General features: G+C 63.1%; 57 protein-coding genes and 2 tRNA genes (1 of these 59 cut by a window edge). 27 read left to right on the plus strand and 32 right to left on the minus strand.

Annotation, left to right across the window (positions count from 1 at the left end; translation table 11 throughout):
- Positions 1-791: the 5' portion of a metallophosphoesterase gene (locus NKH71_RS22205; protein ID WP_352791297.1), read on the minus strand. The gene continues 340 nt to the left of window position 1, outside the view; 791 of the gene's 1,131 nt are visible here — the first part of the coding sequence; it begins with the start codon at positions 789-791; its stop codon lies off the left edge, out of view.
- Positions 792-910: 119 nt separating this feature from the next.
- Between NKH71_RS22205 and NKH71_RS22210 the strand changes: the two genes are divergently transcribed.
- The gene (locus NKH71_RS22210) at positions 911-1,504 is read left to right on the plus strand and encodes a hypothetical protein (RefSeq protein ID WP_352791295.1); all 594 of its coding nucleotides are present in this window, start codon (positions 911-913) and stop codon (positions 1,502-1,504) included.
- A gap of 62 nt (positions 1,505-1,566) precedes the next feature.
- On the opposite strand, the gene NKH71_RS22215 is transcribed toward NKH71_RS22210, so the two are convergent.
- Entirely contained in the window at positions 1,567-2,178 is a 612-nt protein-coding gene (locus tag NKH71_RS22215; protein WP_352791293.1) for an LmrA/YxaF family transcription factor, read from the minus strand.
- 150 nt (positions 2,179-2,328) lie between these two features.
- Here NKH71_RS22215 and NKH71_RS22220 point away from each other — a divergent pair, with 150 nt between their 5' ends.
- The gene (locus NKH71_RS22220; protein WP_023722738.1) at positions 2,329-3,126 is read left to right on the plus strand and encodes an NIPSNAP family protein; all 798 of its coding nucleotides are present in this window, start codon (positions 2,329-2,331) and stop codon (positions 3,124-3,126) included.
- 43 nt (positions 3,127-3,169) lie between these two features.
- On the opposite strand, the gene NKH71_RS22225 is transcribed toward NKH71_RS22220, so the two are convergent.
- From NKH71_RS22225 to choX, 3 genes are read right to left on the minus strand one after another with little or no spacing between them, the layout of a single operon-like run.
- Positions 3,170-4,618, minus strand: a complete 1,449-nt coding sequence (locus tag NKH71_RS22225) for an amidase (protein ID WP_023722737.1) — start codon at positions 4,616-4,618, stop codon at positions 3,170-3,172.
- 8 nt (positions 4,619-4,626) lie between these two features.
- Complete coding sequence (locus NKH71_RS22230; protein WP_023722736.1) at positions 4,627-5,487, minus strand: alpha/beta fold hydrolase; 861 nt, start codon at positions 5,485-5,487, stop codon at positions 4,627-4,629.
- A complete protein-coding gene (choX, locus tag NKH71_RS22235) occupies positions 5,484-6,419 on the minus strand; it encodes a choline ABC transporter substrate-binding protein (RefSeq protein WP_031195251.1) in 936 nt (311 codons plus the stop codon). The genes NKH71_RS22230 and choX overlap by 4 nt, the downstream gene beginning before the upstream one ends.
- A 122-nt stretch (positions 6,420-6,541) precedes the next feature.
- On the opposite strand from choX, the gene betI reads away from it, so the two are divergent.
- From betI to NKH71_RS22260, 5 genes are all read left to right on the plus strand, one after another.
- On the plus strand, positions 6,542-7,144 hold the full coding sequence (betI, locus tag NKH71_RS22240) for a choline-binding transcriptional repressor BetI (RefSeq protein ID WP_031195249.1): 603 nt from the start codon (positions 6,542-6,544) through the stop codon (positions 7,142-7,144).
- 115 nt (positions 7,145-7,259) lie between these two features.
- Complete coding sequence (locus tag NKH71_RS22245; protein WP_352791291.1) at positions 7,260-8,018, plus strand: SDR family NAD(P)-dependent oxidoreductase; 759 nt, start codon at positions 7,260-7,262, stop codon at positions 8,016-8,018.
- Positions 8,019-8,163: 145 nt separating this feature from the next.
- Positions 8,164-9,561 (plus strand): class II fumarate hydratase, encoded by a 1,398-nt coding sequence (gene fumC / locus NKH71_RS22250; RefSeq protein ID WP_023722732.1) that lies wholly within the window; start codon positions 8,164-8,166, stop codon positions 9,559-9,561.
- Between the two features lie 128 nt (positions 9,562-9,689).
- Positions 9,690-10,124, plus strand: a complete 435-nt coding sequence (locus NKH71_RS22255) for a DoxX family protein (RefSeq protein WP_352468371.1) — start codon at positions 9,690-9,692, stop codon at positions 10,122-10,124.
- Positions 10,125-10,244: 120 nt separating this feature from the next.
- The gene (locus NKH71_RS22260; RefSeq protein WP_023722730.1) at positions 10,245-10,667 is read left to right on the plus strand and encodes a DoxX family protein; all 423 of its coding nucleotides are present in this window, start codon (positions 10,245-10,247) and stop codon (positions 10,665-10,667) included.
- A 23-nt stretch (positions 10,668-10,690) separates the two neighbouring features.
- Here NKH71_RS22260 and NKH71_RS22265 read toward each other — a convergent pair whose 3' ends face one another.
- The 3 genes from NKH71_RS22265 to NKH71_RS22275 are packed head-to-tail and all read right to left on the minus strand — an operon-like array spanning position 10,691 to position 15,543.
- Positions 10,691-11,752: a serine hydrolase domain-containing protein gene (locus NKH71_RS22265; protein WP_352895335.1), complete on the minus strand. Its 1,062-nt coding sequence runs from the start codon at positions 11,750-11,752 to the stop codon at positions 10,691-10,693.
- Positions 11,753-11,809: 57 nt separating this feature from the next.
- Complete coding sequence (gene ppx, locus NKH71_RS22270) at positions 11,810-13,342, minus strand: exopolyphosphatase (RefSeq protein WP_023722728.1); 1,533 nt, start codon at positions 13,340-13,342, stop codon at positions 11,810-11,812.
- Complete coding sequence (locus tag NKH71_RS22275) at positions 13,342-15,543, minus strand: RNA degradosome polyphosphate kinase (protein ID WP_352481763.1); 2,202 nt, start codon at positions 15,541-15,543, stop codon at positions 13,342-13,344. The genes ppx and NKH71_RS22275 overlap by 1 nt, the downstream gene beginning before the upstream one ends.
- Positions 15,544-15,692: 149 nt before the next feature.
- Between NKH71_RS22275 and NKH71_RS22280 the strand changes: the two genes are divergently transcribed.
- Both NKH71_RS22280 and NKH71_RS22285 read left to right on the plus strand, forming a co-directional pair.
- Positions 15,693-15,938, plus strand: coding sequence for a zinc-finger domain-containing protein (locus tag NKH71_RS22280; protein ID WP_254820632.1), 246 nt, complete (start codon positions 15,693-15,695; stop codon positions 15,936-15,938).
- 19 nt (positions 15,939-15,957) lie between these two features.
- Positions 15,958-17,166 (plus strand): FAD-dependent monooxygenase, encoded by a 1,209-nt coding sequence (locus NKH71_RS22285; protein ID WP_352895336.1) that lies wholly within the window; start codon positions 15,958-15,960, stop codon positions 17,164-17,166.
- Between the two features lie 194 nt (positions 17,167-17,360).
- On the opposite strand, the gene NKH71_RS22290 is transcribed toward NKH71_RS22285, so the two are convergent.
- A complete protein-coding gene (locus tag NKH71_RS22290; protein WP_352481908.1) occupies positions 17,361-18,032 on the minus strand; it encodes a TIGR02117 family protein in 672 nt (223 codons plus the stop codon).
- Positions 18,033-18,135: 103 nt separating this feature from the next.
- Here NKH71_RS22290 and NKH71_RS22295 point away from each other — a divergent pair, with 103 nt between their 5' ends.
- The 3 genes from NKH71_RS22295 to NKH71_RS22305 all read left to right on the plus strand — a co-directional run bounded on the left by NKH71_RS22295 (position 18,136) and on the right by NKH71_RS22305 (position 20,167).
- Complete coding sequence (locus tag NKH71_RS22295) at positions 18,136-18,399, plus strand: metal-sensing transcriptional repressor (RefSeq protein WP_352895337.1); 264 nt, start codon at positions 18,136-18,138, stop codon at positions 18,397-18,399.
- The gene (locus tag NKH71_RS22300) at positions 18,396-19,298 is read left to right on the plus strand and encodes a cation diffusion facilitator family transporter (RefSeq protein ID WP_502900410.1); all 903 of its coding nucleotides are present in this window, start codon (positions 18,396-18,398) and stop codon (positions 19,296-19,298) included. Before NKH71_RS22295 ends, NKH71_RS22300 begins: the two co-directional genes overlap by 4 nt.
- Positions 19,299-19,453: 155 nt before the next feature.
- On the plus strand, positions 19,454-20,167 hold the full coding sequence (locus NKH71_RS22305; RefSeq protein WP_023719744.1) for a HoxN/HupN/NixA family nickel/cobalt transporter: 714 nt from the start codon (positions 19,454-19,456) through the stop codon (positions 20,165-20,167).
- A gap of 74 nt (positions 20,168-20,241) precedes the next feature.
- On the opposite strand, the gene NKH71_RS22310 is transcribed toward NKH71_RS22305, so the two are convergent.
- The 5 genes from NKH71_RS22310 to NKH71_RS22330 form a co-directional block, all read right to left on the minus strand.
- Entirely contained in the window at positions 20,242-22,161 is a 1,920-nt protein-coding gene (locus NKH71_RS22310; protein ID WP_352814888.1) for a multicopper oxidase domain-containing protein, read from the minus strand.
- A 257-nt stretch (positions 22,162-22,418) separates the two neighbouring features.
- Positions 22,419-23,168 (minus strand): amino acid ABC transporter ATP-binding protein, encoded by a 750-nt coding sequence (locus NKH71_RS22315; protein WP_031194215.1) that lies wholly within the window; start codon positions 23,166-23,168, stop codon positions 22,419-22,421.
- Positions 23,169-23,237: 69 nt separating this feature from the next.
- A complete protein-coding gene (locus NKH71_RS22320; protein WP_023719747.1) occupies positions 23,238-24,395 on the minus strand; it encodes an amino acid ABC transporter permease in 1,158 nt (385 codons plus the stop codon).
- Positions 24,396-24,399: 4 nt separating this feature from the next.
- Positions 24,400-25,587 (minus strand): amino acid ABC transporter permease, encoded by a 1,188-nt coding sequence (locus NKH71_RS22325; RefSeq protein WP_023719748.1) that lies wholly within the window; start codon positions 25,585-25,587, stop codon positions 24,400-24,402.
- Between the two features lie 80 nt (positions 25,588-25,667).
- Positions 25,668-26,696 (minus strand): amino acid ABC transporter substrate-binding protein, encoded by a 1,029-nt coding sequence (locus tag NKH71_RS22330; RefSeq protein ID WP_023719749.1) that lies wholly within the window; start codon positions 26,694-26,696, stop codon positions 25,668-25,670.
- Positions 26,697-27,132: 436 nt separating this feature from the next.
- Here NKH71_RS22330 and NKH71_RS22335 point away from each other — a divergent pair, with 436 nt between their 5' ends.
- The 4 genes from NKH71_RS22335 (at position 27,133) to NKH71_RS22350 (ending at position 30,181) form a co-directional block, all read left to right on the plus strand.
- Positions 27,133-28,302: a cystathionine beta-lyase gene (locus tag NKH71_RS22335; protein WP_352481770.1), complete on the plus strand. Its 1,170-nt coding sequence runs from the start codon at positions 27,133-27,135 to the stop codon at positions 28,300-28,302.
- 252 nt (positions 28,303-28,554) lie between these two features.
- Positions 28,555-29,226: an RNA polymerase sigma factor gene (locus NKH71_RS22340; protein ID WP_023719752.1), complete on the plus strand. Its 672-nt coding sequence runs from the start codon at positions 28,555-28,557 to the stop codon at positions 29,224-29,226.
- Positions 29,227-29,330: 104 nt separating this feature from the next.
- Entirely contained in the window at positions 29,331-29,855 is a 525-nt protein-coding gene (locus NKH71_RS22345) for a DUF4142 domain-containing protein (protein ID WP_023719753.1), read from the plus strand.
- A gap of 11 nt (positions 29,856-29,866) precedes the next feature.
- Entirely contained in the window at positions 29,867-30,181 is a 315-nt protein-coding gene (locus tag NKH71_RS22350) for a cupredoxin domain-containing protein (RefSeq protein ID WP_352481771.1), read from the plus strand.
- 108 nt (positions 30,182-30,289) lie between these two features.
- Here the strand turns inward: NKH71_RS22350 and NKH71_RS22355 are convergent, their stop codons facing one another.
- The 3 genes from NKH71_RS22355 to NKH71_RS22365 all read right to left on the minus strand — a co-directional run bounded on the left by NKH71_RS22355 (position 30,290) and on the right by NKH71_RS22365 (position 32,007).
- On the minus strand, positions 30,290-31,510 hold the full coding sequence (locus NKH71_RS22355; protein ID WP_352495570.1) for an anion transporter: 1,221 nt from the start codon (positions 31,508-31,510) through the stop codon (positions 30,290-30,292).
- A 60-nt stretch (positions 31,511-31,570) separates the two neighbouring features.
- Positions 31,571-31,647 (minus strand) — tRNA-Arg (locus NKH71_RS22360).
- Between the two features lie 54 nt (positions 31,648-31,701).
- A complete protein-coding gene (locus tag NKH71_RS22365; protein ID WP_352515784.1) occupies positions 31,702-32,007 on the minus strand; it encodes an ETC complex I subunit in 306 nt (101 codons plus the stop codon).
- Positions 32,008-32,165: 158 nt separating this feature from the next.
- Here NKH71_RS22365 and NKH71_RS22370 point away from each other — a divergent pair.
- Positions 32,166-32,242: transfer RNA gene (locus NKH71_RS22370), tRNA-Pro, on the plus strand.
- Positions 32,243-32,366: 124 nt separating this feature from the next.
- Here NKH71_RS22370 and NKH71_RS22375 read toward each other — a convergent pair.
- Positions 32,367-33,194 (minus strand): alpha/beta fold hydrolase, encoded by an 828-nt coding sequence (locus tag NKH71_RS22375; protein WP_352791276.1) that lies wholly within the window; start codon positions 33,192-33,194, stop codon positions 32,367-32,369.
- A gap of 130 nt (positions 33,195-33,324) precedes the next feature.
- Between NKH71_RS22375 and NKH71_RS22380 the strand changes: the two genes are divergently transcribed.
- The gene (locus tag NKH71_RS22380) at positions 33,325-34,299 is read left to right on the plus strand and encodes a GlxA family transcriptional regulator (protein WP_352895338.1); all 975 of its coding nucleotides are present in this window, start codon (positions 33,325-33,327) and stop codon (positions 34,297-34,299) included.
- A 233-nt stretch (positions 34,300-34,532) separates the two neighbouring features.
- Here the strand turns inward: NKH71_RS22380 and hdaA are convergent, their stop codons facing one another.
- The 3 genes from hdaA to NKH71_RS22395 are packed head-to-tail and all read right to left on the minus strand — an operon-like array spanning position 34,533 to position 36,998.
- Complete coding sequence (gene hdaA, locus NKH71_RS22385; protein ID WP_023719758.1) at positions 34,533-35,237, minus strand: DnaA regulatory inactivator HdaA; 705 nt, start codon at positions 35,235-35,237, stop codon at positions 34,533-34,535.
- Positions 35,238-35,242: 5 nt separating this feature from the next.
- Entirely contained in the window at positions 35,243-36,469 is a 1,227-nt protein-coding gene (locus NKH71_RS22390) for an AI-2E family transporter (RefSeq protein WP_023719759.1), read from the minus strand.
- Complete coding sequence (locus NKH71_RS22395; protein WP_023719760.1) at positions 36,441-36,998, minus strand: CDP-alcohol phosphatidyltransferase family protein; 558 nt, start codon at positions 36,996-36,998, stop codon at positions 36,441-36,443. The genes NKH71_RS22390 and NKH71_RS22395 overlap by 29 nt, the downstream gene beginning before the upstream one ends.
- Before the next feature lie 141 nt (positions 36,999-37,139).
- Between NKH71_RS22395 and NKH71_RS22400 the strand changes: the two genes are divergently transcribed.
- Positions 37,140-37,832: a hypothetical protein gene (locus NKH71_RS22400; RefSeq protein ID WP_023719761.1), complete on the plus strand. Its 693-nt coding sequence runs from the start codon at positions 37,140-37,142 to the stop codon at positions 37,830-37,832.
- Between the two features lie 83 nt (positions 37,833-37,915).
- On the opposite strand, the gene NKH71_RS22405 is transcribed toward NKH71_RS22400, so the two are convergent.
- Complete coding sequence (locus tag NKH71_RS22405; RefSeq protein WP_156948088.1) at positions 37,916-38,422, minus strand: hypothetical protein; 507 nt, start codon at positions 38,420-38,422, stop codon at positions 37,916-37,918.
- A gap of 65 nt (positions 38,423-38,487) precedes the next feature.
- On the opposite strand from NKH71_RS22405, the gene purM reads away from it, so the two are divergent.
- The 4 genes from purM to NKH71_RS22425 all read left to right on the plus strand — a co-directional run bounded on the left by purM (position 38,488) and on the right by NKH71_RS22425 (position 41,165).
- Positions 38,488-39,552, plus strand: a complete 1,065-nt coding sequence (purM, locus tag NKH71_RS22410) for a phosphoribosylformylglycinamidine cyclo-ligase (RefSeq protein WP_352895339.1) — start codon at positions 38,488-38,490, stop codon at positions 39,550-39,552.
- On the plus strand, positions 39,549-40,256 hold the full coding sequence (gene purN / locus NKH71_RS22415) for a phosphoribosylglycinamide formyltransferase (RefSeq protein WP_023719764.1): 708 nt from the start codon (positions 39,549-39,551) through the stop codon (positions 40,254-40,256). The genes purM and purN overlap by 4 nt, the downstream gene beginning before the upstream one ends.
- A gap of 50 nt (positions 40,257-40,306) precedes the next feature.
- Positions 40,307-40,489: a hypothetical protein gene (locus tag NKH71_RS22420; RefSeq protein ID WP_352856494.1), complete on the plus strand. Its 183-nt coding sequence runs from the start codon at positions 40,307-40,309 to the stop codon at positions 40,487-40,489.
- A 160-nt stretch (positions 40,490-40,649) separates the two neighbouring features.
- Positions 40,650-41,165 (plus strand): SixA phosphatase family protein, encoded by a 516-nt coding sequence (locus NKH71_RS22425; RefSeq protein ID WP_352791304.1) that lies wholly within the window; start codon positions 40,650-40,652, stop codon positions 41,163-41,165.
- Between the two features lie 114 nt (positions 41,166-41,279).
- Here the strand turns inward: NKH71_RS22425 and NKH71_RS22430 are convergent, their stop codons facing one another.
- The 8 genes from NKH71_RS22430 to NKH71_RS22465 form a co-directional block, all read right to left on the minus strand.
- Positions 41,280-41,552: a DUF680 domain-containing protein gene (locus NKH71_RS22430; RefSeq protein WP_023719767.1), complete on the minus strand. Its 273-nt coding sequence runs from the start codon at positions 41,550-41,552 to the stop codon at positions 41,280-41,282.
- 276 nt (positions 41,553-41,828) lie between these two features.
- Positions 41,829-42,062: a DUF680 domain-containing protein gene (locus NKH71_RS22435; protein WP_023719768.1), complete on the minus strand. Its 234-nt coding sequence runs from the start codon at positions 42,060-42,062 to the stop codon at positions 41,829-41,831.
- Between the two features lie 378 nt (positions 42,063-42,440).
- Entirely contained in the window at positions 42,441-44,663 is a 2,223-nt protein-coding gene (locus tag NKH71_RS22440) for a cation:proton antiporter domain-containing protein (protein WP_502900412.1), read from the minus strand.
- Positions 44,664-44,848: 185 nt separating this feature from the next.
- Positions 44,849-45,547, minus strand: a complete 699-nt coding sequence (locus NKH71_RS22445) for a DUF2270 domain-containing protein (protein WP_023719770.1) — start codon at positions 45,545-45,547, stop codon at positions 44,849-44,851.
- Between the two features lie 57 nt (positions 45,548-45,604).
- Positions 45,605-47,713 carry a molybdopterin-containing oxidoreductase family protein gene (locus tag NKH71_RS22450; protein ID WP_352791881.1) on the minus strand — a complete coding sequence of 703 codons (2,109 nt, stop codon included), beginning with the start codon at positions 47,711-47,713 and terminating at the stop codon, positions 45,605-45,607.
- 42 nt (positions 47,714-47,755) lie between these two features.
- A complete protein-coding gene (locus NKH71_RS22455) occupies positions 47,756-47,953 on the minus strand; it encodes a hypothetical protein (RefSeq protein ID WP_023719772.1) in 198 nt (65 codons plus the stop codon).
- Between the two features lie 4 nt (positions 47,954-47,957).
- Positions 47,958-49,835 carry an ABC-F family ATP-binding cassette domain-containing protein gene (locus NKH71_RS22460; protein WP_023719773.1) on the minus strand — a complete coding sequence of 626 codons (1,878 nt, stop codon included), beginning with the start codon at positions 49,833-49,835 and terminating at the stop codon, positions 47,958-47,960.
- A 454-nt stretch (positions 49,836-50,289) separates the two neighbouring features.
- On the minus strand, positions 50,290-50,469 hold the full coding sequence (locus tag NKH71_RS22465) for a membrane lipoprotein lipid attachment site-containing protein (protein WP_023719775.1): 180 nt from the start codon (positions 50,467-50,469) through the stop codon (positions 50,290-50,292).
- 132 nt (positions 50,470-50,601) lie between these two features.
- On the opposite strand from NKH71_RS22465, the gene NKH71_RS22470 reads away from it, so the two are divergent.
- The 3 genes from NKH71_RS22470 (at position 50,602) to NKH71_RS22480 (ending at position 53,402) form a co-directional block, all read left to right on the plus strand.
- Positions 50,602-50,775 (plus strand): hypothetical protein, encoded by a 174-nt coding sequence (locus NKH71_RS22470; RefSeq protein ID WP_023719776.1) that lies wholly within the window; start codon positions 50,602-50,604, stop codon positions 50,773-50,775.
- A gap of 94 nt (positions 50,776-50,869) precedes the next feature.
- Complete coding sequence (locus NKH71_RS22475; protein WP_352481782.1) at positions 50,870-52,951, plus strand: ATP-dependent helicase; 2,082 nt, start codon at positions 50,870-50,872, stop codon at positions 52,949-52,951.
- A 148-nt stretch (positions 52,952-53,099) separates the two neighbouring features.
- On the plus strand, positions 53,100-53,402 hold the full coding sequence (locus NKH71_RS22480) for a DUF982 domain-containing protein (protein WP_023719778.1): 303 nt from the start codon (positions 53,100-53,102) through the stop codon (positions 53,400-53,402).
- 69 nt (positions 53,403-53,471) lie between these two features.
- Here NKH71_RS22480 and NKH71_RS22485 read toward each other — a convergent pair whose 3' ends face one another.
- Positions 53,472-53,771 carry a hypothetical protein gene (locus NKH71_RS22485; protein WP_352507902.1) on the minus strand — a complete coding sequence of 100 codons (300 nt, stop codon included), beginning with the start codon at positions 53,769-53,771 and terminating at the stop codon, positions 53,472-53,474.
- Positions 53,772-53,785: 14 nt separating this feature from the next.
- Entirely contained in the window at positions 53,786-54,298 is a 513-nt protein-coding gene (locus tag NKH71_RS22490; RefSeq protein WP_352791882.1) for a DinB family protein, read from the minus strand.
- A gap of 77 nt (positions 54,299-54,375) precedes the next feature.
- On the opposite strand from NKH71_RS22490, the gene NKH71_RS22495 reads away from it, so the two are divergent.
- A complete protein-coding gene (locus NKH71_RS22495; protein ID WP_352791883.1) occupies positions 54,376-55,086 on the plus strand; it encodes a glutathione S-transferase family protein in 711 nt (236 codons plus the stop codon).
- The last annotated feature ends 110 nt before the right edge of the window (positions 55,087-55,196 follow it).

The following is a 55,196-nucleotide window of genomic DNA, read 5'->3' on the forward strand; positions in this document are numbered from 1 at the left end:
CAACCATAATGCTGGAACAGGATGACAGGGCGGCCGTCGCCGGCATAAGTCGCCAGGTCCTGCGTCAGCCATGGCAGGCTGCTGACGGCGCCATGGCCGGTATCGCCAGCAAAACGGTGCGTCTGGACCAGATGCAGGCCGCCCCAATCCCATGAATAGCAGTCGGTCTCGACGTCGTAGTCGGTCGCCGGCGCAGGCGGCTTGAAGAACACGCCGGGGCGGTGGTTGACCTCGACGTAATCGCGCATTTCGCGGCGGTACCAGTCGACATGCGAGCGCGGGCCGTTCTGGTCGAGGTCGTGGTTGCCGAGGCCGACATAGACCGGCATGTGCACGCGGTCGGGGCCGACGCCTTGCTGGTAGCGCTGGCTGAACTGAAGCAGCTGCGTGCCCTCGCTGGGCTGGGTGAGCTGGCCGCCGCCATCATCGGTGATGTCGCCGCCAACGACGAGGCCGAGCGGCGCGCCGATTTTGCCCGTCGAGCGCAGGCCGGTGGCAACGCCATCGATTTCAGCCGGCCATTGCCTGTCACCGACGCCGTTGAGTGCGGCGACATTGCGCAGCAAGGCAGCGTCGGTCTTGCCCTCCTGCTCGCAGTGCGGACTCAATCCGTTCGCCATGCGGCAGGCATGGACATCGGCGATAAACAAGAAGGTGGCGTCGATCGGCGGGATGCGCTGCCCGGTCTGGCCGAAGGCCGGGCGCGTAACGGCGCCGGCAGCGGCAACGGCCGCTGCCTTCATCAGGAAGCTGCGCCGGGAAACCGGGCGGGCGGGAACGCGATGCATCATGCGCTAAAATTCAGCACGACGCGGACCGGCAGTCCAGTTGCTCGCAAAGTATGTCGACACGTTCTCCCAGGTCTGGCATTGCTTTCGGCATTCAACTTGCGCGGGCAGAGGAAGACGCCATGAAAACTGCATCCATCGGCATGACAATGGCCATTCTGGCGGTGACGAGCGCAGCGCATGGCGCCGAGTGCATCGACGCCAAATCGGCCAAGGCAGGCTTCATTCTCGAAAGGCCCGGCATCCACAGCGAATTTCGTGCGGCGGCGGGCGGAATGGTTGCCGTGGCCAACAAATACCAGTCGCAATCGCCGCAGTCGCAGTACCTGTTCGGCGGGCTGATCGAAGTGTTTCGCGACAGCAGCACGGGGCAGCTGGCGATGATCCCGTTTTCCGATCTCAGGAAGGTGTTCCCGCTGAAGGCGGGGGCTAAGAGCAAGATCGTATTTGCCCGTCTCGCACCGAACAAGCCGCCGAAGGGCACCGAGACGCTGGAGATCAACGTCAAGGGCAAGGAGACGTTCAGCCTGGGTGATTGCAAATATTCCGTGCTCGCCGTCAAGCAGACGATCAGGAGCGAGGCCGGCGAGACGCGGGACGAGTTCACCGCGCTTTACGCACCCGATCTGCAGGCAGTTGTGGCCAGGCGCTATGACGAGGGTACCAGTGCCGAAAGCGTGGTCGGCTACGAGCTGATCAAGCCGCTGCCGAATTAGGACACCGGCCTTCCCGCCTTGGTCGTGACATCAGCGACAGCGGCGACTCTGTCCTGCCGGCGTCAGAGGGCTCTGTGCAGTATCCTGCTACGTCGCCTCGTTCCTGTTTTGGACGACATAACTCCCTGCTCCAACGCCATCAGACAGTCGCGCAGCACGCTTGCATCCTGTGCGGTCTTGGCCATCGACATGGCGCCCGAATAGCTGGCGACGGCGAGCGCTGCGAAGCGCTGCGGATCGGTGCCCAGCTCCCGGCCCGCCTGCTGGTCGGCGCTGATCTTGTCCGCGATCGCCTGACGCCAGGTCGAAAAAATGCCGGCAAGGGCAATGCGGAAATCCGGATCGGCAAGCGACAGTTCATGCGCCAGATTGTTGAGCGGGCAGCCGCGCACGAAACCCTGCCGCTCCAGCTCCGCCGCGACGGCCGCGAACACGGCGCGCACGCCCTCCCGCGCCGAGCCGGCCCTCCGCACTGGCGCGATCCAGGTCTCCTCGACGGCGGCGGCGACCCGCTCTTCGATGACTGCTAGCGCCAGCGCCTTCTTGGTCGCGAAATGGTGGTGCAGCGCGCCGCCGGTGACGCCCGCCGTCGCCATCAAGTCGCCCATGCTGGAGGCGTGATAGCCGCGTGCCTGAAACGCCTCTTCGGCGACATCGAGCACCTTTTTGCGCATGCCTTCGGGGTCATTGGTGCGTTTTTTAGCCCGCGCCTTTGGGCGGGCTGTGGTCTCTGCTGACATTTCCACACGATAGCAGATTGACAAAACAGGACAACCGGTCTGTTTTATAAAACAGGATGACTGTCCTGTTTTTGAGATCGAGCGATGAACCTGCCTTTGAATGCCGCGCCTAAATCCGATCTGCTCGCCTCGCCCGTCGTCGAACTTCGGCAATACACGCTGAAACCTGGCCGACGCGAGACGCTGATCGGCATCTTCGACAATCATTTGATCGAGGGCCAGGAAACCGCGGGGATGACCATCATCGGCCAGTTCCGCGACCTCGACCGGCCAGATATGTTCGTCTGGTTGCGCGGCTTCGACGGCATGATCGCGCGGAAGCATGCGCTGGCCGCCTTCTATGACGGGCCGGTATGGGCGGCCTGGCGCAACGCCGCCAACGCCACGATGATCGATTCCGACGACGTGCTGCTGCTGAAACCGGCTTGGCCGGGCGCCGGCTTCGACCTCTCGGGATCGCAACGAGTACCCCAGACGGATCTCGAAGAACCAAGCACAAGCAGTGCTTTACAGGCAATTGTTGTCATCAGGATTCATCATTTGCGACCGGGCCTCGAAGCCGGCTTCGCCAGGGATTTCCAGACCGAGGCTCTTCCGGTTCTTGCCGCACTTGGCGGACAACCGCTCGCCGCCTTCGTCACCGAGCATGCCGAAAACAGCTTTCCGCGGCTGCCGGTGCGGGCCAGCGAAAACGTCTTCATCAGCGTCACGGGTTTCGACAGCGCCGAGGCGCATACCCGCCACGAGGCGGCCTTGGCCGCCTCCCCAGACTGGCAGGCGCTTCAGCAGACCGTACAACGGGAATTCGCCAGGCCCGCGGAGGTTTTGCGTCTGTTACCGACGGCGCGATCGCTGCTCGGGCAGCACCCAATTTCGGTATGAACCAACATCGTCGACGCCTCCTACGTCGCCGGAGCCTCCTGGTTCATGCCTGAAAGTGTCTGGCATGGATCGCCTGGTAACGCGCCGTCCATGCGGTTGCCTGCTCCAGGTCAAGGCAAACGCGCAGCAGACGGTGATCCTCGTTCTTGCGGCCGATGAGCTGGATGCCAATCGGCAGGCCGCCTTTCGACTGGAACAGCGGCAGGCTGGCGGCCGGTTGGCCGGTGACGTTGAAGATTTCCGTGAAAGGCGCAAAGCCGTAAGCCCGGCTCGCCCAAGCCTCGTAATCAAAGAGAGCACCATCGCCATGGATGGCGCCAAGCCGGGGCGGCAGGCCGGCCGTGGTCGGCGTCATGATCAGGTCGAACGCATCGAACGCCCTCGCCATCGCCAGCGAAGCGCTGTGCACATGGTCCTGCGCCCTGAGATAGTCGGCGGCCGAGGACCGTCGAAAACAGTCGAGCGCGTGACGACTGAGGCTTTCGATTTCGCCGGCCCCCGGCATCCGCCCGATCTCGTCGGCGCGCTCGTCAACCAGCCGCGCGACCTCCGACATCCAGAAGATGCTCCAGTCCGTTTCGGCGCTGCCTTCCCGCGGGAAACGCGCCTGTGTGACCTCGTGCCCCATATCCTCGAGGAGGACCATGGCTTGACGTAATTTTTCCTCGATCTCGGGCGCGACCGGCGCGCCATCCGGCCGGTGCGCCAGGCACGCGACGCGCAGATGCTCGCCGGGCGAAGACAGCCAGTCCAGGTAGGACGGCACCGATTTTGACACGGAGTAAGGCGCTCCTTGTTCTGGACCGGCAGTTATGTCCAGCATGGCGGCGCTGTCGCGAACGGTGCGGGACAGGACGTTGTCGGCGTAGAGCCCGGCGCCGACCTGACCTCGACAGGGGCCGACAGGCGTGAGTCCGCGCGACGGCTTCATGCCGAACACGCCGCAACAGGCAGCCGGCACCCGGATCGAGCCGCCGATATCGGAACCGTGGGCGACCGCCACCATGCCGCTTGCCACCGCGGCAGCAGCTCCACCGCTTGAGCCGCCCGCCGTCAGCGAAAGATCCCAAGGGTTCAAGGTGGGGCCGCGAAAGCTGGGTTCGGTGACGAAGTCATTGGCGAATTCAGGCGTGTTTGTCTTGCCCAGCAAGATCAGACCGGCGGCCCGCCAGCGCCGGACGATCTCGCTGTCGGGTTTCGGCGCGGCATCCTTGAAGTAGAGCGACGAGTGCGTCGTCGGCCACTCCCGCACATTCACGCCGGTGTCCTTGACCAGGAAAGGAATGCCGGCGAGTGCGGCGTGCCGGTTGCAGCTTGCCGCCGCGGAAAGCGCCCGGTCCGCATCGATCAGTGTCACGGCATTGATGGCGGGATTGATGCTTTGGATTGCTTCGATAGCCGCCTCGACGACCTCGACAACGGACAGTTCGCCCGAACGAACGTGCCCGGCCAGGGCGACGGCATCCAACGCCACATATTCGGAAAGGTTCATGACTGCTCTCAGCCCGGACTGCCGGTCGCGTCGGCCGTCGACTGGGATCCAGCTTTACTCCGGACCTTGAAATATCGGGCGATGGCTGCCGCGACCAATGCCGGATCCTCCCAGTGCGGGTTATGCCCGCACCGCGCCGCGCCCACGAACTCCGCGGCAGGGATTTCTTCGAGGAGCCGCTGTTGGTGCGTTTCGTCGAAGAGCAGGTCGCGCCCGCCAGCAATGACAAGCGCCGGCAGGCGCAGCGTACGCGCCTTGTCGGTAAGATCGACGCGCCGAACCTGCTCCAGGATTGCTCGCCAAAGTGCCGCCGGCATGGCTGACGCCTCCTTTGCAACCATGGTCAGGAAGTCCGCTGGAACCTCGGCCTCGCAGGCATGCCAATAGTCATAGAACGGATCGGCCGGCGATATCGGGTCTCGAAGTGCCCGCACACCAATGGTCATCGGGTGATCCTCACCGATCTGCGGCCGCACCGTTCCGGCCATCAGCACCAGGCCGCCAATCATCTCGGGATAGCGCGCTGCTGCCTCGATCGCCACCATACTGCCCAAGGAATGCCCGACCAGAACCGGCCGCTCGAGGCGCAACCGCTCGATCAAACTCACCACATCTTCCGCGAAATCCGCTGACGCGAAGCCGCGTGTCCCGGCCGGCGAGGCGCCATGCCCGCGCAGGTCTGGGATGATAAGCCGGCGCCCGGCGAGATGCGGCGCCAGCAAGGAGAAGCTGCGGCTCGTGTCGGAGAAGCCGTGCACCAGCACCAGCGCGGGCTCCTGCCCGGCGATTTCGACGCAGGCCGTTTCAGTGCAGCCGGCACCGACCTTGCGCTTGCGGCCGTTCCAGCCAGCCTGATCGACCGATATCAAAGGCCGAGCTGCTGCTTGACCGCGTCGAGCGCGGGCTTGCCATCGAATGTGGTGACACCGGCAAGCCAGGCGCCGAGCCTATCCGGATTCCCTTTGATGGCCTTCAGGCCGGCTTCCTCAGGCTTCAGGCCGTCATTGATGAGATAGCCCATGCCGAGATTTTCGAAATCGATGTCGAAGGCGAGGTTCTTCAGCAACTGCCCGACATTCGGGCATTGCTGCAGATAGCCCTTGCGCACCTGCGTCGTCACCGTCGCGGCGCCGAAGTTCGGGCCATAGAACTTGTCGCCGCCGCTCAGATATTTGAAGTCGTACATCGTGTTCATTGGATGCGGCGCCCAACCCTGGAAGACGATGAAGCGCTTTTCCTTGATCTCGTAGCCGACCTCGGAAAGCATGCCGGCTTCACTCGATTCGACGACCTGCCAGCCATCGAGGCCCAGCGACTTATCGGCGATGGCGTCCATCATCAGCTGGTTCGAGCCCGGCTCGATGCCATACATCTTCCTGCCGAACTTGTCGGCGAACTTTTGCAGGTCGGCAAAATCCTTGACGCCGGCCTCCCAGACGTAAGTCGGCACGGCAAAGGTGTATTTGGCGCCGACGAGATTGACGCGCACATCGTCTACCGAGCCGTCCTTCTTATAGGGCTCGTAATAGGTGATCATCGCCGGATCCCAATAGCCAAGGAACACGTCCAAATCATTGTTCTTCAAGGATTCATAGATGACGTTGATGCCCAGAAGCGAGCTTGCCGGTTTGTAGCCGAGCGCATCGAGCAAGACGCTGGTGACGCCGGTGGTGAAGGCAAGGTCGTTCCATCCAGGCTCGGCCATGCGCACGACCTTGCATTGTTCAGGTTCAGCCGCAAAGACCGGCTGGGTCGCCAGCAGGACCCAGAGCGAGGCGCCTATTCCAAGGCTACGAAGCATTTCGGTTCTCCTCATTTCACCAACGGTGTTGACCATTCGGTCCTTATATTGTCCCACCGGTCAATTCTTGATCTCGGCGGACGAAAATGTCAACGTCGGTTTTCGATGCATGGATCCGGCCCGTGAAACTCAAGCGCCTCAGCGACATACGCCGCAAAGAGCTGCGGCAAGCCGCCTTTGCCGTGCTTCAGCGCGAAGGCATAGCTGGCGCCACCATAGAAAAAGTGGCGGCACAGGCCGGCGCGTCGAAGGGCATCGTGCTGCATTATTTCAACAGCAAGCGGGAACTGTTCGAGCACGCCATGCGCGAGTCGAACCTGGTGCTGCGTCATGCAGTGGTCGAGCGGCTGAAGCAGGCGCGCACCCCAATGCAACGGATAGATGCCATCATCGAAGGCAATTTCGAGCCGCATCTTTTCCAGCCGTCCCTCTGCCATGCCTGGCTTTCGCTTTGCGCGGAGGTGCCGCGCGACGAAAAGCTGGCCCGCATCCAGAAGGTGATCCATGCGCGCATGCGCTCCAACCTGCTGTCCGGCCTGCGCGGTCTGATGCCGGCGCCCGATGCTGACGAGATCGCCTTCGGCGTCACCGCCCTGATCGACGGGCTATGGTTGCGGCTTGGCCTGCAGCCCGGCAGCGTCACGCGTGAACAGGCCATTCATCACGTCAAGGAGTTTGTCGCTACCCGCCTGGCTGTTCGGCGCGATGCAGCCGCTGCCGAATAGACCATCGTGCCCGACAGCCGAAGTTCATACTGTAGGATAGGCTGGCGGCTTGACCACAGTTGCCAACGGCGCTGCTCTCCTTGTCAGACAAGACGGCATTGCGCGGGAGTGTTGGATGAGACTGGGCGGCAAACGGGCACTGGTCACCGGCGGCTCGGACGGGATCGGGCTGGCAATCGCCGAGGCGTTTTTGCGCGAAGGCGCGGACGTGCTGATCGTCGGCCGCGACGGCAAAAAACTCGACGCCGCCCGCAAGCAGCTCGGGGACGGCGTCGAAACGGTGTCGGCAGACCTGTCGGCCAGCGCCGGCATCGACGCCGTGGTCGAGCATGCCAGGTGCGGCCCACCTCTCGACATCCTCGTCAACAATGCCGGCGTGGCGTTCCTGGCGCCGTTCGAGACCGTCAGCGAGGACCAGTTCCAGCAGTCGTTCGCGCTCAACGTCACGGCTGTATTCTTCCTCACCCAGCGACTGTTGCCGCATCTCGCGCCGGGCGGGGCATCGGTCATCAACATCTCATCCTATTTTGCGCACAAGATGATCCCGAAGCGGCCGTCCAGCCTCTATTCGCTGTCGAAGGGCGCGCTCAATTCGCTGACCAAGTCGCTCGCCTTCGAGCTCGGGCCGCGCGGCATAAGGGTCAATGCCATCGCGCCCGGCACGGTCGACACCGCAATGCGGCGCAGGTCGATCGAAAACCTGCCGGAAGCCGCGCAGGCCGAGCTCAAGGCCTATGTCGAGCGCAGCTACCCGCTCGGCCGCATCGGCCGAACCAGCGATCTTGCCGGCATCGCGGTCTATCTCGCCAGCGACGAAGCGGCGTGGACCAGCGGCGGCATCTTTGCAGTGGATGGAGGGTACACGGCGGGGTGAGGAGCGCGCGCTCTCCCTTCTCCCCTTGCGAGAAGGAAAAGGCGCTGCTTCAACCGATTTGCATCCCCATCGTCCGCAATCTCCGCTTGAAGGCATTTGTGCAACGCGATACGCCGTTTGCAAATTTGCAACCCGGAGAGACTTCGTGAGCGCGCCAGAGACCAGAACCGAAACCGACACGTTCGGTCCCATCGAGGTCGCCGCCGACCGTTACTGGGGCGCGCAGGCGCAGCGTTCACTTGCCAATTTCAAGATCGGCTGGGAGAAACAGCCGGCGTCGATCGTGCGGGCGCTGGGCATCGTCAAGCGGGCCGCCGCCGAAGCCAATATGGAGCTGAAGCGACTCGATCCGGCGATCGGCAAGGCCATCATCGAAGCCTCCCAGGAGGTCATCGACGGCAAGCTCAACGAGCATTTCCCGCTGGTCGTCTGGCAGACCGGCTCGGGCACCCAGTCCAACATGAACGCCAATGAGGTGATCTCCAACCGGGCGATCGAGCTTTTGGGCGGCATCATGGGCTCGAAGAAGCCGGTGCACCCAAACGACCACGTCAATATGAGCCAGTCGTCGAACGACACCTATCCGACGGCCATGCACATCGCCTGCGCCGAGCGCATCATCCACGACCTGCTGCCGGCGCTGAGACATTTGCATGCGGCACTCGAGGCCAAGACCAGGGCTTTCGCCCACATCGTCAAGATCGGCCGCACCCACACCCAGGACGCGACGCCGCTGACGCTCGGCCAGGAGTTCTCCGGCTATGCGGCGCAGGTCGCCTCGTCGATCAAGCGCATCGAGATGACCCTGCCAGGTCTGCAGGAATTGGCACAGGGCGGCACCGCGGTCGGCACCGGCCTCAACGCGCCGGTCGGTTTTGCCGAAAAGGTGGCGGCACGTATCGCCGCGATCACCGGCATCGATTTCGTCACGGCGCCGAACAAGTTCGAGGCGCTGGCCGCCCATGATTCCATGGTCTTCTCGCACGGCGCCATCAATGCCTGCGCGGCAGCGCTGTTCAAGATCGCCAACGATATCCGCCTGCTTGGCTCCGGCCCGCGTTCGGGCCTCGGCGAATTGTCGCTGCCGGAAAACGAACCGGGCTCTTCGATCATGCCGGGCAAGGTCAATCCGACACAATGCGAGGCGATGACACAGGTTTGCGTGCAGGTGTTCGGCAACAATGCGGCGATCAGCTTCGCCGGCAGCCAAGGCCATTTCGAGCTCAACGTCTACAATCCGCTGATGGCCTATTGTTTCCTGCAATCGGTACAGCTGCTGGCCGACGCTTCGGTGTCGTTTACCGACAATTGCGTCGTCGGCATCGAGGCCCGCGAAGACAACATCAAGGCAGCGCTCGACCGTTCGCTGATGCTGGTGACGGCGCTGGCGCCGACGATCGGCTACGACAACGCCGCCAAGATCGCCAAGGCGGCGCACAAGAACGGCACGACGCTGCGCGAGGAAGCGCTGGCGACCGGGCTGGTCAGCGAAGCCGATTATGAGCGGCTGGTGCGGCCGGAGGACATGACGCACCCGGGGTAAGTTGATCGCGAAAACGTTACCTCGGTGAACAATCCGTAACCAATCTGACGTCTTTGGTGAACAGTCGGCATGCGCTAACTGGACGGCTATCCCAAGTCGTTTGGCCAAACCCTTCTGGAGAGTTACGCATGTCCACCAACACGTCCACCAACACTTCGTTTGCCGGGTCCGGCACCGCCTCCGGCGCCTCGGGCACGATCCTGCTCGGCCGCATCCTGCTTTCGGTCATCTTCCTGCTTTCCGGCTTCGGCAAGCTGACGGCGATTGCCGGTACGGCCGGCTATTTCGGCAGCCTTGGCCTGCCGCTGCCGATGGTGACCGCCATTGTCGTTGGCCTCATCGAACTGCTTGGCGGCCTCGCCATCCTCGTCGGCTTCCAGACCCGGATCGTCGGCTGGGTGATGGCGATCTTCACCGTCGCCACCGCGCTGGTCGCCCACACCGGCTGGGCCGATCAGATGCAGATGATCAATTTCATGAAGAACCTCGGCATTGCCGGCGGCTTCCTCGTGCTCGCCTCGTCGGGTCCAGGCGCGTATTCGATCGACGCCAAGCGCGGCTGACGCGGCCCAGCATTGCCTAGACAAAAGGGGCGCGGAATTTTCCGCGCCCCTTTTTCGTTGTCGGTTTATATCTGCTGGCTGGAACTCTGCTAGGATCGGCCGCCGATATCGGAGGAGACCATGCCTCGCAATGCACTGCTCTTGCTTTCCCGGCTGCTGCTCGCCGCGCTGTTCGTGCCGTCCGGCTTCCATGCGCTTGCCGATATCGCCGGCACATCTAGCTATTTCGCCGGCCTCGGACTGCCGCTGCCAACACTCGCTGCCTGGGGCACGGGGCTGTTCGAGCTGATCGCCGGGCTGCTCATCCTCGTCGGCTTCAAGACGCCGATCGTGGCGCTGCTGCTCGCCGCCTTCTGCATCGCGACCGCCTTCATCGGTCATTACGGCCAAGGCGGCGACGATCCGACGCTGACCTTCCTGCATTCACAGATGCTGATGAAGGACATTGCCATAGCAGGTGGTTTTCTGGCGCTGGCAATGGCTGGTGCGGGCGCCTGGTCGGCCGACGGGCGTGGCATCGGCGTCGGTGCCGAAGCGACCTGAAAGACTGGCGTCAGCACAGATCATCAGGCGTTCAGGAAATTGGCCAGAATGATCTCGCGCCAGACGCGGGTCGGCGTCACCCAGGCATCCTGGGCGTTGTACTTGCCTGCATAGATCACGGCGGCGATGTCGGCCTCGGGCATCAGCCAGAGCCGCTGTCCGCCATTGCCGAAACCCCCATACCATGATTTCGGGGCGGCGAATGCTGGCGCCGGCGCGTCGCCGGTGAACCACAACCGGCCATAACCAAGGCCGTCCGGCGTCGAGATTGTGGCTGTTAACGACGCGTTTATCCAGCCTTCCGACGCGATCCTCTCTCCATTCCACAGACCCTTGCGAAGAAGGAGTTGGCCGATCTTCAAAAGATCAGGGGCCGCCAGCCTGAGGCCGGACGCTACGGAGGCGACGCCGTCACCACCAGCCGACCAGTGAAAGCGCTCGATGCCAAGCGGCGCGAAAAGCGCCTCGCGCGCGAAATCCGGCAGGGATTTGCCGCAGCCTCTTTCAATGATCGCGCCAACCAGCGCGACGCTGCCGCCGGAATAGATCCAGCGGCTCCCAGGGTCGGCGATGATCGGCCGCTCAAGGATGAAGCGATAACGATCGGGCGCGTTCTCCATCGCGATCTCGCTGTTCTGCGGATCGCTATAGGGACGGTTTTCGTCCCACTCCATGCCGAGCGTCATCGTCAGCGCATGGCCGATCGTGATCTTCTCACGCGAGGGATCGGCGGCGAGATCGGCGTATTCGGGAAACAGCGCGAAGAGCGGCGCATCGGGTGGCGGCACCAGTCCCGTGTCGAGGGCAATGCCGTAAAGCAGGCTGACGATGCTCTTCGTTACCGAGCGCAGATCGTGCAGCGTGCCGGCGTCAAAGGCGATCTGCCCGATCGGGCGCCCCCATTCTTCGTCCCTGCCCTCGGCATAGTGCTCCAGGAAGACCTTCTCGGAGCGGGCAGCGAGAACGATGTGCAGGTCGCGCAACAGGCCGGACTCGAGCCCGGCAAGCAGCTTGCGGTGGATCGCTGGATCGAAGCCGAGCGCTTCTGCTGCAGCTACGGACGGAGATGACGATGGGATGGTCATGGAATTTTTCGCTCCGCGTTTACCCCACGTCCCGAAATCCGGCCTTGGACCGCCCGTTCACTTCACAGACATACTCGGCCCGCCCTCGACCGCCAGCACCAGTCGGCGGTTGGTGACTCTTGCCAGCTGTGCCAGCCGGCCAGCCGGCCGCTCGCCGTAAAGATCGGCCAGCGCTGCCGGCAGCACTAGCGCCAGCACGCCATTGCCGCGGTTTTCCCATTTCAGCCGCGGCATGACGCCCGGCATTGCCGCGGTCAACAGATAGACGACGCGCAACAGCGCCGCCAATACCCGGGCGCGTTCGAGATAGCGCGGTGTCGCCAGCCCGCGGATTTCCGGAGCGGCTTCATTGAACACGCCCTCGTGGCGAAACAGGCTGACAAGCGCCAGGAAGGCGCGGCCGGGATGGTCGACGCCGATGAACGAGGCGTGGGCGATGATGTTGAGCGATTGCTTGCCGCGATATTCGGGATGGGCGCGCCAGCCGATATCGGCAAGCAGGCAGGCGGCGTGGCGGTAGCGCGCCTCATCCCTGGTTTCGTCGATGCCGAAGGCAGCGAAGGCCTTACCGGTCCATTCGACAAGCTCATGCGCGTGGTCGACCGATCGCGAGCGCAGGCGGGCAAGCTCTTCCGCCGCCGAGATCAGCGGATCGGCTTTCTGTTCGGCCTTGTCGAGCAGCGAATAGAGAAAGCCCTCGCGCACGCCCAGCGCCGACACGATGATCTTCGACGGCTGCATCGCCGCCATGATCTCCTGCAGCACGATGGCGCCGTAGGGCAGCAGCGAGCGGCGGTTCTTGGAGACGCCCTCGATGCCCTTGACCTTATCGATCTCGGCTTTGGCGACCTGCCGGAGGAAGCTCGCGGCGCTTTCGATGCCGATCTCGTAATGGTGCATGACGCCGAGCGGGTAGTTGGTCATTTCCATGTGCAGACGGGCGAGGTTTCGCCAGGTGCCGCCGACCGTGTAGAAGGCCCTGCCCTGTCCGCCCTTCAGCAATTTCGCCCGCGCCAGTTGCTCGCGCGTGATCTTTGCCGCCTGGGTCAGCGAGTTCTTCGCCATGTCCTGCAGGCGCAAGCCGCCCAACGGCAGGGTGATGCCGTCACCGATCGCCTCGCCGTCGATATCGATCAGTTCGAGGCTGCCGCCGCCAAGATCGCCGGCGATGCCGTTGGCCGGGTGGAAACCGGAGATGACGCCGAGCGCCGAATAATGGGCTTCCTCGCGGCCGCTCAGCACCTGGATCTCGGTCTTGAGTACATCCTCGGCGCGGTGGATGAAGTCGGGGCCGTTGACCGCCTCACGGGCGGCGGCGGTCGCCAACACATACATGCGCTCGGCGCCGGCCTGGTCGGAGAGCGCGCGGAAACGGCGGAACTCTTCCATCGAGCGCGTCACCGCCTCGGGATCGAGCTTTCCGGTCGAAACGATGCCGCGGCCGAGGCCGGCGAGCATCTTTTCGTTGAACAGCAAGGTCGGCGAGCGCGCCAGCCCTTCATAGATGACAAGACGGATCGAGTTCGACCCGATATCGATGATGGACAGCGGTCGGCGGTCCTGAAGCCGGCCCTGGGACGCTGAAATCATCAGCCCGTCGCTGCGTTCTGTTTCTTGCGGCGCTTGAACTGCGCGATGCGCTTGGGCGCATGCGACTTCAACGCATCGCCCCGTCCGGACAGGCTCGGATTGGTCATGAAATATTCCTGCGCGTTGAACGGTTCCTCGCCCTCCTCCAGCACAACGCGCCGGGAGGTTCCGTCAGCCAATACGTCGAAACTTTGCTGGTTGTCCATGATGTTGCCGAGCATGATCTGGCCGAGCACCTGTTCATGCACAGTTGGATTGGTGATCGGCACCATGGTCTCGACCCGGCGGTCGAGATTGCGCGGCATCAAATCGGCCGAGGAGATGTAGACGATCGCCCCGTCCGAGGGCAGGCCGTGGCCGTTGCCGAAGCAATAGATGCGGCTGTGCTCGAGGAAGCGGCCGACGATCGACTTCACCCTTATGTTCTCCGACAGGCCCGGCACCTGCGGTCTCAGGCAGCAGATGCCGCGCACGACGAGATCGATCTCGACGCCGGCGCGGCTGGCATCGTAGAGCGCATCGATGATGATCGGATCGACCAGCGCATTCATCTTCATCCAGATGCGAGCCGGCCTGCCATCCAGCGCGTGGCCGATCTCGTCCGAAATATGCTTGAGGATGCGGTTGCGCAGCGTGAACGGCGATATGGCCAGCCGCATCTGCTCGGCCGGCTCGGCATAGCCGGTGATGAAATTGAACAATTGCGCGACATCGCGCGCGATCGTCGGATCGGTGGTGAAGAAGGACAGGTCGGTGTAGATGCGCGCGGTGACCGGGTGGTAATTGCCGGTGCCGAGATGCACGTAATTGCGTAGCCTGCCATCCTCGCGCCGCACCACCAGCGACATTTTCGCGTGGGTCTTCAGCTCGAGAAAGCCGAAGACGACCTGGACTCCGGCGCGCTCGAGGTCGCGCGCCCAGCGGATGTTGGCCTCCTCGTCGAAGCGCGCCTTGAGCTCGACCAGCGCCGTCACCGACTTGCCGGCCTCGGCGGCGTCGACCAAAGCCCGCACGATCGGGCTGTCGTTGGAGGTGCGGTAGAGCGTCTGCTTGATCGCCACCACTTCCTGATCGGCCATCGCCTGGCGCAGGAACTGCACCACCACGTCGAAGGATTCGTAGGGGTGGTGGACGATGATGTCCTTCTCGCGGATGGCGGCAAAGCAATCGCCACCATGCTCGCGGATGCGCTCCGGGAAGCGCGGATTGTAGGGCGTGAACTTCAGATCGTCGCGAGCGACGGCGACGATCTCCGAGATCTGGCTAAGCGCCAGCGGACCGGTAAGCACGCTGATGCGGCTGGCCGAGACGCCAAGCTCGCCGGCGACGAAGTCGCGCAATTCGGACGGCATCAGCCTGTCGAACTCGATCCGGATGACCGAGCCGCGGCGGCGACGCTTCAGCGCCGTCTCGAACAGCCGCACCAGATCTTCGGATTCTTCCTCGACCTCGATATCGCTGTCGCGGATGATGCGGAACGTGCCGGAGCCCTTGACCTCGTAGCCGGGGAACAGCTTGCCGATGTAGAGACTGACCGCCTCTTCGAGCGGAACGAAGCGGACGTGATGCTTGCGATCCGGCAAGCGGATGAAGCGCCTCAGCGCTACCGGCAGGCGCAAAAGCGCGCTCATTTCCTCGCCGTTCTTGCGGTGGCGCAATTGCAGCGCCATCGAGAAACCGAGATTGGGAATGAACGGAAACGGATGCGCTGGGTCGATCGACAGCGGCGTCAGGACCGGAAACACCTGCTCCTGGAAATGGTCCTCGAGCCAGGTCTTCTCGTCCTTGGTCAGCGCATCGCGGGTGATGCTCTCGATGCCTTCCTTGTTGAGCTGCAGCATCAGCGCCGAAAGGCTGTTCTGCTGGTCCTCCTGCAGGCGCTCGACCTCGCGCAGCAATTGTTCGAGCTGCTGCTCGGGGGTGCGCCCGTCCGGGCTCTTCAGCACGATGCCCTCGCGCACCTGGCCGGCAAGACCGGCGACGCGGACCATGAAGAACTCGTCGAGATTGGCCGCCGATATCGACAGGAAGCGAACGCGCTCGAGCAGCGGATGATTGGCGTTCAGCGATTCCTCGAGCACGCGCCGATTGAATTGCAGCCAGGAAAACTCGCGGTTGACGAAGCGGTCAGGATTGCCGCCTTCGCGGCTCGCCGCCTCGATGGTGATGAATTCGCTTTGCACCGGCTTCAGTTCGTTCATGGTTCCTGCTCTTCCTACACCAGCCGTCGGCGCCAGCCTTAACCGGCTTAACTTATCCTCTGACAGGCTTTTGCGACAGTTTCATTTCATCGATCTTGCAAAGAGACGGGTTATGATCCAGATGCAATCGACAAGATCAGGAGACGACGATGGCAGGCGGTTCCATTCCCCATTTCCAGAACGATGCGGGCTATCCGGCAATCGACATCGGCGTCAAGGAATTCATGTGCACCGGCGCCAATCCGCCTTTCGACCATCCGCATGTATTTCTCGACATGGGCGACGACAATGAAAAAGTCTGCCCCTATTGCTCGACGCTCTATCGCTATTCGCCGAAGCTGAAGGCATTGGAAACGCAGCCGCCGGGCTGCCTCTATATCGACCAGGCCGCCTGATTCTTCCGCGACAAGCCTGATGCGAGAAACGCAGTCCCGGCATGTGGTCATCGCCGGGGCGGGCGTTGCCGGGCTGACCGCGGCACTGGCCTTCGCCGAGCGCGGCTATCGGATAAAACTGTTCGAACAGGCGCAGCACCTCGAGGCTGCCGGCGCCGGCATCCAGCTGTCGCCCAACGCGACACGCATTCTTCGACAACTCGGCGTACTCGATCGGCTGCTGCCGACGGCGGTGCGGCCGGAGGCGGTCGTGCTCAAGGATGCCGCCACGCTGCGTGAGCTGGCGCGCGTACCGCTTGGCCAGGCCGCCGAAACGCGCTGGGGAGCGCCCTATCTCGTTGCCCACCGCGGCGATCTGCAGTCAGCGCTGATGGCGCGGACAGCCGAGCGACCCGAGTTCGAGCTTGTCACCGGCGCCCGCGTCGGCAGCGTAGCATCCGGACCGAATGGCATCACCGCAACAGTCGAGATTGCCGGCACGACCATCGAAACCGAGGCATCGTTGCTGGTGGGAGCCGACGGCGTCTGGTCGTCGGTGCGAGAAAAGCTGGCCCGCACGGAGGCCGACTTTGTCAGAAGCCGATTCTCGGGCGAGCTTGCCTGGCGAGCCACGGTGGCCGCGGACAGCCTCGCCGGACAGGCCTTCGGCATGATCGGTGCGCCCGATTGCGTTACTGCATTCCTCTATCCCGGCTTCCATATGGTCGCCTATCCGGTCAGCCGTGGCACTGCCTTTAATCTCGCCGCCTTCACCAGGGGTGAGCGAATCGCCGAGGGCTGGTCGGGGCATGCCGACCCCGCCAGCCTCGTCAGTGCCATGCGCGGTACCGCGCCGGCGCTGGTCCGTCTGGCGAGCGAGGCGGCGCCGTGGACGGCATGGCCGATCCACACCGTCGAGCAGCGGCGGTGGACGACACCGGAAGGCGTCGCGCTGATCGGCGATGCGGCGCATGCGATGACGCCCTTTGCCGCACAGGGCGCGGCGATGGCGATCGAGGACGCGGCGACGCTTGCCGGCTTCGTTGCCACCTCGCCTGCCGATCTCAGCGGCGCGCTTGCCGCTTGGGAACAGGCGCGGCGGCCGCGCGTCGCCCAGGTCGCCCGCCGCGGCGCGGTCAACCGCCTCGCCTGGCACGCGGCCGGGCCGGTGGCGATGGCCCGCAACCTGTTCCTGGCGATGCGCTCACCCGAAAAGCTCGCCGCCGATCTTGATTGGCTTTATGGCTAGCGGGCGCGCGAGTCTGGGGATCGGCGATAAAAAGCTCGATAGGCCGGCGGGACAGCGCCCCCCTCTGTCCTGCCGGACATCTCCCCCACAAGGAGGGAGATTGGCAGTTTCGGCGCCTTGCTAGGTCCTGCAACGTTAGAGATTGGCGAAAGGAGGGCTCGAAGGATCGCGGCGTTGATCAGCCGGAACCCTCTTCAATTGTGAAGCCGCATCGACAGGCCGAGCGAGGCTGGCAGCGGGTTCCACCAGCCGGTGCGCAGCCCGGCCGTGCGCAGTGCCGCCGCCGTCCAGGTGTTGCAGCCGATCAGCGCGTTGAAATGGCCATTGGCTTCGAAGAAACGATCGAAGCGGGAATAGGCCGCATTCTCGATCGGAATGGCCCCGTTCGGCCCCCGCTGGAAGCTTGCCGCAATGTAATCGAGCAGCGCTGCAAAGCGTTCGTCGCCGATGTCGAAGCCGGCGACGTCGGGATGCGGCTCGGCGATGTCGCCGGAAATGTCGACATGCATCACCGAGGCATCGACGGTCAGCGCCTTCATCACCGGCATCGGCTTCAGCTCCGACCAGGTCGGCGTCTCCAGATAGAAGGCGCGGCCGCCCCAGCCGAAGACGATGTAGCGGACCTCCGCCATGTCGGCAGGAATGCCGGCATCGACCAGGAAATGGAAGCGCCGGCGCATATCGTCGTCGACCGGAATGGCGATGTCGGTGTGGATCGGATTTTGCAGCACCAAGATGCGGTGGCTTGCGCCGATCGGATCGGCAACTGCCGCCGGCCAGAGCGGGCGCGGCAGCAGCGTGCCCAGCGCTGCGGCAAGCACTGTTGCAACGACCAGCAGGCCAAGAAAACGGGCAAGCTTCTTCATGGGAAAGGCTTAGAGCAAGCCATGCTCAAGGTGAAGCGTCTCTGGAGTTGCACGGCTGACAAAGCGCTTGACGCGTATCCTCCCCGGGAGGATATGCTCAAGCATGTCAGATCACCTCCACGCCTCGCATCCTTCCATCATAAAGCGCCTGAAGCGCGCGCAAGGTCACCTTGCGGCTGTGCTGGCCATGATCGAGGCGCATCGCCCTTGCGTTGATCTGGCGCAGCAGCTTCATGCCGTCGAAAGGGCCATCAGCAGCGCCAAGCGCGAGCTGATCAACGATCACATCGAGCATTGCTTCACGGACAGCGTGGAAACCGGCGGCAACTCGCTGGCGGAACTCAAGCAGCTGGCGAAGTATCTATGAATGCCATCGTAGCCCGCATTCTGGACTGGCTCGGGTTCGGCTCGCACGCCGCACATCATCACGGCGATCACGGTTCGCACGGTCACACCCACGGCGTCATCGATGCGACAATTGCTACCACCGACCGGGGCATCTGGGCAATCAAATGGTCGTTCGTAATCCTGGCCATCACCGCGGCGTTGCAGATGGTCGTGGTTGTGCTGTCGGGGAGCGTGGCATTGCTGGCCGACACGATCCATAACATCGGCGATGCGACAACGGCGATCCCGCTATGGATTGCGTTCGTGCTGGCGCGGCGCAAGCCGTCGCGGACCTTTACCTATGGCTTGGGCCGGGTCGAGGATCTGGCCGGCATCATCATCGTGCTCATCATCCTGTTCAGCGCTGTTGTCGCCGCCTACCAAGCCATCGACAGGCTGATCAATCCACAAGTAGTGACACACCTCGGCTGGCTGACGGCGGCGGGCATTGTCGGCTTCCTCGGCAACGAGGCGGTTGCCGTGTTCCGTATCCGCGTCGGCCGCGAAATCAACAGCGCGGCACTCATTGCCGACGGCTACCACGCCCGCACCGACGGACTTACCAGCCTTGCCGTGGTCATCGGAGCCATCGGCGTCTGGCTCGGCTTTTCCTTGGCCGACCCGATCGTCGGCCTGCTGATCACGATTGCGATCTTCGGTATCGTGTGGCAATCGGCCCGTTCGGTGCTGACCCGCATGCTGGACGGAATCGAACCCGGTGTGATGGATGAAATCCGACATGCCGCCGAGCATGTTGCGGGCGCACGCATTGTCGATGCTAAGGCGCGCTGGGTCGGTCATAGATTGCACGCCGAATCGCAATTGCCGCGGACGAAACCTTACCGCTGTCGGCGGCGAACAAGATCGCGGCAGCGCTGAAAGACGAACTGTCCCAGCATATGCCAGCCCTGGCTGAGGCGAATGTCCGGTTTTCAACGGAACGTGGAGAGAACGACCATCCGCACCCTCACGAGCACACGCATGACCACGGCCACATGCACTGACGCTCGCCGATTTTCTGCTAGTCTCGTCCGATGTTCCAGACGCTCGTCGAATTTCAGCGCACGATCTATCTGACGCTCGGCGAGCAGATCAAGCTGCTTGCGGCCGGAGGCAATTGGCTGGCATTCATGGCCTTCCTGCCGATGGGCGTCGTGTTCGGGGCTGCCCATGCGCTGACGCCGGGTCATAGCAAGGCGGTCCTGGCGACCTATCTTGCCGGTTCGGATGCGAAGGTCTCGCGCGGCCTGCTCGTGTCTATCACGCTATCGTTCACGCATGTGACGATTGCCGTTCTGATTGCGGCTCTCTCGCTGCCACTGGTCTCCATAGCATTGGGCAGCGTTGGCCGCGCTCCGCTCCTGGAGCATATCAGTCGTGGGCTGCTCGGCCTCATTGGCGTCTGGATGCTCTGGCGCGCTTTGAGCCACAGCCATCACCACAGGCACGAAGGCGAGGCTGTCGGCGTGATGGCAGGCCTGATCCCCTGCCCGCTGACGCTTTTCGCGATGACTTTCGCGATCTCCAGGGGTGTTCCGGCAGCGGGCGTCCTGTTTGCCATCACCATGATGGTCGGCGTGGCGCTGACGCTGTCCTGCGTCGCGGTATTGTCGATCGTGTTTCGGGAACGGCTTGTACAGTTTTTCGCGCGCCAGCCACGGCTGTTCGAAACCATCTCCCGGGCCATCGAGGGCGCTGCCGGTCTCGCCCTTGCCGGCGTCGCTGTCTGGCAGATCACATCAGCTTAAGAGAAAACATGGTTTCAGCCACTGCATGGCGTCCGGGCCGGTGCAGCAGTTGGAACGAGCCAAGCCGACGCCGGTCATGTCACATCGATCACGACCATCAGCCCGCCGCCGCCCTTCTCCTCGACATTGTTGTTCGTGGTGTGATGCGGGATGTGGCAATGGATCAGCCATTTGCCCGGACGCTGTGCCTTCCAGATCACGTCATAGCGCTGACCTGGCCCGACGTTGACTGTATCGGCAAGGAAACGACCCGAGGCAGGGATCGTCTCGCCGTCGCGGGCAACGACCTCGAACGGTCCGCCATGGATGTGCATCGGATGGATGAAGCCGTTGTTGGTGCCGATGAACCGCACCTTGAGCGTCTCGCCGACCTTCATCGGAATCGTCTCGGTCGAGGGATAGGCCTTGCCGTTGATGGTGAAGAAATTCGGCATGCCGCCGTCCATCGGCATCGACGGGTAGGTCAGCCCTTCCCGCACCAGCCATTCCTGAAGCTCGATGACGTAATCATGGTCGGCCGCGACCTCATCGGCGGGATTGGCGGGATCGATGATCAGCGCACCGTAGAGGCCGAGCGCCTGGGTCCGGTCCGGCTTGGCATGGGGGTGATAGAAATAGGTTCCGTGCTGGGTTGCGGTGAATTCGTATGAATAGGATTGGCCGGGCTCGATCGGCGCCTGCGTGATCTCGGCTGGCCCATCCATCTGGTTCGGCAGGATCAGGCCATGCCAATGCACCGTCGTTTCCTCAGGCAGGCCGTTGACGACGTTGATCCTGACCCGATCGCCCTGGCGAATGTGAATTCGCGGACCGGGAATCTGGCCATTATAGGCATAGGCGTCGACCGCAACGTCCGGCAGGATCTGCCAGCGGACCACCGAAGGCCTGAGCTCGAACACCTTGATGCCGTTTTCCATTCGAAAAGGCAGGTCCTGGTCACCCTTTGCCGTCAGATCATAAGAGGCGGCCACAAGGCGAGGATCGGTGGCGGCCATGTCGCGCATCGCGTCGGCCGGCGTGTCGCGGTCCATGATCATGCCTTGCGGCATGATCACCCCGCCGACGTCGCGCGCCGACAGCGTCAGGTTCAGCCAATTCGCCGGCGCGATCATGCCGATGGCGAGGGCCAGCAGGGAGACCATGCTGAGGGCGGCGACTTGCGGGGTCGTGGCATCCGTCTCCATGTGATGACCGGCGCCGCCTTTGCCTTTGTGGGAAGCCATATCGTGGTGCTGCCCGTGATGGCCGCTGGCGTCGGCCTGCTGCATTTGCATCTGCGCGTGTTGCCCTTGGTGGGGCTGCTCTCGACCGTCGGTGCCGGCCGCCTGTTGGCGCTGTGTCATCAGCCCATGTTTCAAGCCGCGGGCGACCAGCCAGACATTGGCCGGGTAGGCAAGCGCAAAGCCGGCGATGACGCCGATCGACATCACGCCCCAGAACAAAAGCTCCGTCGGTTCCATCGCGCGCATGTCGCGGCCCATCATCAGAAAACTCATGACCGGCGCCATGCCGGCCATCATGAAGTTCATGGAGATGAACTCGGGCAGAAAGCTCTTGCGCACATTCTCCCAATAGGTGCCGCCCATCATCGATTTCATGAACAGCGACTGGAAGATGAACAGGCCGAAGGCAAAGCCGGCGAGATATTCGACGATCAGGTCGATCCACATCGGCAGGCCGAGCGCCGCCGTGACGGCGGCGGCAAGAATGATGCCGGTGGCATCGCCGGCGACGCAGTGGATGGTGGAGCCGACGCCCTGCTTCCAGAGCGGCCGGGTAAAGAGTTCATGCTCGCCCGGCCGGGGCTCCTTGTCGGCTAGCACGTAGAGCAGCAAGCCGAGCGGACCCATATAGAGGGTAACCAGGATGAATCCCCATTTCATCACCACCGGCTCGGGATTGTTGCGATATTGATCGAAGCCGACATAAAGCGTCGAAGCCAGCGCCAGTGCGAACCAGACGACGAGAAAATAATCGATCGGTTGGATGAGCATCGGGATGAACCTTGACCTGCCGCCGCACGCGCCAACGCGGCTCGTTATACAACTCCCAATGGCAATGAACGCAGCCGGCGCGCTTATGATCCGTGCCGGCCTTAGCTACCAGGTTGCAAGGTGACCACTCGAGCGGCCTGAAGCACGCTTGCTATCTTCTCGCGCCGCGCACGGTCAGCGCTCGTCGAATACGCGTAAGGCCCTGAGCAACGCAGCGAGCCCGGTCCGCCGGTCTTGTTCCGAACCGGCGTACAGGATCAGTGCAGGATCTGCGACAGGAACAGTTTCGTGCGTTCGTGGCGCGGGTGGTCGAAGAACTCGGCCGGCGTGTTCTGCTCGACGATCTGGCCTTGGTCCATGAAGATCACCCGGTTGGCGACTTTGCGCGCAAAGCCCATTTCATGGGTGACGCAGAGCATGGTCATGCCTTCCTCGGCCAGCCCGACCATCGTCTCCAGCACTTCCTTGATCATTTCCGGGTCGAGCGCCGAGGTCGGCTCGTCGAACAGCATGATACGCGGGTTCATGCACAGCGAGCGGGCGATCGCCACGCGCTGTTGCTGGCCGCCGGAAAGCTGGCCGGGATATTTGTTGGCCTGTTCCGGGATCTTGACGCGCGTGAGGAAATGCATGGCGATTTCCTCGGCCTGCTTCCGCGGCATCTTGCGCACCCAGATCGGCGCCAGCGTGCAATTCTCGAGGATGGTCAGATGCGGAAACAGGTTGAAGTGCTGGAACACCATGCCGACTTCGCGGCGCACCTCGTCGATCTTCTTCAGATCGTTGGTCAGTTCCTTGCCGTCGACTATGATCTTGCCCTTCTGGTGTTCCTCCAGCCGGTTGATGCAGCGGATCATCGTCGATTTGCCGGAGCCCGACGGGCCGCAGATGACGATCCGCTCGCCGCGCATCACCTTTAGATTGATGTCCTTCAGGACATGGAATTCGCCGTACCATTTGTGCATGGCGATGATGTCGATGGCGACATCGGTGGTGGAAATATGCATCTTGGCGGCATTGACCTTGATCTCTTCCGCGCTGACGGCGTTTTCTATGACCATGACAAGGTCCCCTTTTTAGCGTTTGTGGCCGGTGTCGAGACGGCGTTCCGTGTACATTGAATAGCGCGACATGCCGAAGCAGAACAGCCAGAAGATGAAGGCCGCGAACACCAGGCCGGACCTGGCCGTCTGCGGCGTTGCCCAGCTGGCGTCGGAGAAGTTCTGCTTGACGATGCCGAGGAGGTCGAACATCGAGATGACGATGACCAGGCTGGTGTCCTTGAACATGCCGATGAAGGTGTTGACGATGCCGGGAATGACCAGCTTCAGCGCCTGCGGCATGACGACCAGACCCATCTTCTGCCAGTAGCTGAGGCCGAGCGAATCGGCGCCCTCATACTGGCCTTTGGGGATCGCCTGCAGGCCGCCGCGCACCACTTCGGCCATGTAGGCGGCGGCAAACAGCGACACGCCGATCAGCGCGCGCAGGAACTTGTCGAAGCTGACGCCGGCCGGCAGGAACAGCGGTAGCATCACGCTGGCAAAGAACAGCACCGTAATCAGCGGGATGCCGCGTACCGTCTCGATGAAGATCACGCACAGCAGCTTGACGATCGGCATGTTCGAGCGCCGGCCGAGCGCCAGCACGATGCCGACCGGCAGCGACACAGCGATGCCCACGAAGGACAGGCTGAGTGTCACCAGCAGTCCACCCCAAAGCGGGGTTTCGACATAGGGCAGGCCGAACATGCCGCCGAGCAGCAGAACGAAGGCGACGACCGGCAGCGCAAAAAAGAGAAGAATGGCATTCAGCCCCTTGCGCGGTACGCGCGGAATGAGCAGCGGCACCAGCAGCGCCACGAACAGGATGGCGACCAGGATCGGGCGCCAACGCTCTTCCAGGGGATAGCGGCCGAACATGAACTGGCCGAACTTGGCGTTGACGAAGGCCCAGCAGGCGCCGGTCCAGCCGTCCGGCTGGATGCCGCCCTGCGCCACGGTGGCGCAGACCGTGCGGTCCGGTCCCGTCCACTGGGCGTTGATGAAAGCCCAATTGACGATCTGCGGCAGGATCATGGCAACCAGCACGATGCCGATGATGGTCAGGATGGTGTCGCCGGTCGACGCGATCAGATTCTTGCGGACCCAGGCGCCGAGGCCGCGCTCGCTCGACGGCGCCGCCTGCGCCAGCGCCATCTCCGTCCGCACCCAGGACATATCGTGCTCTTGCATGGCCTTATCTCTCCACCAGCGCCATCCTGGCGTTCACCACGTTCATGACCGCCGACGTGATCAGGCTGAGCGCCAGGTACACCGCCATCATGATCACCACGCCTTCGACTGCCTGCCCGGTCTGGTTCAAGACCGTGCCAGCCGTCGCCGTCAGGTCCGGATAGCCGATGGCGATGGCGAGCGAGGAATTCTTGGTCAGGTTGAGGTACTGGCTGGTCAGCGGCGGAATAACGATGCGCATCGCCTGCGGCACGACGACAAGTCTGAGGATCGATCCCGAACGCAGCCCGAGTGCAGCGGCCGCCTCGGTCTGGCCTGCGCTGACGCCCCTGATGCCGGCGCGCACGATCTCGGCGATAAAGGCGGCCGTATAGCAGGACAACGCCAGATAGAGTGACAGGAACTCGGGCCTGACCTGAAAGCCACCGACGAGATTGAAGGTCGACTGCTTTGGAAATTCAAAGCTCAGCGGAAAGCCGCTCAGCGCGTAGGCCAGCAGCGGCAGGCCGACGATCAACGCTATGGATGTCCAGAACACCGGGAATGGCTGCCCCGTCGCCATCTGCCGCTGTCGCGCCTTGCGGGCGACGAACCAGGCCATGGCGATGCCGAGGAGCAGTGCGACCAGGATCAGCCAGGATCCCTCGCCCCACATAGCGCGGGGAAAATAGAAGCCGCGCTGGTTGAGAAAGGAGCCGAACGGCAAATTGATGCTGTCGCGCGGCGGCGGCAGCACGGCGAGCACGCCGGAATACCAGAAGAAGATGACCAGCAGCGGTGGGATGTTGCGGAACACCTCGACATAAACGGTGCAGATCTTCCTGATCAGCCAGTTATGCGACAGCCGGCCTATGCCGACGATGAAACCGATGATGGTGGCGGTGATGATGCCGACGACAGCAACGATCACGGTGTTGATAAAGCCAACCAGGATGGCACGGAAATAGGTCGAATCCGATGAATAAGCGATGGCGCTTTCGCTGATGTCGAAGCCGGCGCGGCCCTTGAGAAAGCCGAAGCCGGAAGCGATGTGCAGCCGCGTCAAATTGGCGATGACGTTGTGGGTGACCCACCAGACACCCGCTACCAGCAGGACGAGGACCAGTGCTTGAAAGAATATGCCGCGGACGCGAGGATCATTGATGAAGGAACCGCGGCTTGGCTCCTCGCGAAGAATTTCCTGCGATGCCATTAAACCACCACCCTTCTGGCGACCATCCCCTGGAAAGAGAAACCGGAAGGCAGGAAGCTGCCTTCCGGATCACATTTCGATCAGCGGATCGGCGGAGCGTATTGCAGGCCACCCTTGGTCCACAACGCGTTGATGCCGCGCGCGATCTTCAGCGGGCTGCCCGAACCGACATTGCGTTCGAACATTTCGCCGTAGTTGCCAACTGCTTTGACGATGTTGACGACCCAGTCGTTGGAGACGCCGAGATCGGTGCCGATCTTGGTGTCGGCTTCCTGGCCGAGCACGCGCTTGATCTCAGGATTGTCCGAGTTCTTCATCTCGTCGACATTAGCCTGGGTGATGCCCAGTTCCTCGGCCTGCAACAGCGCAAAGTAGGTCCACTTGACGATGTGGTACCACTGGTCGTCACCCTGGCGCACGGCCGGGCCGAGCGGTTCCTTGGAGATGATCTCGGGCAGCACGACATGGTCGGCCGGCGCGCTGAGCGTCAGGCGGATGCCGTAGAGACCCGACTGGTCGGTGGTGTAGACGTCGCAGCGGCCGGCGTCATAGGCGGCGTTGACCTCATCCAGCTTTTCGAAGACGACGGGGTTGTATTCCATCTTGTTCGCCTTGAAGTAGTCGGCGAGATTGAGCTCGGTCGTGGTGCCGCTCTGCACGCAGACCGCCGCGCCCGAAAGCTGCAGCGCCGAATTGACGCCCGGCAGTTTCTTGGCGTTGATCATGAAGCCCTGACCGTCATAATAGGTGACGCCGACGAAGTTCAGGCCAAGTGCCGTATCGCGGTTGATGGTCCAGGTGGTGTTGCGCGACAGGATGTCGACCTCGCCCGACTGCAGCGCGGTGAACCGCTCCTTGGCGCTGAGCGGCGTGAATTTGACTTTGGTGCCATCGCCGAAGACGGCGGCCGCCACGGCGCGGCAGAAATCCACATCGATGCCTTTCCATTCACCCTTGTCGTCCGGCGCCGCGAAGCCAGCAAGACCTGTGTTGGTGCCGCACTGGATGAAGCCTTTCGCCTTGACGTCGTCGAGCGTGCTCGCGGATGCGGCCGAAGCCGCGAATCCAAACGCGGCGGCGCCCAAAACGCCGATTGCAATGTGTTTCATGACCCACAGACCCTTTTCTGTTTTTTCCAGGCGAACCTGACTTTTTCCCGTGTGAACGCAGCTTCGTATCCCGGCCCATTACCGGAATCCCGCATCGTAACCGACGCGCTGTCTCCCATTCACGAACAACATCGAAGGCGATTATTCCTGTGAGGTCAAGGGAAATGACCAAATCCGAAAGACTTTGAAAACCAACTGGCTGAAATGCCTGAATCGCAGACAAACGCGCCCGCAAATCGGTCAACGCGCCGATAAAGCCGGCAAAATCCGATCGCGCCTTCCCGACCGCGACTTCCCGACCGCGCCGGGCGCCCTGCGGATCTACGGCGCATTGCTGAATTGGCATATTCAAGACCTTTGCCTGGCGAGTGCGGTGCGGTTGCGCGGCCAATGCCGCCGCACTATGGCTAACGACCTACTCACGGGACGAAATGCAATGGCAAAAGACGGCAGCGAGATGGGCATCAACACGCGGCTCGCCCATTCCGGCAACAACCCGCATGACTATTTCGGCTTCGTCAACCCGCCGGTGGTGCATGCCTCGACCGTGCTTTATCCCAACGCGGCGGCGATGGCTTCACGCAGCCAGAAATACACCTACGGAACGCGGGGCACGCCGACCACCGATGCGCTGAACAGCGCGATCGATGCGCTGGAAGGCTCTGCGGGCACGGTCGCGGTTCCATCGGGCCTGGCGGCGGTGACGCTGCCGCTGCTCGCCTTCCTGTCGGCCGGCGATCATCTGCTGATCGTCGATTCCGTCTATCACCCGACCCGCAATTTCGCCGACACGATGCTGAAGCGGCTGGGCATCGAGGTCGAGTATTACGAACCGCGCATCGGCGCCGGCATCGCGGCGCTGATCAAGCCCAACACCAGGGTGGTGTTCACCGAATCGCCGGCCTCCAACACTTTCGAGGTGCAGGACATACCGGCCATCGCCAAGGCAGCGCATGCCGCCGGCGCCATCGTCATGATGGACAACACATGGGCGACGCCGCTCTACTTCCGCCCGCTCGACCATGGCGTCGACATCTCGATCCATGCGGCGACGAAATACCCGGCCGGCCATTCCGACGTGCTGCTCGGCACGGTCTCGGCCAACGCAGCCTGCTGGAAGCAGCTTTGCGAGACGTTCAACACGATGGGATGCTGCGCCGGGCCGGATGACGTCTACCAGGTGCTGCGCGGCCTGCGCACAATGGGCGTGCGGCTGGAGCACCATCAAAAGAGCGCGCTTGCCCTCGCCGGCTGGCTGGAGGGCCAGCCGGGCGTGGCGCAGGTGCTGCATCCGGGGCTGCCCAGCCATCCCGACCACGTTTTGTGGAAGCGCGATTTTTGCGGATCGAGCGGCATCTTCTCTATCGTCCTTGCAGGCGGCGGACAGAAGCAGCAGCACGCCTTCCTCGACGCGTTGAAGTTTTTTGGCCTCGGCTATTCCTGGGGCGGCTATGAGAGCCTTGCCGTGCCGGTATTCCTGGGCGACCGTACCGTCGCCAAGGGCCCGTATGACGGACCGCTGGTGCGCCTGCAGATCGGGCTCGAGGATGTCGAGGATTTGAAGGCCGACCTGGCGCGCGGGCTGGCGGCGGCCGCAGAGGCCTGAGCCAGCACCTTGCCAGACTGAGTCAGGAATCGGCGTAACAGCCTGGAAACACTGCGATCCTGAGCGGTGTCATGGCGACCGATCAGCCGATGAAGCGGCGTCTACAAAATAGAGACGCCGGCGTGGCGGAAGCGATAGAATAGCTTCTGCCGGCGCTTGATGCGGATCGAGGCTGGCCGGCGGATCGGTCGGGAACCTTTTGTCGGCCGATGCATCCAATATCCCGATGAGAAGCCTATCAGGAGATCGCCAATGCCGGCTGTGTTGACGGCAACGTCCGCCGCTTCCGGCGACATGCAGCTTGTCGGCCGCGCGCTGGCACGCGATGGCGATGCATTCCGCACCATCATCAAGACGCACAACCAGAGGCTCTACCGCATCGCCCGCGGCGTTGTGCGCAACGACAGCGAGGCCGAGGACATCGTCCAGGAGGCCTATGTCAGGGCGTTTGCCCACCTCGAGGCCTTTCGTGGCGATGCCTCGCTCGCCACGTGGCTGTCGCGTATCGTCATCAACGAAGCGCTCGGCCGCTTGCGCAAAAGGCGGCGAATGGTGGCGATACCTGAAAATCCGCAAGCCGAAATCATCCGGTTTCCCCTCAACCCGAGCGACGATCCGGAGCGGACGATGGCGCAACGGCAGATCCTTGAGCTTGTCGAACGGGCAACCGACAGTCTTCCCGATGTCTACCGGCTGGTGTTCGTGGCGCGAGTCATCGAGGGGCTGAGCATCGAGGAGACCGGCGAACTGCTTGGCGTGCGACCAGAAACCATCAAGACCCGGCTGCACCGCGCTCGTGCGCTGGTGCGCAAGGCGCTGGACGACCAGATCGGCCCGGTGCTGCTCGACGCGTTTCCGTTCGCGGGCCGGCGCTGTGAACGGCTGACCAATGCCGTGATGCAGCGGCTTGGTCTTTCCGGATAGGTCGCGTCGATTTTCGCGGGAACGTTTTCCGGCGACCTGCATCCAATGAGCATCACTGAAAACGAAGCCCGATGCAGCTCGGCGTCGGGGCGAAGGAGAGCATCATGTTTATTCGATCGACCACGGCACTGGCCGCATTTTTCCTGCTTAGCGCAGCGCCCTTGTCGCAAGCTGCCGACAAGCCGACCGATCCGCAGATCGCACATATCGCCTACACAGCGGGCGTGCTTGACGTCGAGGCGGCCAAGCAGGCGCTGCAGAAATCGAAAAACAAAGAGGTCGTAGATTTCGCCAAGGACATGGTGCGGGATCACGAGGCCGTCAACAAACAGGCTCTCGACCTGGTCAAGAAGCTCAAGGTCACGCCTGAGGACAATCCGACCAGCAAAGCGCTGACCAAGGCGGCGGCCGAGGAACGTGCCAAGCTTGCCAAGCTCAAGGGCGCGGCGTTCGACAAGGCCTATGTCGCCAGCGAGGTGGCCTACCACAAGCAGGTCAATGGCGCGCTCGAAACTCTGCTGATCCCGTCGGCCGGCAATGCCGAGCTGAAGAGCCTGCTGGAAACCGGCCTGAAAATATTCCAGGGCCACGAACAGCACGCCGAACACGTCGCCGGTATGCTGAAGTGAGGATCGGGCCAATGGTGTCGAGGCGGCATCTGTGGGTTGCGCTGGCGCTGACCATCGGCGCCGCACCTGCCAAGGCCGAAACCATTGAGGTGACGATCGACAAGGTTGTGTTTTCGCCCGGAAACATCGAGGCGAAGGTCGGCGACACGATCAAGTGGGTGAACAAGGACGTGTTCGCCCACACGGCAACCGTCAACGGCGGCTGGGAAGTGATGATCCCGCCGAAGCAGGCAGCAAGCCTGATGGTGAAGAAGGCCGAATCGGTCGATTATTTCTGCCGCTTCCATCCCAATATGAAGGGCCATGTGACGGTGACATCGCCCTGACTGGCTAATGCCTGTCGCGCAAAAGTGTGCAGCGGTTTTGCGATAACGACATGCATAAAACAAGAGCCTAAAGCGCGTCGCATGAGGCCGGTCGAACGCGACGTGCTTTTAGGCCGCCAGCCATGCCGTCCCGACAAGAAGCGTGACCAGCGTCAATGGCAGGCCAACCTTGAAGAAGGCGATGAAGCCCAGCGGCTTGCCGGAGACCCGCGCGTGCTCGGCAACGATCAGATTGGCGACCGAGCCGAGCAGCGTGAAATTGCCGGCCAGGGTCGAGCTCATGGCGACGACCAGCCAGGCACGCTCTGGATTCTCCAGGCCGGGTATGAACGGCCGCAGCGCCAGCACGGCCGGAACGTTGCTCATGATGTTGGACAGCACTGCGGTGAAGCCGGACAGCCGCCAGACATCATTCAGCCCAAGGTCCTTTGCCGAAGCGACGATGTCGGGCGTCAGCAATGTCTTTTCGGCACCGGCGACGACGATGAACAGCCCGGCGAACATGAACAGCAGCGGCCCGTCGATCTCGCGATAGATGCGCTCAGGCTTGATGGCGCGGGTCAGCAACAGAATCGCACCGCCAATCAGCGCCGCCTTGGCTACGGGAACGCCGGCAAAGAAAGCGACCGCCAAACCGATACAGACGACCACCGCCTTGAGCACCTGCCCCGGCAGCATGCGGCCGCGATAGACTTCGGGGCTGAGCTCGGCCTTGCGCGAAAATTCGGCGCGGTAGACGATGCGGATGATGACGATGACGGCGAAGAGGCCGAACGCCGCGACCGGTGCAAGTGCCGCCGAGAAGGCCGGATAGGAAATCCCCGACAGGGCGCCGATGACCATGTTCTGCGGATTGCCGGTGATGGTGGCGACACTGCCGCAATTCGAGGCCGTGGCGGTGGCGATCAGATAGGGAACCGGGTTGCGGTTGATGACGCGGGTGACATGGACGACGATCGGCGCCATGACCAGGCAGATGGCGTCGTTGACCAGGAATGCCGACAGGACGCCGGTCAACAGCGTCACCATCACCAGCAGCATGAATGGCGCATGCGCATGCTCAATGGCGAACCCGCCGAGCGCGCGAAAAGCGCCGGACACTTTCAGATGCGCCACGACGATCATCATGCCGAGCAAAAGCGTGATGGTGTCGAAGCTGATGGCGCGGTAGGCGTCCTCCATGCTGAGCGCGCCGATGGCGATCATCGCCGCACCGCCGAGCAGCGCGATGCCTGCCCGGTCGAGGCGTAGCCCTGGTATCGTGCCGATGGCGACGCCGGCATAGGTCAGGACCAGGATCAGCAATGCCGCCGCGCCCATCGCTGTCATGTGTTGGAAATCCTGTTCGCGACTGGCGAGTGAACCTGTCCGGAATGGACGCTGAAATATTGGCGATCCCGACAGGATTCGAACCTGTGACCATCGGCTTAGAAGGCCGGTGCTCTATCCAGCTGAGCTACGGGACCGCTGGCCGGCCGCATGACCGGCTGATTGTTGGCGCCGGCAGGGCCGGTATGAGATCAATGCGTCCAGGGCGTCCTGCGGTCATAGCGGAAATTCTCCGCATAGGAAATCTGGCGGCGTTTGATTTCCTTCGGCTCCTCGACGCGGAAAGACAGCCCTTCCTTCTCGGCATAGGCGACCGCCTCTTCCCTGGTGTCGAAGGTCAGCCTGATCTGGCTTCGCATGTCGCCGGACGTGGTGTAGCCCATCAGCGGATCGATCTTCTTGCGCTGCTCCGGATCGAATTCCAGCACCCAGTAGCCGGTCTTGGCCTTGCCGGACTGCATCGCGGTTTTGGCTGGGCTGAAAATGCGGGCTGACATGACCACCTCATTGCTGGTTGCAAGCACATGACCCGAGACCAGATTACTGTTCTCTGGCCATGCACTAGCTCGTCATTACTGCGCAATGCCGCCGGCAGCAAGGCCGATGGCTTTTTAGCTTGCTTTGGCGGGCCGAAATCACTAGGCAACAGACCGTTCGGAGTGTAGCGCAGCCTGGTAGCGCATCTGGTTTGGGACCAGAGGGTCGGGAGTTCGAATCTCTCCACTCCGACCATTCATCAAGCAAATCTCGTCGGCAGGGCAAGCGGATCACGCTCGAGCGTGTCTCCTGTCGCCGGTCATGCTTAAGCGACGGACGGACAGCACGAGCCTGCGCTGCCCGTCCGATATGCGAGCCGTCAGCCCTGGATGAAGGCCAGCAGATCCGGATTGATGATCTCCGGATGGGTGGTGCACATGCCGTGCGGCAGGCCCTTGTAGACCTTGAGCGTGCCATGCTTCACCAGCTTGGCCGCAAGCAGCGCGGAATCGGCGATCGGCACGATCTGGTCGTCGTCGCCATGCATGATCAGGACGGGAACCTCGATCTTTTTGAGGTCGTCGGTGAAATCGGTCTCCGAGAATGCCTTGATGCAGTCGTAATGGGCCTTGGCTCCGCCCATCATGCCCTGGCGCCACCAATTGTCGACGGCGCCTTGCGAGATCTTGGCGCCCTCGCGGTTGAAGCCATAGAACGGGCCGGCCGGCACATCCCTGTAGAACTGGGCGCGGTTAGCGGCCAGAGCCGCGCGAAAGCCGTCGAAGACTTCGATCGGCAAGCCGCCGGGGTTGCTGTCGGTCTTGACCATAATCGGCGGCACGGCGCCAATCAGCACCGCCTTGGCAACACGGCCGCCGCCGCCATAAAGCGCGACGTAACGCGCCACCTCGCCGCCACCTGTCGAGTGGCCGATGTGGATCGCATCCCTGAGATCGAGATGCGCCGCCAGCGCCGCGACGTCGGCAGCGTAGGTATCCATGTCGTTGCCGGTCGCGGTCTGCGACGAGCGGCCGTGCCCGCGGCGGTCATGGGCGATGACGCGGTAGCCCTTTTCGAGGAAGAACAGCATCTGGTTGTCCCAGTCGTCTGAGCTCAGCGGCCAGCCGTGATGGAACACGATCGGCTGGCCCTTGCCCCAATCCTTGTAGAAAATCTCGGTGCCGTCACGGGTGGTGAATGTGCTCATCGTCCTACTCCTTGATGGAAAAGTTGGCGGGTAACAGGGAAGCTTTTAGCCCCCTTCAGCTGGACAAATTATAACGTGCGGTCAGGGTGAGCATTGGCAAAACGGACATTCAACGTGGCAAAACTGACAAATGACGGCTGCGCGTGATCTGATCGAAATCGGCCTTGTCTTGTATCCCGGCGTGCAGGAAGCAGCCGTGCTCGGCCTGACCGATCTTTTCATGCTGGCAAACCGGCTGGCTGTCGAGCGGTCGCCGGAGGCGGCGACGCTTCGCGTCAGCCATTGGCGGCTGCAGGAGGCGAGCCCAACGGTTATCCGCACCTTCGACAGCGGGTCCGGTGCTGGCCATGGACCTGCCATGGTCATCTTGCCCCCGACCCTAGGTGATCCGATTCCGCGCGAGGCGGCAGCACCCTATGCCGGCTGGCTCAGGGACCGCCACATGGCAGGGGCGACGCTCGGTTCGGTCTGCGCCGGCGCCTTCGTGCTTGCCGAGACCGGCCTGTTGTCCGGCCGTGCGGCGACGACGCACTGGGCCTATCGCGACGCGCTGGCGCTACGCTTTCCAGACATCCTGCTCGACGCCGACAGGCTGGTCATCGACGATGGCGATATCATCACCGCCGGCGGCTACATGGCCTGGACCGACCTTGGCCTCAAGCTGGTGGACAGGGTGCTCGGGTCAGCCGTCATGATGGACACGGCCCGTTTCATGCTGGTCGATCCGCCGGGCCGCGAGCAACGTTTTTACAGCCCGTTTGCGCCGCGACTGACCCATGGCGACGAAGCGATCCTCAAGGTGCAGCACTGGCTGCAGGCGAACGGCGCGCGTGACGTGACGCTTGGCGCCATGGCAGAGCATGCCGGACTGGAGGAGCGGACTTTCCTACGCAGGTTCCGCAACGCCACCGGCCTCAAGCCGACCGAATATTGTCAGCACCTGCGCGTCGGCAAGGCGCGCGAGATGCTGGAAACCACGATACGATCGATCGACCAGATCGCCTGGGAGGTCGGCTATGACGATCCCGGCTCCTTCCGCAAGGTATTCGCCAGGATAACCGGCCTGGTGCCCGGCGATTATCGCCGGCGCTTTGGCGTGGAATGAGCTGTGATTGCGGGTGGAGAGAGCTGAGGCCCGGCCGCCGCGCAATGGCGCTATCGATTCGATGCTGCCAAAGGCAAGCTCGCCGGGAAGAGAACCCCAACCACCCCATCTCCCGGCGAGCCTACTTACCTGATTGATACGCAATCAGGACCGGGATCAGCCGGCAAGCTCCTTGCTGCAAGACGGATGCCAGCTTTTGTTCCCGAAATGGGACAGTGGCTGAACTGGAACCGTCAAATCTCGAACTCGCCCTGCCCTTCATCCATGGCGCTGACCGTCTCGGCTGCGAGCGCTCGCGTTATCGGCGTCTTGCGCTCGAGCGCGGTGCGGTCGAGCCGTTCGACCACCCGCATGGCGGTGGCCAGCGAGCGTTCGATGCGGCGCACCAGGTATTGCACGACATGCGGCTCGACCTCGACCTGGCGGTCGGCGAACAGTTTTGTGATGACGCCGGCCAGCAAGAGATCGTCGGGCTCGTGGATCTCGACGGTAGCCGCCGCCTTGAGCCGCGACGCCAGGTCGGGCAGCCTGACGCCCCAGGCGGAGGGAAAGCGGCGCGCCGTCAACAGTAAGGTCGAGCCGGCGCCGCGCACCGCATTGATCAGGTGGAACAGGCCGTGCTCGTCGACCGGGCCGGCGTCGACATCGTCGATCAGGGCCGGATGCGCGCCGAGATTTTCGATACAGTCGCCGATGCGGGCGGCCTCCACTTTCACCGCGTCGGCGCGGGTCCGCCAGATCGAGGCCAGATGGGTTTTTCCCGAGCCGGCCGGCCCAGCCAGCACGACAACCGGCGACGGCCAGTCCGGCCAGCGGTCGACAAGCGCCGCGGCCTGGCTGTTGGTGGCGGAGACGACGAGCTCGTCACGCGAATAGCCGGTGCCGTGGCCTAGATCGAGCGGCAATTGGCGCGGCGGATCGATCTTGTTGTCCGGCATCTGGCTCAACCGCGCGCGCCCCCGCGGCGCCGAACCGGCAGCGGCGGCACCGGCTCGTCGGCATGGCCCTTGTAGAGCGGCGATTCGAGATAGCGCGCGATGGCGAAACGCACCAGAACGGCAACGGCGGCGGAAGCCGGAACGGCGATCAGCAGGCCGACGAAGCCGAACAGCGCGCCGAAGGCAAACAGCGCAAACATCAGCCATACCGGATGCAGGCCGACGCTTTTGCCGACTAACCGCGGCTGCAGGATGTTGCCCTCGATGAACTGGCCGACGAAGAACACGCCTGCCACTGCCGCGATCATGGTCCAGTCCGGCCAGAACTGGACGAAGGCAACGCCGACAGCCAGCACCAGCCCGGTCAGCGAGCCGACATAGGGGATGAACGAGATCAGCCCGGCGAACAGGCCGATGAGGATGCCGAAATTCAGGCCCGTCAGCGTCAGGCCGGTGGCATACATGGCGCCGAGCACCAGGCAGAGCGTACCCTGGCCGCGCACGAAGCCGGCGGTCGCGGTGTTGATGTCCCTGGCGATCGCCCGGACCGTCTTGACATAGTCGCGCGGCACCCAGCCGTCGACGATTGCCACCATGCGGTCCCAGTCGAGCAGCATGTAGAAGGCGACGACCGGCGTCACCACGAACAGGCTGACAACCGAGACCAGCGCCACGCCGGAGCTCCAGATCGAGGTGAAGACCGTAGTCAGGAGACCGAAGCCGGAGGTCAGCAGCGAGTTCAGCCCTTCGCGCAGGCCATTGGCGTCGACGCCGAATTTCTCTTCCAGCCATTTCGGGTCGAAACTGGTGATCAGGCTCTGCAGCCGGGTCAGATAGTCCGGCAGCTTGCTGGCGAAATCAGCCATCTGCGAGGCGAGCACCGGAACCAGGATGACGACGGCCAGCACCAGGACGACGATAAAGGCGATGAGGATGACCACCGTCGCCATCAGCCTGGACAGGCCGAGACGCTCCAGCCGGTCGGCGACAGGGTCGAGGAAATAGGCGAGCACCATGCCGGCGACGAAGGGCAGAAGGATGCCGCTGAAGACATAGAGGAAGACGGCGAGGATGATGGCGCTGACCAGCCAGAAGCGGATCTGGCGGCGAAACGACGCCGATGCCGCAGCCTCCGCTGCCGCGGCTTCGGCCTCGGCGTCGATCGACCGTTCGTCGGGTCCCTGGTGTTCAGGTGCCCCGCGTTCAGGTGCCGGGTGTGGAGCCTTCGCCATAGCCGCTCATATGCCTCAGCCAAGCCACGAGATAGGCCGCGGCCGAAGCCACGGTCAAGACCCCGGACAGCAATATGAGGGCCGGCCTCAGCGGATCGAGACGGATGTCAAAGGCGAGTTCGCCCAACACCACTGCCGCCAGCACGATCTGGATCGCGGTGTTGGCCTTCGACACCAGGAGCGGCTTCATCTCAACCGGATGCGCCATGACGGTGGACAAAAGCACGGCGCAGACGATCAGCGCGTCGCGCGACACCATGGTGATGACCAGCCATAGCGGCAACTCGCCGCTGATGCCCATGACCACGAAGACGGAGACCAGCAGCAGCTTGTCGGCCATCGGGTCGAGATAGGCGCCGAGCCTGGAAAACTGATTGAAATGGCGGGCGATGAAGCCGTCGACGCCGTCGGAAATGCCGGCAATGAGGAAGCCGGCAAAGGCCCAGTCCCAGCGTTCCTGCAGCATGGCCAGCACCACGGCCGGCACCAGCACGAAGCGCATGATCGTGATCATGTTGGGGATGGTCAAACGCATTATCCCGTCGCTCTTGTTTGTCGATACATGATGGAGATGGAGGGTCACGGCAAGTGAGAAGCGACAAAAGTTGGGCCGTGCACGGGTTTGTCGAGAGCGCACTGGCCGCGAAGCTATTTTGGAACAAGCGGCGCAGTGGCTGGACTCTTCGGCAACCATCAAGGCACCATGGCGCAACAAAGAGGGAGTGGAACCTTGTCTTTGGCCGTTGGCGAAGCGCGTAAGTATCTCGATACGTTCATGATGGGACATGGCTTTCGCCGCATCCGGAAAGGCGTCTTCGAAGTCGACCGGAGCGACGATATTAGCCTGATTCTCGAAGAAGCCTTTACTGCAAGCTCTGGCGATGTTCATGTGAACATGCTCGTTTACCTGGACTTTCTTACCGTCAGGCCGTTGCTTGAAAGGCTGTACGGCAAAAAATGGATCTGGCCCGGACTGTCGCAGTTTCATCCCGAAACGATATTTAACAATGAGCTGAAAGCTTATGGTCGTTACTTCGAGAACCTTGACCAGACGAGCATAGATAGGTTGCTGGGGAAATATGTCGAGCTGGCGCGACGGATCAGGGCTCAGAATCCGGACCTCGCCAGTTACGTCGCCGGACATAGCGAGCTGCTCGACAAACCTTACGAATTCACACAGCCCTTCGCCGTTCGGATCCTCGCGCTGATTGCCTGCGAAATCGAACTTGGGCACTACGAGCGGGTGAGGCAGGCTGTGCACTGGATTCGAACGAACAATAGCGGAATAGCGCTGAGCGGCTACGCCAAGGCACAACTCGACCGCGTCGACATGGTTCTGGCGGAACGAGAGGGACGTCCATAAGGGCGGCAGCTTGGGCGACTGTCCACTCTTTTGTCGAGCCAAGACAGTCTGATCCCGCCGTCATCCTTGCGAGGTGCGGCCGTTCATGCGAAGAGCCCGGGAAAGCAATAGCTTATTTTCCCTACTGCTGAATGACGATGGCGCAGAGAATCACAATCGCTTGGCGAGTAACGCTTTGCTATCTGGCCGGACTGACAGAAAGTCTGCTGGCTTTCGCATCTTTCGGAGCCCCGCACCGCAACATAGCGACGCAAGATCTTCTGTGGGCCTTCGCTCTTGAGCTGGCCGTGGGCGTGGTCGTCTCTTGGCCCCTCTGGCTGACGGCTGCGGTCGTGGCGTTTCTGTTCGCGAGGTCGGTCGTTGCAAATCCAGGTCTGTGGGCTGCCGCGGCGGCTTTGGTCGCCGCCGGCTTCTCGTATGGAATCCTGCCCTTCGACGGTGAAATCAGGTCTCTTGCCACCGTCGGTGGCCTCGCCGCAATTCTGGCGGGGATTTCTTTTTACTGTTGGAGTATATCGCGCCCGGTTCCGCCGGTATCCAACTGAAAACACCATCATCGCGCGCTTGCCTTGCGGGGCAAAACCGTTCATGCGAAGAGCCCGCAAGCGAATGAAACCAGCGACAGGCAAGCGCAACAGATGAGCAGGCGCCGGAAATGAGCAAGCGCAAGAACGCGCTCACCTATGCCGAAGCGGGCGTCGACATCGATGCCGGCAATCTCATGGTCGAGAAGATCAAGCCGCTGGTGCGTGCGACCCGCCGGCCGGGCGCCGATGGCGAGATCGGCGGCTTCGGCGGCCTGTTCGACCTAAAGGCCGCCGGCTTCACCGATCCGGTGCTGGTCGCCGCCAATGACGGCGTCGGCACCAAGCTGAAGATCGCCATCGACGCCGGCAAGCACGATACGATCGGCATCGACCTCGTCGCCATGTGCGTCAACGACATCGTCGTGCAAGGCGCCGAGCCGCTGTTCTTCCTCGACTATTTCGCCACCGGCAAGCTCGATCCCGACCAGGGTGCTTCGATCGTCGGTGGTATCGCCGCCGGCTGCCGGCAGGCCGGCTGCGCGCTGATCGGTGGCGAGACGGCGGAAATGCCGGGCATGTATCACGACAAGGACTACGACCTTGCCGGCTTTGCAGTTGGTGCCGCCGAACGCGGCCAGCTGTTGCCGACCGACGACATCGTCGAGGGCGACGTGCTGCTCGGCCTTGCCTCGTCGGGCCTGCATTCGAACGGCTTTTCGCTGGTCCGCCGCATCGTCGCGATAAGCGGCCTTGGCTGGGGCGATCCGGCGCCGTTCAATGACGAGGCGACACTGGCCGAGGCGCTGCTCGAGCCGACGCGCATCTACGTCAAGTCGATCCTCAAGGCGATCCGCAACACGCATGGCATCAAGGCGCTGGCCCATATCACCGGCGGCGGCTTTCCCGAAAACATCCCGCGCGTTCTGCCCAAGGATTTTTCGGCCGAGCTCGATCTCGGCGCCATCGAGGTGCCACCGGTGTTTTCGTGGCTGGCCAAGACCGGCGGCGTCGCGCCGGAAGAGATGATGCGCACCTTCAATTGCGGCATCGGCATGATCCTGGTCGTCGCCTCCGGTCAGGCGGCGCAGGTCGCCGCCGTTCTGCAGGAGGCCGGCGAGACGGTGACGCCGATCGGCCAGATCGTGCCGCGCCGCGATGCCGGCGTCATCTATCGGGGCTCGATCGGCCTATGACCAGAAAACGCACCGTAGTGCTTATTTCGGGGCGCGGCTCCAACATGACGGCGCTGATCGCGGCCGCCGGCAGCCCGGCCTATCCGGCCGAGATCGTCGGCGTCATCTCCGATCGCGCCAATGCCGCCGGCCTCGGCATCGCCGCGGCTCGCGGCATCGCCACCAAGGTGATTTCGCGCTCCGATTATGCCAGCAAGGAAGCGCATGACGGGGCGATCGATGCGGCCCTCTTGTCGTTCGGCGCCGAAATCGTCGCGCTGGCCGGCTATATGCGCATCCTCGGCGCGCGTTTCGTCGAGAAGTGGCAGGGCCGGATGGTCAATATCCACCCTGCCCTGCTGCCTGCCTTCAAGGGGCTGGATACGCACGCGCGAGCCATCCGCGCAGGCATGCGCATCCATGGCTGCACAGTGCATTTCGTCACGCTCGACATGGATGACGGGCCGATCATCGCCCAGGCCGCAGTGCCGGTGATGGTCGGCGACAATGAGGACACGCTGGCCGCGCGCGTGCTCAAGGCCGAGCACCAGCTCTATCCGCTGGCGCTGGGCCTGGTCGCCGAAGGCAAGGCGCGGATGGAAGGCGGCCGCACGGTGTTTTCGCGCTTCGCCGACGATGCCGACAATGCCACGTCGGTGGTGATCGCGCCCGACCCGCTGCGCGAAGAGACCGATCTCGAGCACCTGGCGCGGATAACGCCGTGAGGGTCCGTAGAAAAAGCCAATAAATCGTCGGGGTCGGCAGAAACAGACCAATGGACGTTTTCGACAGCGCGATCCGCACAAAAGGTGATCTCGCCGGCGTCTTCGAGTATGACGAGGCGGACGATCCGAACAGTGCCACGGCATATTTCTATCTTTGTCGAACCGAGGACGGGGCGGGCCGATTCTGTCATCGAAGCAATTCACATTCGATCGGGCGATTGGGCTATCACTGAAGCAGACATTTCGGTCAGATGGGATAAAGATGAACGGCGCGTAGGCCTGTTCATCTTTGGTGTGCTTTGGGCGAGTTTTGATACCGCCATGGGCACAAAGCATGGCGGCGGATATGGGAAAGACTTTCAGCCGGACATCCCTTGGACTTGAATTGAAACCATGAAGCAACTGCTGCTCCTGCGTCACGCCAAGTCGAGCTGGGACGATCCCGGCCTTATCGATTTCGACCGGCCGCTGTCCGGGCGCGGGCGGAAAGCAGCGCCGCTGGTCGGGCGCGAACTGACCCGGCGCGGCTGGCTGCCGGAGCTGGCGCTGGTGTCGCCGGCGCTGCGCACCCGCGACACATGGCGGCTGGTTTCGGCGGAATTGCCGGCGAAGGTGCAGGCCAAATTTGCCCAGGCGCTCTACGAGGCAGCGGCGGCGGACATCCTCGCCAAGGTGCGGCAAGTAAAGGCGGAGACCGGAACGCTGCTGGTGCTTGGCCACAATCCCGGGTTGGAGGAGTTCGCGCGCGGGCTTGCCGGGGCTGGATCGGATGAAGCGGCGCTGAAAAAGCTGGCGGAAAAATTCCCGACCGCGGCCCTGGCTCGGTTCGACGTCGATGGCGATTGGGCCGGTCTCACCTTCGGCAGCGCCCGACTGACGCACTGCATTTGGCCGAAGGATCTGCGTTAGGGATTTACCAACAGGCCGGGGGAAAAACCGCCGATCCCTCGACCGACCGAGCTTCGCACAAACAAGAGCGGCGGGCCAAGCCCGCCGTTCTTTGTGCTCCCGGGGTTTGAGGAACTAGCGGCCCCAGTTGCCCCGGCCAGATTGGGGCACTACGGGCTGATCCGTGCCGAATCGGGTCGTCGCCCCGGTGTCGACGGCGTTGTGCTCAGCCGCCAGCGGCTTGCGGATGGAACCGGTAAACCCGCTGTCGATAGCGCCGACAGGCGCATTGCCAACAGGCGCGGCCGGCTGGTTGGCACCGTCCGAACCATAGTGGTCGCTGCCGGCAAAGGCGCTGCCCGTGGCGGTGAGGACGATAGCGGCGATGGTAAGAGCAATCTTGGTCATTTCGGGTACTCCAGTGTGCTGGTCATTCGTGAGTTGTCGTTGCTTTCGACGCATTCGAGATGAGAGCGCTGCCCGCGCCGACGAATACGCATCGGCTTTTTCCGACGTGCACGTTGCTGGACGATTTCAGCAACCGAGATTGTGGCTACAGATGAAACCTGCAATTCAAAGTATTCGATTGGCGCAGGATTCGATCCAGCGCTCGTCCCGGCTGATACGCGAAAGCAAGAGTAGCGGGCCGAGCCCGCCGCTCTTTGTGTTCCGGGGCTGTGATAATCAGCGGCCCCAGATGCCTGGGCCGGATTCAGGCGCCACCGACTCGGAAGTCGTCTTGGCACCGGTATGCTCGGAAGTAACCGGCTTGCGGATCGAGCCGGTGAACGTGTTGTCAACGTTGGCAGCAGGAGCGGCCGGCTGGTTGACGTTGTCCGAGCCATAATGGTCGCTGCCCGCAAAAGCGGTGCCGGTGGCAACGAGGATGGCGGCGGCGGTAAGAGCGATCTTGGTCATTTCAGGTACTCCGGTATTTCTCTGTTCTGTCCGTCAAGTGGCGTGCCTTGGGAGGAATTCGCGTCGCTCGGACCACCCCGAGATGGGTCGGCACACCTGTCGTTTCCAATCACGAAAATTTTGTGCCGGTGCGCCAAATTGGCCGCTTGAAATCCGGCATGCGGCTCCTTCCGCCACAATGTGCTTGTTTATTTTCAATTGGTTATGCCGAAAAGCGGGATTTGCGGCGCGAGCATTCTTGAGCCGGCGTTCACCCCCTCCTGTATGCTCTGTCAACAGAACCGAACCGTTCGGTTTGACTTCTTTCTTTCGCTTGACTGATCTGCACTTCAGAGCCTCGATCGACATGCCTGCCGACCGATCAATGCCCAGTAAAAATCACGCTGCCAGCTCAGCGCCAGCGGTGTCATGCTTGGGCCGCGCGCTGGCCAGAAGCACCACGGGGCAGTTGCAGGCGGCTAAAACAGCGCCGGCGGTTTCGCCGAAGAACAGGTCCTCACCCGGACGTTGGGTGACACCCATCACGACGATCGCCGCGCCTTTGGCCGCCTCCCTAGTGATCGCCTTGTCGGGTGTGACGCGGGTATGGAACGCGGTGTCGATATGCAGGCCGTAGCGGCCCGCCAAGTCGGCGATGTCTTTCAGCACGGCCTCTTCGCGGCTATGCGACACGGATGTCGACCTGCGCCCCTTGGCTGCTTTTTGCGAGACGTAGAGAACCTTGATCCGCGCCCGGTTTGGACGGGCCAGCGCCAGCGCCAAGTCGGCGGCGCGGCGCGCCACCTGGGTACCGTTGACGGGGACGAGAATGCTGGTGCCGGCCTTCAGCGTTGGCATCTTTTCGGCAGCATTGCCGCCGTTCAGGACCAGGCAAAGCGGGCCGTCAAATCCTGCGGCAATGTCGTTGAGGGCCGGCGCGAAGGCGCCATCGGCGGTCAGCACATTGTCAAGGCCGACCAGCAACAGGCCGTATCCCTTGCGGGCCTCTTCGGCGATCGTCTCACCAGTGGCTTCCAACTCGGTGCGGGCCGTCAGGTGGACTTTGCCGACAAGCGTATCTTCGATCCGTTTTACCGCCTGGGCGCTTTTTTTTGCACCCTTCTTGATTTCCTGCAGGGCGCGCTCCTGCCCCTTGCTGTCGGCTGGCCTGTCAATTCGGCCGTCTTTCGGCTGAAGCAAGGTGGTGGGCAGGCGAAGCAAGGTGGTGGGCATGCCGCTGCCTCCGCCCACCAGTCCGGCGAGATGGGCAGTGAACTTGCCTATCCTGCTGTCGTCGACCAGCACCAGCAGCCGCTCCAGCCTGGAAATGAAGCCGTATTCGTCCAACGCCTCGCGCTCGACACGCTGCTGCTCGTCGTGCCCAACCGGCAGCCGGCCGAGCGCCCAGCGCAGCATCGGCGGCATGGCCAGCGTGGTGATCACGGCCATGGTGACGATCATGGTGAAGAGATTGTGCGACAGGATGTTCATCGACAGGCCGATGCTGGCGACGATCACCTCGGTCGAGCCGCGCGCGTTCATGGCGCTGCCCACGGCGATTGCTCCCTTGAACGACATGGCGGCGAGCCTAGCGCCGATGAACGCGCCGCCAAACTTGCCGATGCTGGCGATAACCACCAGAGCGCCCGTCAGCATGGCAAGCGTCGGATCGGCAAGCACTGTGAGATCGGCGGAAAGCCCCGCCATGCCGAAGAAGATCGGCATGAACAGCGCGGTGATGACGCCGCGCAGCTGGCCTTCGATATGGCTGGAGAGGATGGGCGATTCCCCGACAAGGATACCGGCGACGAACGCACCCAGCACCGTATGCACGCCTATCATATTGGTGATCAGCGCCATCACGCCCATGATGATGAGGATCATGGTGATCACAGCGAACTCGCTGTGGAATTGATCGTTGGTCCAGCGGATCAAGGTGAAGACAAGACGGCGGCCAATGGTGAAGGAGAACACCATGAACAGTGCCACCGCGGCGATGGTGGTCACCAGCGGCGCGAACTGCAGCCTGCCATTGGTGGCGATGCCGAAGGTTACGGCGATGATAAGCCAGCCGATCGTGTCCTCGATGATCGCCGAGGAAATAATCACCTGTCCGAGGTTGCGGCGCATGAAGTTCATCTCGCGCACCACCATGGCGACGATCTTGACCGACGAGATCGACAGCGCGGTGCCCAGGAACAGCCCGGCGACGGTGCGTTGCGTGGCGTCAGACAGCAATGCGTCCGGCAGGAACTGCGCCAGCGCGAAACCGCAGATGAAGGGCACCACGACGCCGGTCGCCGAAATGGAAAAACAGGCCGCGCCAACCCGGCGCACCAGCCGCAGGTCCGTCTCCATGCCGGTCAGCAAAAGCAGCATCAGGATGCCGAGCTGTGAGACGGCGTCGATCATGCCCTTTTGCGCAGGATCGCTGGGAAAGATCAGGTGCTGAGCCGATGGCCATAGCCAGCCGAACAGCGAAGGACCGAGCAGGATGCCGCCGATCAGTTGGCCCATGATTGCCGGCTGGCCATAGCGCTGCAGCACTTCGCCCAGGCCGCGCCCGACAAGCAGCAGCAGGACGATCTCGGCAACGAAAGCGCCTTCGCCCGAACCGCCCATTCCCGAAGCCTTGGTTCCGGCAACAAGCGTCTCCGCCGCCCGGGCCGCTCCTGCGGGGACGAATGCACAAACCAACAGCGCCAGGCTGGAACGTGTCGGAGCCTGCCAAGCCATGAAACCCCCATCGCCCAATGCACCTGCCCCACAACGCGCGACAGGCCGTTGCGTTGCTAGACAGGGCATTGCTAGACGTGGACGTCACCGAAGGAGAGTTCGCCGTCGTCGCTCTCCGTCAGGTAGGCTGCCATCAGCAGGCCGGCATAGAGGACGGCGACCAGCACGACGATGGCGCCCCCAGGAACTGGACCCAGCGCAGCACTGGCGACGGCCTCACGCATCGACCCGACGAAGCCGATGCGGACGCCTTCGTTTAAGAGGCTGGGGGTCGACAGTTTGAGGATCCAGGCCAGCAGCAGGATCAGCAGCATGTAGATGTAATTCCGACGCAGACGGCGCGCCAAAGCCACGCGTTGCGAAATCAGGAATTTTGGTGCGCGCAGGCTCTCGCCGACGATCAACAGCCAATCGGACGCGAAATCCGGCTGCGGCGAGAATACCTGTGCGAAATAGTGCCGTTCGAACTGGCGCACGCGAGCCCGATAGAAGTCGAAGAAGCGGTATCGCCGCGCCTCGATCCACAGCAGCAGCAGAACAAGCAGCATGGCAAACAGCAGCACGCCATGGTGAGCGCTGGCTGTCGAAAGCGAGACGGACAGCATCGCCGCGACAACCGTTATCGCCCAATTGCTCGTCCGGTCCAGGCGGTCGCGCCACCCAGCCATGCGCGCAATCTCGGCGCGATGGAAGTGGGACATCGTGGTTACGAGTTCGCCGGACGAAAGCGTTCGCCCGATGGGGTCCGGCGCCGCCAACGCTTCTGCCATGACCATGCCTCCACCCGCCATGCGAAACGGCCGGAGGAACATATCGTTCCGAACGCTTCAAGTTGCCGGGCGCAGCCAGACCTTGTTGTCGTGGAAGGCGGCGCCGCCATAGGGCGCCGGCGCATCGGCGCCAGTCAGCACGTTGATGCCCTCGCCGCGCTCATGGGCGCTGTTCGGCCAGATGCCTTCGGCGATGACCACGCCGCGCTTGATGCCGTCGAACAGTTTTGCGTGCAGCACCACTTCGCCACGCTGGTTGCCGACTTCGATGCGGCCGCCGTCGGCGACGCCGAGTGCCGCCGCATCATCGGGATGCAAGAGCAGCTCCGGCCGGCGCTCTTTTGCCTGCGACACCGGCGTTTCGGTGAAGGTCGAATTGAGGAAATTGCGCGCCGGCGAGGTGGTCAGCCGGAACGGGTGCGCCTCGTCCGCCACCTCGATCAGATCGACATGGTCGGGGAATTCCGGCAGGCTCGCCACCGGCCCGAACAGGCCCATGCTTTTCGGTGGCCGATTGGGCGACGCCTGGCCCGTCCAGTCGGCGCGAAAATGAAACTTCTTGTCGGCATGGCCGAAGCCGTCGAGGTAATGCGCGGCATCGAAATCCGGCTGCAAATCGACCCATTTCTGCTCTTTCAGGCTCGAAAAGCTGCCCAGCCCGCGCTTGCCCAGAATGACGTCGATATGCTGCTGCTCGGTCATGCCGAAGCCCGGGCGATCGGCGACACCGAGTCTTTTGCCGAGTTCCTCGATGACGAAATGGTTGGTGCGCGGACCTTCCGGCGGGTCGATCAGCTTCGGCCCGAGCGTGATGTGCTGGTTGCCGCCGCCCTTGTAGACGTCGTCATGCTCAAGAAACATCGTCGCCGGCAGCACCACATCGGCGAGCTTGGCGGTGTCGGTCATGAACTGCTCGTGCACGCAGGAGAACAGATCGTCGCGCAAAAAACCCTGCTTCACCAGCCGCTGCTCCGGCGCGACATTGACCGGATTGGTGTTCTGGATCAGCAGCGCCGTCACCGGCGGGCCCCCATAGAGCGCATCCTCAGCCCCGGTCAGCACCGGGCCGATGCGCGAATGGTCGAGATGACGGATCGCGGGGTCGCGCATCCGCGTGCCTTCGAGCAGTTCCTGATTGAGCTTGAAGATGCCCGAATTGGTATGGAAGGCGCCGCCGCCTTCATATTGCCAGCAGCCGGTGACCGCGGCGATCGAGGCTGCGGCGTGCATGTTGACCGAACCGTTGCGCTGGCGCGAAAACCCGTAGCCGAGGCGGAAGTAGGTCTTGTTCGTCGTGCCGACGAGACGGGCGAAGGTCTCGATTTCGTCGACAGAAAGCCCGGTGATATCAGCGGCCCATTGCGGCGTCCTCGTTTGAAGATGCGCTTCCAGACCATGCGGGTCGTCGGTGTATTTTTCCAAATAAGCGCGGTCGGCCATGCCGTCACGGAACAGCACGTGCATCACCGCGCAGGCCAGCGCGCCGTCGGTGCCGGGCTTCAGCACTAGGCCGAGATCGGCCTGCTTCATCGTCGCGTTCTCGTAAACATCGATGACGACGATCTTGGCTGCGCGTTCCTTGCGCGCCTTGATGGCGTGGGTCATGACGTTGACCTGCGTGACCACGGCGTTGGTGCCCCAGATCACCACGCAGTCGGATTTGCCCATCTCGCGCGGATCGGGGCCGCGCAGTGCGCCTGCCCCCATCATCCAGCCGGTCCAGGCCAGATTGGTGCAGATCGAACCGAAGAAGCCGGAGTATTTCTTGGCATGCCTGAGCCGCTCGATGCCGTCGCGCTGCACCAGACCCATCGTGCCGGCATAGTAATAGGGCCAGACCGTCTCCGAGCCGAATTTTGCCTCCGCCGCGATGAACTTTTCGGCGACAAGGTCGAGTGCGGCCTCCCAGCTCGCTTCCTTCCAGGCGCCCTCGCCCTTGGCGCCCGCCCGGATCAGCGGTTTCAGCAGGCGGTCGGGATGATGGACGCGGTCGGCGTAGCGGGCGACCTTGGCGCAGATGACGCCGGCCGTGTAGCTGTTGGCCTTGGCGCCATGGACGCGGCCGATACGCCTGGCGTCAAGCAACTCGACCTCGAGCGCGCAGGTTGAGGGACAATCATGCGGACAGGCCGAATGGCCGATTTTGAGCTTGGCGTGCTGATTCATGGGAGCAAACTAGCCGGTTGTGATAGCGGCGTGTAGGGCCAGTTACACGCCATCAATGCGCTTGAACAAGGCGTTGTAGGCACCGCATTTCGGGCAATGTATGTGGCGCTCGACATGCGATGATCCGGCTCCGGCGTCGATGACCAGCAGATTGCCGTCTCCACACTCAGGACATTTTACGACAGCTCCGGAATTGACGGCCAAAACCTTGGCAGCTTCGATCCACAGTTTTGCCGACATCGTCCTACTCCGCCGTGCCTTCCTCGTACTCCGCCGACATCGACAGCCATTTCTCCTCGTGGCCGGCCAGCTGTTGCGCGAGTTGTGAGCGTTCCTTGGCCAGCCTTGTCGCGGTCGAGGGGTCCTTTTCGTAGACGGCCGGATTGGCGAGTTCGTCCTCGATCAGGTCGATGCGCTTGCGGAGGCGGTCCATCAGCGCTTCGGTGGCGCGGATTTCCTTGGCCAGCGGCTCGAAAGCGGCGCGGCGCGCGGCTGCATCGCGGCGGCGGTCGGCCTTCGAGGCTTTGTCCGCCTCGCGCTTGCCGCGGCGGTCGCCGGAGACGCCGGTGACCAGCGTCTTGTAGTCCTCGAGGTCGCCGTCATACGGGTTAACCGCGCCCTCCTTGACCAGCCACAGCCGGTCGGCGGTCGCTTCGAGCAGATGGCGGTCGTGCGAGATCAGGATGACGGCGCCGGGAAAATCGTTCAGCGCATGGATCAGCGATTCACGGCTGTCGATGTCGAGATGGTTGGTCGGCTCGTCGAGGATGAACAGGTTCGGCCCCTCGAAGGCCGACAGGCCCATCAGGAGCCGCGCCTTTTCGCCGCCGGACAGGTCTTTGGCGGCGGTGTTCATCTTTTCGGTGGTCAGGCCGAACTGCGCGACGCGGCCGCGCACCTTGGATTCCGGCGCGTCCGGCATCAGCCGGCGGACATGCTCATAGGCGTTTTCGTCGGGCCTGAGGTCGTCGAGCTGGTGCTGGGCGAAGATTGCCACCTTCAGCCCGGGCGCCACGGTCATGCCGCCGGTCTCCGGCTTCAGCCGGCCGGCCAACAGCTTGGCGAAGGTCGACTTGCCGTTGCCGTTGGCGCCGAGCAGCGCGATGCGGTCGTCGGCATCGACGCGCAGCGTCATCTTCTTCAGGATCGGCGCACCCTCGGTATAGCCGACATTGACGTTGTTCAGCGCGATGATCGGCGAGGCCACCGTCTTCACCGGCTCCGGAAAGGAGAACGGCCGAACCGTGTCGTTCACAATCGCGGCGATCGGCTTCATCTTCTCCAGCGCCTTGATGCGCGACTGCGCCTGCCTCGCCTTCGACGCCTTGGCGCGGAAGCGCTCGACGAAGGATTCCATGTGCTTGCGCGCGGCTTCCTGCTTCACGCGGCCCTTCTCCTGCAATTCGCGCTGCTCGGTATATTGGCGCTCGAACTGATCGTAGCCGCCGCGCCAGAACGTCAGCTTCTTCTGGTCGAGATGGACGATCGAATTGACGGCTCGGTTGAGCAGGTCGCGGTCGTGCGAAATCAGCAGCACAGTGTGCGGGTATTTCGACACGTAGTTTTCCAGCCACAGCGTGCCTTCGAGATCGAGATAATTGGTCGGCTCGTCGAGCAGCAGCAGATCGGGCTCGGCAAACAGCACCGCGGCCAGCGCGACGCGCATGCGCCAGCCGCCGGAGAAGGACGAGGCCGGGCGCCGTTGTGCGGCGTCGTCGAAGCCGAGGCCGGCGAGAATGGTGGCGGCGCGTGACTCGGCCGAGTGCGCATCGATATCGGCCAGCCGCATATGGATATCGGCGATGCGGTGCGGATCGGTCGCCGTCTTTTCCTCTTCGAGCAGCGCACTCCGTTCAAGGTCGGCCTTGAGCACGATCTCGATCAGCGGCTCCTCGGTGCCCGGCGCTTCCTGAGCGACCTGGCCGATGCGTGTGTTCTTGGGCAGACTGATCGAGCCGGTCTCGGAGGCGAGGTCGCCGGTGATCGCCTTGAACAAGGTCGTCTTGCCGGTGCCGTTGCGGCCGACAAGGCCAGCCTTGCTGCCGGCCGGCAAGGTCAGCGAGGCATGGTCGAGAAGCAGGCGTCCGGCCATGCGGAGCGAAAGGTCGTTGATGATCAGCATGGCCGCGCTTTTGCACGGGACAACCATGCTTCGCAAGGGCTTGAGCCCCGGTTCGCCGCATAAGGCGCGAAAACCGGCAAGCAGGTGACGCCGACCCCCGCGCACCGCGACTTCCCGCAAAACGCAAAAAGAACCCGCTATCCTGAGGGGGGACAAGGAAAGCGGGTTCTTTCGTGAACGGCGGCCTTGGGAGCGTCCGATCGACACCCAAACACGCAGCAGCCGGGTTTGTTCCATGGGATAGACAAACCATGTGATGAACAAACGCCGGCGTGGCGGCAGGTTTGTCCACAGGGCGTGCCGTTTGTACGCTATCGGACCATGACGCTGCGGAAAGACTCGGCTATTCTTGGATGTGCGGCGGGCCTGATCTCCGCCTGGCCGGCGTCATCAGCTTCCTCCCAAGCGGCGCCGGCCACCCTTTTTTGACCGGCGCCGACGCCATTTGAAGCGGTCATTGTTTCGGCGGCGTGCCGGGCTGATCGCCGCCGGTCGTCGACTTCGGCACCGGATTCTTGTCGACCTGCGGATTCTGCTCGACCGTATCGCCAGGGGCCTTGGTCGGCTGGATGTTGTTGTCGCAACCCGCAACGGTCAGCGCTGCCACAAGCAGCAGGATTGAGCGCTTTTTCATCGCAGTCTCCTCTCGCCCGACAACGAGGCGTCGGCGATTTGGTTGCGCGATCGGTGTCGTTCCCGCATTCGCCGAGCAGTCGGGGAACAAAATGCCGCGTCTCCGGTTGCTCCAGAATCAATGGAGGAAGCCATGATCCGTCTGCTTATCGCCGGGGCAATCGTCTATGTTGCCTATCGCGTCGCCAAGAAAGTGATCGACGAGGTGCCCGACGATTTCGATCCGCTGCTGCTGCCGCCACCAGAAGACGATCGCGAGGCGCTGCGGCGGCAATCGGCAAGGATGGGCGTCGAGCCCGGGCGTTAGTCAACAGGCCTGCCCGCAAGGCTTCTTCGTTCACGAGCCCTATCCCGGCTCCGCAAACCGTTGCGAACAAAGCAGAAACGATGCTTGATGGGCGATGAACCTCGCCGCCCGTGATTCGTCCTTCCAGCCGGCCTATCTGGCAAAGCTCAACGCCGAGCAGCGGCTTGCCGTCGAACATGGCGACGGCAAGGTCGCGGGACCATTGCTGGTGATTGCCGGCGCCGGCTCCGGCAAGACCAACACGCTGGCGCACCGGGTCGCGCATCTGATCGTTAGGGGTGCCGATCCGCGCCGCATCCTCTTGATGACATTTTCCCGCCGTGCCGCGGCGGAAATGGCCAAGCGGGTCGAGCGCATCGCCGGCGAGGTGCTGGGCCGCGATGCTTCTGTCATCACCGATGCGCTGAGCTGGGCCGGCACGTTCCACGGCATTGGCGCCAGGCTGCTGCGTGATTATGCGCTGGAGATCGGTCTCGATCCCGCCTTCACCATCCACGACCGCGAGGATTCCGCCGACCTGATGAACCTCGCCCGCCACGAGCTTGGGTTTTCGAAGACCGAAGCCCGCTTCCCGACCAAGGGCACCTGCCTTGCGATCTATTCGCGTGCCGTCAATGCACAGGCGCCGCTCGGCGAGGTGCTGGGTTCGGTGTTCCCGTGGTGCGCCGGCTGGGCCGAACAGCTGAAACAATTATTCGCCAGATATGTCGAGGCCAAGCAGGCGCAGAACGTGCTCGATTACGACGATCTGCTGCTCTACTGGGCGCAGATGGCCGGCGAGCCGGAAATCGCCGCGCATCTGGGTGCACGTTTCGACCATGTGCTGGTCGATGAATACCAGGACACCAACCGGCTGCAGGCCTCGATCCTGACGGCCCTCAAGCCCGACGGATCGGGGCTGACGGTGGTCGGCGACGACGCGCAGTCGATCTATTCGTTCCGCGCCGCGGAAGTGCGCAATATCCTGGATTTTCCCAAGCAGTTCGCGCAGCCGGCCGAGGTCGTCATGCTGGAGCGCAACTACCGCTCGACCGAGACGATCCTGGCGGCGGCCAATGCGGTGATCGGCGAAGCGTCGGAACGTTTCACCAAAAATCTCTGGTCGGAGCGCAAATCGGCGGAAAAGCCGAAGCTGGTGAGCGTGCGCGACGAGATCGAGCAGGCGAGCTATGTCTGCCAGGCGATACTCACCGAGCGCGAGGCCGGTACCGTTCTCAAAGCGCAGGCCGTGCTGTTTCGCGCCTCGCACCATAGCGGCCCGCTGGAGATCGAACTGACGCGCCGCAACATCCCCTTCGTCAAATTCGGCGGGCTGAAATTCCTCGATGCCGCCCACGTCAAGGACGTGCTGGCCGTGCTGCGCTTTGCCGAAAACCCGCGCGACCGCGTCGCCGGCTTTCGCGTGCTGCAACTTCTGCCCGGCATCGGCCCTTCGGCCGCCAATGCGATCGTCGAGACCATGGCGACGTCGCTCGACGAGACGATGGGGCTTGCGCGCTACCGGCCGCCGCAGCGGGCCGCCGACGACTGGCCGGGCTTTGTCGCGCTCTATTGCGGCCTGCGCGCCGGCGCAAAGAAATGGCCGGCCGACATCGAGCAGGTCAGGCTCTGGTACGAGCCGCATCTGGAACGCATCCACGAGGATGCGACGACGCGCCGGGCCGATCTCCTGCAGCTCGAGCAGATCGCCTCCGGCTATGGATCGCGCGAGCGCTTCCTCACCGAGCTGACGCTCGATCCGCCGGACGCGACCAGCGACGAAGCCGGACCTCCGCACCGCGACGAGGATTATCTGATCCTGTCGACCATCCATTCGGCCAAGGGCCAGGAGTGGAAGAACGTCTTCGTGCTCAACACCGTCGACGGCTGCATCCCGATCGACCTAGGGGTCGGCAGCAAGGAGGACGTCGACGAGGAGCGGCGGCTGCTCTACGTGGCCATGACGCGGGCCAAGGATAGCCTGCATTTGGTGATGCCGCAGCGTTTTTTCGTCCACGGCCAGGCGGCGCGCGGCGACCGCCATGTCTATGCCTCGCGCACGCGCTTCATCCCGCGCCCGATCCTTGGTGCCTTCGAGCAGGTGGCGTGGGCCAGCGTCCAGGCCAGGGACGATCCGCGCCGCCAGCCGCAGGTGCGCGTCGATCTCGGCGCCCGCATGCGCGGCATGTGGAAATAGGCACCCGCCTCGGCGCGCTGCTCACCCGGGCGAGCGAAAAAAACAAATCACGGCAACATGGAACCTCGCGCCGTGATCCGCGTTTCTGCCCGACCCCCAGACCGGAGAACGGCGTCCGCCGTGACCTCCGCCCATTCGAGAGGCCAGAATGCACGACAGGACGTTTTCCACACCGGTCGCCCTAACCGTTGGCGCCGGCTACAAGCGGACGATCGCTTCGTTCTCCGAGATGCACGAGTTCCTGACCGAGTTCCCGCCTTCGCGCCGGCGGCTGAGCTATGGCGCCGCGGTAAAGGCCTGCGAGGCGGCACGCGCCGGCGAGATCTCGGCCGAAGCGGCACGCGACGCCCTGATCACCTTCGCCGTGACGGCCGGCATCCTCTGGCCGGCCGCCCAGCCGGCAGTCTCGGTCAAGCCGGTCGTCCGGGGCCTCGGCGGCTACGCCGCCTGACGCAACCTCTTCGTCATCTTGGCCGGCCGGAGATGCGGTCCGTTGTCGGTGGTTTTAGGTCGGCAGATCCTAAATCAGCTGCCTTCTGATGCTCATCCGGGTCACCGCAGTCACAAGAATGGCGCCTATCATGAAATAGATGGTCGCGACAATGTCGCCCTGGTGGAAATAATAACCGGAGTTGAGAAGCGCCAGGACCACGGCGAAGAACGCCACAAGGCGCAAGGGTTCATTGGGCATGCGTGCCAATTCTCGCTGTTGCTGCTGAATGCTGCTGAAGCGGCCGCCCTCACGACCATGCGCTCCATAAAATGTTTTGGCGCTTTTTGCAATCTCGGCAGATCGTCCGCTATCGACCATCCGCTTCACCAGCCGCCCCAGGTTCAGGCGAATGCCCTGCCCTCCTCGCTGCGCTGGAACATCGTCAGGTCCAGTCCGAGGCTTGGCTTGCCCAGAACGGTCAGGATCGCATGCGCCTGGCCGCGGTGGTGGGTCTGGTGGTTGAAGAAGTGGTCGAGCGCCGGCGCCAACCGCTGCGAGACGGTGCGCATATCCGAGACGGTCATGTAGGAGAAGCGGCCCGACAGCGCCTTGTCGCTCAAGCCGGCAACCCAGTCGATGATCCGTTTGTCCTCGGCCTCGCGCGCCAGCCGCAAGCCTGGCAAGGCGCGGTGCAGGATCGTGTCGAGCCTTGCCGGCGCGTCGCCCTCGCCGGTGAAGCGTTTCATCCAGATCCGGTCGGCTGCCAGGAGGTGGTTGAGCGTTCCCATCATCGAGCCGAAGAAGACGCCGACATTGCGGTCGAACTGTTCCTCGTCGAGATCGGCGGCGGCATCGTAGATGCGGCCATTGGCCCATTGATTGTAGGCCGCAAACATCCTGAAATGCTGTTTCATTCTTCTCTCGACCTGCGAGACCCTGTTTCGCGCGGGTCTGTTTCGGGCATAGTTAGACTGCAAGGACGCTGCCGCCAATGACCATTCTGCTCTATGACCTTGTCGGACGCGACGCCGCCCGCCCGTTCAGCCCACATTGCTGGAAGGCGGCGATGGCGCTGGCCCATAAAGGGCTCGACATCACCAGCGTGCCGACCCGGTTCCTAGAAGTGCCGAAGGTGGAAGGGGGCGTCTCGAAGCTCGTTCCGGTGATCCGCGACGGCGAGACGGTGGTCGCCGATTCCTTCGCCATCGCGCTCTATCTCGAGCAGACCTATCCCGAGCGGCCGACATTGTTTTCCGGCGACGGTGGCAAGGCGATGGCGCGCTTCATCGAACGCTGGTCGCAGCTGACCATCCATCCCTACGTCACTACCGCAGCGATACTGGACCTGCATACCATGCAGGACGAGGCGAACGCCGCCTATTTCCGGCAGAACCGCGAGCAGCGCTTCGGCAAGCGCCTGGAGGCGGTATACGCCACCCGCGACGCTGGGCTCGCCAGCTTCCGGGCCTCGCTGGAGCCGCTCCGCTCGATGCTTGGCTATCAGCCCTTCATCGGCGGCCCGTCGCCGCTATTTGCCGACTACATCGTTTTCGGCGCGCTGCAATGGGCGCGCATCGCCACGCCCTACCGGCTGCTCGACGACAGCGACGTCGTGGCGCAATGGTTCGAACGATGCCTCGATCTGCATGGCGGCCTCGGCCGCACGGTCGCGGCGGCGGCGATCGCCCCGCTCGATAGTTGAAATCGGCAGTTTCATCGGCAACGCCACATTTTGTTCTTGCTTTGTGCCGGCAGCTATGCTACTAATTTGGGTATGGTGCTGATTCGTACCGACGACCCGCCCGGCTTGCC

Source organism: Mesorhizobium sp. M0983, from assembly GCF_040318975.1.
GTDB lineage: Bacteria > Pseudomonadota > Alphaproteobacteria > Rhizobiales > Rhizobiaceae > Mesorhizobium.

Bases quoted from the DNA above. Each gene is read 5' to 3' on its own strand.
- NKH71_RS22210 (WP_352791295.1), top strand. From the start codon at position 911: ATGAAAACTGCATCCATCGGCATGACAATGGCCATTCTGGCGGTGACG.
- NKH71_RS22215 (WP_352791293.1), bottom strand. From the start codon at position 2,178: ATGCGCAAAAAGGTGCTCGATGTCGCCGAAGAGGCGTTTCAGGCACGC.
- NKH71_RS22220 (WP_023722738.1), top strand. From the start codon at position 2,329: ATGAACCTGCCTTTGAATGCCGCGCCTAAATCCGATCTGCTCGCCTCG.
- NKH71_RS22225 (WP_023722737.1), bottom strand. From the start codon at position 4,618: ATGAACCTTTCCGAATATGTGGCGTTGGATGCCGTCGCCCTGGCCGGG.
- choX (WP_031195251.1), bottom strand. From the start codon at position 6,419: ATGCTTCGTAGCCTTGGAATAGGCGCCTCGCTCTGGGTCCTGCTGGCG.
- NKH71_RS22245 (WP_352791291.1), top strand. From the start codon at position 7,260: ATGAGACTGGGCGGCAAACGGGCACTGGTCACCGGCGGCTCGGACGGG.
- NKH71_RS22255 (WP_352468371.1), top strand. From the start codon at position 9,690: ATGTCCACCAACACGTCCACCAACACTTCGTTTGCCGGGTCCGGCACC.
- NKH71_RS22260 (WP_023722730.1), top strand. From the start codon at position 10,245: ATGCCTCGCAATGCACTGCTCTTGCTTTCCCGGCTGCTGCTCGCCGCG.
- NKH71_RS22265 (WP_352895335.1), bottom strand. From the start codon at position 11,752: ATGACCATCCCATCGTCATCTCCGTCCGTAGCTGCAGCAGAAGCGCTC.
- ppx (WP_023722728.1), bottom strand. From the start codon at position 13,342: ATGATTTCAGCGTCCCAGGGCCGGCTTCAGGACCGCCGACCGCTGTCC.
- NKH71_RS22275 (WP_352481763.1), bottom strand. From the start codon at position 15,543: ATGAACGAACTGAAGCCGGTGCAAAGCGAATTCATCACCATCGAGGCG.
- NKH71_RS22280 (WP_254820632.1), top strand. From the start codon at position 15,693: ATGGCAGGCGGTTCCATTCCCCATTTCCAGAACGATGCGGGCTATCCG.
- NKH71_RS22285 (WP_352895336.1), top strand. From the start codon at position 15,958: ATGCGAGAAACGCAGTCCCGGCATGTGGTCATCGCCGGGGCGGGCGTT.
- NKH71_RS22290 (WP_352481908.1), bottom strand. From the start codon at position 18,032: ATGAAGAAGCTTGCCCGTTTTCTTGGCCTGCTGGTCGTTGCAACAGTG.
- NKH71_RS22295 (WP_352895337.1), top strand. From the start codon at position 18,136: ATGTCAGATCACCTCCACGCCTCGCATCCTTCCATCATAAAGCGCCTG.
- NKH71_RS22300 (WP_502900410.1), top strand. From the start codon at position 18,396: ATGAATGCCATCGTAGCCCGCATTCTGGACTGGCTCGGGTTCGGCTCG.
- NKH71_RS22305 (WP_023719744.1), top strand. From the start codon at position 19,454: ATGTTCCAGACGCTCGTCGAATTTCAGCGCACGATCTATCTGACGCTC.
- NKH71_RS22310 (WP_352814888.1), bottom strand. From the start codon at position 22,161: ATGCTCATCCAACCGATCGATTATTTTCTCGTCGTCTGGTTCGCACTG.
- NKH71_RS22315 (WP_031194215.1), bottom strand. From the start codon at position 23,168: ATGCATATTTCCACCACCGATGTCGCCATCGACATCATCGCCATGCAC.
- NKH71_RS22320 (WP_023719747.1), bottom strand. From the start codon at position 24,395: ATGCAAGAGCACGATATGTCCTGGGTGCGGACGGAGATGGCGCTGGCG.
- NKH71_RS22325 (WP_023719748.1), bottom strand. From the start codon at position 25,587: ATGGCATCGCAGGAAATTCTTCGCGAGGAGCCAAGCCGCGGTTCCTTC.
- NKH71_RS22330 (WP_023719749.1), bottom strand. From the start codon at position 26,696: ATGAAACACATTGCAATCGGCGTTTTGGGCGCCGCCGCGTTTGGATTC.
- NKH71_RS22335 (WP_352481770.1), top strand. From the start codon at position 27,133: ATGGCAAAAGACGGCAGCGAGATGGGCATCAACACGCGGCTCGCCCAT.
- NKH71_RS22340 (WP_023719752.1), top strand. From the start codon at position 28,555: ATGCCGGCTGTGTTGACGGCAACGTCCGCCGCTTCCGGCGACATGCAG.
- NKH71_RS22345 (WP_023719753.1), top strand. From the start codon at position 29,331: ATGTTTATTCGATCGACCACGGCACTGGCCGCATTTTTCCTGCTTAGC.
- NKH71_RS22350 (WP_352481771.1), top strand. From the start codon at position 29,867: ATGGTGTCGAGGCGGCATCTGTGGGTTGCGCTGGCGCTGACCATCGGC.
- NKH71_RS22355 (WP_352495570.1), bottom strand. From the start codon at position 31,510: ATGACAGCGATGGGCGCGGCGGCATTGCTGATCCTGGTCCTGACCTAT.
- NKH71_RS22365 (WP_352515784.1), bottom strand. From the start codon at position 32,007: ATGTCAGCCCGCATTTTCAGCCCAGCCAAAACCGCGATGCAGTCCGGC.
- NKH71_RS22375 (WP_352791276.1), bottom strand. From the start codon at position 33,194: ATGAGCACATTCACCACCCGTGACGGCACCGAGATTTTCTACAAGGAT.
- NKH71_RS22380 (WP_352895338.1), top strand. From the start codon at position 33,325: ATGACGGCTGCGCGTGATCTGATCGAAATCGGCCTTGTCTTGTATCCC.
- hdaA (WP_023719758.1), bottom strand. From the start codon at position 35,237: ATGCCGGACAACAAGATCGATCCGCCGCGCCAATTGCCGCTCGATCTA.
- NKH71_RS22390 (WP_023719759.1), bottom strand. From the start codon at position 36,469: ATGGCGAAGGCTCCACACCCGGCACCTGAACGCGGGGCACCTGAACAC.
- NKH71_RS22405 (WP_156948088.1), bottom strand. From the start codon at position 38,422: ATGAACGGTTTTGCCCCGCAAGGCAAGCGCGCGATGATGGTGTTTTCA.
- purM (WP_352895339.1), top strand. From the start codon at position 38,488: ATGAGCAAGCGCAAGAACGCGCTCACCTATGCCGAAGCGGGCGTCGAC.
- purN (WP_023719764.1), top strand. From the start codon at position 39,549: ATGACCAGAAAACGCACCGTAGTGCTTATTTCGGGGCGCGGCTCCAAC.
- NKH71_RS22420 (WP_352856494.1), top strand. From the start codon at position 40,307: ATGGACGTTTTCGACAGCGCGATCCGCACAAAAGGTGATCTCGCCGGC.
- NKH71_RS22425 (WP_352791304.1), top strand. From the start codon at position 40,650: ATGAAGCAACTGCTGCTCCTGCGTCACGCCAAGTCGAGCTGGGACGAT.
- NKH71_RS22430 (WP_023719767.1), bottom strand. From the start codon at position 41,552: ATGACCAAGATTGCTCTTACCATCGCCGCTATCGTCCTCACCGCCACG.
- NKH71_RS22435 (WP_023719768.1), bottom strand. From the start codon at position 42,062: ATGACCAAGATCGCTCTTACCGCCGCCGCCATCCTCGTTGCCACCGGC.
- NKH71_RS22440 (WP_502900412.1), bottom strand. From the start codon at position 44,663: ATGGGCGGTTCGGGCGAAGGCGCTTTCGTTGCCGAGATCGTCCTGCTG.
- NKH71_RS22445 (WP_023719770.1), bottom strand. From the start codon at position 45,547: ATGGCAGAAGCGTTGGCGGCGCCGGACCCCATCGGGCGAACGCTTTCG.
- NKH71_RS22450 (WP_352791881.1), bottom strand. From the start codon at position 47,713: ATGAATCAGCACGCCAAGCTCAAAATCGGCCATTCGGCCTGTCCGCAT.
- NKH71_RS22455 (WP_023719772.1), bottom strand. From the start codon at position 47,953: ATGTCGGCAAAACTGTGGATCGAAGCTGCCAAGGTTTTGGCCGTCAAT.
- NKH71_RS22460 (WP_023719773.1), bottom strand. From the start codon at position 49,835: ATGCTGATCATCAACGACCTTTCGCTCCGCATGGCCGGACGCCTGCTT.
- NKH71_RS22465 (WP_023719775.1), bottom strand. From the start codon at position 50,469: ATGAAAAAGCGCTCAATCCTGCTGCTTGTGGCAGCGCTGACCGTTGCG.
- NKH71_RS22470 (WP_023719776.1), top strand. From the start codon at position 50,602: ATGATCCGTCTGCTTATCGCCGGGGCAATCGTCTATGTTGCCTATCGC.
- NKH71_RS22475 (WP_352481782.1), top strand. From the start codon at position 50,870: ATGAACCTCGCCGCCCGTGATTCGTCCTTCCAGCCGGCCTATCTGGCA.
- NKH71_RS22480 (WP_023719778.1), top strand. From the start codon at position 53,100: ATGCACGACAGGACGTTTTCCACACCGGTCGCCCTAACCGTTGGCGCC.
- NKH71_RS22490 (WP_352791882.1), bottom strand. From the start codon at position 54,298: ATGAAACAGCATTTCAGGATGTTTGCGGCCTACAATCAATGGGCCAAT.
- NKH71_RS22495 (WP_352791883.1), top strand. From the start codon at position 54,376: ATGACCATTCTGCTCTATGACCTTGTCGGACGCGACGCCGCCCGCCCG.